We start from the raw sequence: 56025 nt of genomic DNA, 5'->3' as shown, positions 1-56025 counted from the left end.
GTTTCATGTATAATAGACCTAATTGTACCCTATAGGTGGTGAAATGATGGAACATAAAAAGACTTATAATGCATTAGAGCTGAAAACTAAACACGGACCGATCATTATTGAAGGACCAATTTCATCAAAAGACTTGAAAGCGCTTGAATTCCATGAAGACTTGGTGGCTTTTCGTCTCCCTGCCCAACAGCATAAAGCGATTACGGAAATTGCCGATCTTCCTGAAGGCCGTATTCTCATTGCCAGAGACCAAAATATGATTGTTGGCTATGTCACTTTCTTGTATCCCGACCCACTGGAACGCTGGTCAGAAGGTAAAATGGAAAACTTGATTGAACTCGGCGCTATTGAAGTTATACCGAAATTCCGCGGTACCGGCGTTGGAAAATCGCTTCTCAAAGTGTCTATGATGGATGATGCCTTTGAAGATTTCATCGTCATCACGACCGAGTACTATTGGCATTGGGATTTGAAAGGCACCGGCTTGAACGTCTGGGAATATCGTAAAATCATGGAAAAAATGATGCAGGCTGGCGGTTTGGAATATTATGCGACCGATGAACCTGAAATCAGTTCCCATCCCGCCAATTGCCTTATGGCTAAAATTGGCAGCCGCGTCGACCAGGAATCCGTCCAGAAATTCGATCAGCTCCGTTTTAAGAACCGTTATATGTACTAATCCGAATCTAAGGGGGGTGTTTCTATGTTACTTGAGGAAATAATGAAGACTGATGTACATACCCTGACTTCCAGCCAAACCGTCCAGGATGTGTTGGATCTTTTCGAGGACAACCGAATCCGCCACGCTCCTGTCGTCGAGGACGGCAAAGTAGTAGGCGTTGTCACCGAGCGCGATTTAAAAGATGCTCTGCCATCTAGATTTTCCGTTTCGCCAAAAATCAATGCCTATGAGATGAAAGTTTCTGAAATCATGACGAAAAACCCAATCACCGGGCATCCGCTGGATTTTGTCGAAGAAACCGCGTTAACTTTTTATGACCAGAAGATCGGCTGTCTGCCAGTTGTCAGCCATGACAAGCTTGTGGGATTTTTGACTGAAACCGATCTACTTTACAAGTACATCGAATTGACAGGCGCACATCAGCCCGGCTCACACATTGAAATACGTGTACCAAATCGTTCCGGTGTGCTTTATGAAGTGTCAAAAGTGTTCTACAATCATAAAGTCAATGTATTGAGTGTTCTTGTCTACCCCGACAAACAGAATAACGCCAATAAAGTTTTGGTGTTCCGTATACAAACCATGAATCCGCTCGCAATCATTGACGACTTACAAAAAGAAGGTTTCGATGTTTTATGGCCAAACACACCACAGTTGGACAAATGAAGCACGCAATATTTATTTATTCGGAGGATCAACTGGGGTATAAATTCTCTGATACCCATCCATTTAATCAGAAAAGGCTGGAGTTGACTGTTGACCTTCTGCAAAAAATGAAGGCGCTTCCAGAAGAGTTGATCGTCGCTCCTCGCATAGCGACAGATGAAGAATTGCTGCTTGCCCACGACCAGCGTTATATCGACATCGTCAAGCAAGCCAGCATCGGAAAAGTTTCTTCTGAAGCCGGCGAAAGCTATGGCATCGGTACAGAAGATACGCCGATATTTGCCAATATGCACGAAGCAAGCGCACGGCTAGTAGGCGGTACTTTGACGGCGGTCGATTGGGTTATGGAAGGCAAAGCACAGCACGCACTGAATCTTGGAGGCGGTCTGCACCACGGCTTCCGCGGCAAAGCTTCGGGCTTTTGCATCTACAATGACAGCTCTGTCGCAATCAATTACATGAAGAAGAAATACGGTGCCCGTGTGCTTTATATCGATACGGACGCGCACCATGGAGATGGTGTCCAATGGAGCTTTTATGACGATCCTGACGTCTGCACCGTTTCAATCCATGAAACTGGGCGCTATCTATTCCCAGGGACTGGAAACATTAACGAACGCGGCAGCGGGCAAGGGTACGGAACGTCATTCAACTTCCCTATCGATGCGTTCACGGAAGACGAATCGTTTCTGGAAGTTTACCGAACGGCAATGAAAGAGATTGTTGAATTTTTCAAGCCGGACGTCATCTTAAGCCAGAATGGCGCTGACGCCCATTATTTAGACCCTCTGACGCATTTGTATAGCACTATGGACATTTACCGGGAAATCCCGAAAGTGGCTCACGAGCTCGCTCATGAGTACTGTGAGGGGCGCTGGATTGCTGTAGGCGGCGGCGGTTACGATATTTGGCGCGTCGTTCCGCGTGCATGGTCGTTGTTATGGATGGAAATGAACAATTTCCCAGCTCCAAAAGGCCCACTGCCTTCTTCATGGCTAACAAAATGGCAGACGGAATCCCCCGTTCCATTGATTGGCACGTGGAAGGACCCCGAGCAAATGTATGAAGCAATTCCGCGCAAAGAGGAAATCACGGAAAAAAATCATGAAATGCTCAATAAAGCCCTATATATGATTAGAAACGCATAAAAGCCCCAGAAGGGGGCTTTTATGCGTTTTTGGTTGATTGGCGCTCTTCAATTCGATAAGGCAAAATAACCTGTTTTTCTTCAATTTCTTCTTTGTTCATGTACTTCGTCAGGAGCCTCATTGAAACCGCTCCAATATCATACAGTGGAAGTGCGATTGACGTTAGCATCGGTCTTGCCATTCGCGCCAATTTAGAATTTTCATAGCTGATGATTTCTACATCGTCTGGAATCTTCTTGCCATTCGCTTCTACACCGTGGATAACGCCGATGGACATTTCATCATTACTGACAAAATAGGCAGTCGGATCGCTTTCTTTCAAAGTTTCCACGGCTTCGATTGCCTCATCGTAAGAATTATCGCATTCGACGATCAGTTTCTCGTCATAATCCATGCCCGCATCATTTAATGCGGTTTGGTAAGCTTTCAATTTATAATCTTTGTTCACTTTAGAGGTGAGCGGCCCAGATATGAACGCGATCCGTTTATGGCCATTATCGATCAATTTTTTCACACCTTCATATGCTGCTCCATAATAATCGATATTTACAGAGGCAATGCTCGCCGACTCATCAATCGAGCCCGCCAATACGATGGGCGTTGGGGAACGCTCCATTTCAAAAAGAAGTTCACTTGAAATCACATCGCTCATGAAAACAATGCCATCAACTTGTTTGCCAAGCATCGTTTCAAGCAATTGAAGTTCTTTGTTCTGGTTTTGATCCGAGTTCGACAAGATGATGTTGTACCGGTACATTGTTGCTATGTCTTCAATTCCGCGGGCAAGTTCGGCATACATGCTGTTAGAGATATCCGGAATGATGACACCGACCGTGGTGGTTTTTTTGCTGGCCAGCCCTCTTGCAACTGCGTTCGGGCGATACCCCAGCTCTTCAATCACTTTTAATACTTTCTTCCTTGTAGCAGGTTTCACATTCTGATTGCCATTGACTACACGTGAAACAGTAGCCATGGATACATTTGCTTCCCTTGCTACATCATATATTGTAACGGTCACGGTGCGCCCTCCTTCCCTTATATCTTTTATCATACGATAAAAAGTTTCCTTTTTTCAACTATATAAGTAGAACTTATCATTTTCATGTGCCGATATTCCGCTTAAGCGATCAAAGCGGTATGTACAAGCTAATTTTTTATTCAATTTATATAAAAAAGAAAAGCCAGGTAATTACCCGGCTCTTCGGATTTACATTTTGAATTCATATTGCTTCATGAACTTCATCAAAGCATCGTAGTAATCATCGAACTGGTTCAAATCCATCTGCTGAGCTGCATCGGATAATGCAACAGCTGGGTCTGGATGAACTTCAGCCATGACTCCATCAGCACCGATTGCAATTGCAGCTTTTGCTGCAGGAAGCAATAAGTCGCGGCGTCCTGTGGAATGCGTTACATCTACGAATACCGGAAGATGGGTTTCCTGTTTAAGGATTGGCACTGCTGAGATATCAAGTGTGTTGCGCGTCGCTTTTTCGTAAGTGCGGATTCCGCGTTCACATAGGATGATTTGGCTATTGCCTGAAGCGATGATGTATTCAGCTGCGTTGATGAATTCATCAACAGTCGCTGACATTCCGCGTTTCAGCAATACCGGCTTGTTGATCTGCCCGACCGCTTTCAATAATTCGAAATTCTGCATGTTCCGTGCGCCTACTTGGACAACATCCACAAATGGCAATGCTTCTTCCAAGTGATGTGGTGTAACGATTTCTGAAACTACAGCAAGCTTGTATTGGTCTGCAGCAGCTTTCAGCATTTTCAATCCCTCAAGGCCAAGGCCTTGGAAATCATATGGGGATGTACGCGGCTTGTACGCGCCACCACGGATCAATTTCAGCCCTTTAGCGCCAATCGCTTCAGCGACTTTTGAAACCTGATCCTGGGATTCTACTGCACAAGGCCCGAAGATGAACGATGGGGTGCCGTCGCCGATGCTTTCACCGTTGATCGTGATGATCGTATCCTCGGCTTTTTTCTTCCGTGAAACTAGAAGCGCTTTGCGGTGGTCTTCCTCCTGCATATCAAGTGCTGATTTGAAAATTTCCTTGAATATATGGTCAACCGTTTTCTGGTCTAATGGACCGTTATTGTTTTCTTTCAATAAGTTCAGCATATGGCGTTCACGCAACGGGTCGTAACGATTTACACCTTGCTTTTCTTTGATCTTTCCAATTTCCTGGATCACTTTAGCGCGTTCGTTGATCAATGTAAGGATCTCGAGGTTTACGGCATCCACTTTTTCTCTTAGTTGTTCTAAATCTAAATGGCTCATTCTTTACTGCTCCCTTCGCGTATCATCATGTTGGTGACTTATCTTAACATGTTTAGACTATTATAAGCAAAGTATTCGGTAAAGTCACGTTTTATATTTTAGCGATTCAACGCGCTAAAGTATTTGTAATAAAAAAAAGCCGGAACCCCAGGGTTCCGTACTCTTTTTCAAACGATAAATTCTTGCATCGCCTTGCTGGTGATTCTGCCATGGGACGCATTCCAATCAACTTTTTGGTTAGCAAAGTGAAAGGCTTGCGGAGAAGCGTGTTTAACTTCTGTCAACGATTCAATGTTTTTGGAAAGCTCACGGTCTTCCTGAACCACTAGGTACAAAAAGAGCTGGTTCGGGTGCAACGAGCAATACTCATTGTATTCATTCCACGCAGAAGCCGATACAGGGCATGTACTGCTGTGTTTCAGCAGCCAATAATGCTCGGTGTGGGCAGTGACATTCTTTAAATCGTCTAAATCATGTACACGTACTAAATTTTCCATTTAATCCGCTCCTAGATCATGTAGATGATTAGTTTTTATTGTTGTTTTTATTCGAGTTGCTGCCTGAATTATTGCTTGAGTTGTTTTTATTCGAGCTGCTGCCTGAATTATTGTTCGAGCTGTTTTTATTCGAGCTGCTGCCGGCGCTGCCAGAAGTGCTAGAATTCGACGTGTTTTTGTTCGAGTTGTTCGAGTTGTTCGAGTTGTTCGAGTTGTTCGAACTTGTCGAAGCATTAGTTGTTTTGTTGTTTGTGTTGCTAGTGTCTGTAGATTTCTTTTCTTCTTTAACTTCCTCGACTGCTTCTTTCAAAGCGTTTGCCGTTGAAGTGAAAGCTTCGTGGCCAGCTGTTTCAGTCTGACCGATCGAGTTTTGTACAGTGTCGAGCATTTCAATCGTTTCTTCGCCTTCAGATGACGCTGTGCCATCGTCCATTGGAGATTGGCCAGATTTCATGCCTTTGACTTTATCGACCACTTTAGTCGACTGATCTTTGACTTGTTGCGTCAATCCGCTTGATTTTTCTTTAGCAGTATCTGTGTAGCCTGATGTTTTTTCTTTCAACGTGCTAGCCTGCGTATTCAAGTCTGTGCGCAATTCTTTGCCGGATTTCGGCGCTAGCATCAATGCTGCTGCTGCTCCGATGAGTCCGCCGACGATTGCTCCTAATAGGAAGCCTGATGATCCTGACTCATCTTCATAATCATAAAGATCGTCATATCGGTTGCCCATGCCATAAGATTGTGGCACGAAAGCGCTTTGCTGGCCGTTATATTCGTTTTGTGCGTAATAGTTCTGGTTCGTGTATTCAGATTCATTGTAATTCGGTTTCTGATAGTTATTATTGTTGTTTTTATTGTTTGTCATATTAAATTCCTCCATTTGGTATTAAGTTTATTGGGACTGGTCGTTGTGCGGCAATTGTTTTTGCCCTGGAACTGGAGCATAAGACTGTGAAGCGCGTGCTTCATAGATTTTGCGCTCTTTCCATTTGTCGCGGATGCCCATTGCAACGTTGCCCCATTGGACAACCTGAGCGATTTTGTCTTCGTTTTGTTCAACGTGAGTAGAAACTGTCGAAGTAATGCGGCGGACAGATGAGTTCAAATCAGTAACGGAATTTCCGACACCTCTGACTGCATCCACCACTGTGTTAAGTTTTTCTGATTTCACTTGGATATCTTCTGCCAACTCATTAGTTTTATGCAAAAGGTTCGTCGTTTCCAAGGTCACACCCTGTAATTGGTTTTCAAGTCCTGAAACAGTTCCTGAAACTTCATTGAGTGTGTTTTTCAATGAGTTTAATGTCATAGCCAATGCTACACATAAAACTAAAAATCCGACAGCAGCAACGATAGCCGCTATGTAAAGCAATATTTCCCAATCCATGCTGTTTCCTCCTTTTTGAATACTGGTATATCTCTTTTGTACCCCACCATCAATCGGTGTAAACACTGGCACTTTAGATTTATTCCACCTATACACCCTTTAATCCTGCTTAAAATCTATTGTTTATCTATTCAAAAGTTGATTTATGATTGCATCTCACAAAAAAGGCCGCAGGCGCCTCCGGTTTTCCGGTTGCGCCTGCGGCCTTCAAGTTAAGTTGCTCTTAAACCGTCTCTTCGGTTTTAATGAGGTTTTCGAAAGCACTCTGGAATTTCGTAACATCTCCTGCGCCCATGAACAAATAAACCGCATTTTCATGCTGAAGCAATTGAGTAACATCATCAGATTTCAAGATGCGGCTGTCTTCAATCTTCTCTTCAAGATCGTGGATAGTCAGGACGCCGACTTCTTCTCGTGCCGAGCCAAATATATCGCAAAGATAAACCTGGTCAGCGCCGCTCAAGCTGTCCGCGAATTCTTGAAGGAACGTCTGCGTACGCGTAAATGTATGCGGCTGGAAAATCGCCACAATTTCACGCTCAGGAAATTTCTGGCGTGCGGATTGCAGCGTCGCGCGGATTTCTGTCGGGTGATGTGCATAATCATCAATCAAAATGCGCCCTTGGAGTTCTGTTTGCGTGAAACGGCGTTTGACGCCTTCAAAATCCGAAAATTGCTGCTGCATAATGGCAGCAGGAATGTTTTCATAATGGCCAAGTGAAATAACTGCCAACGCGTTCATGATGGCGTGGTCGCCGAACATTGGAATCATGAACGTATGGAAGAATTCATTGCGGATCATGACATCGAACGATGTACCTTCGGTCGTTTTAACGACATTGCGGGCCTGGAAATCATTTTCTTCGCCGAAACCGTAGTAGACCACCGGAACCGGTGCCTGAATACGCTGAAGAAATTCATCATCGCCGCAGGCAATGATGCATTTCTTGACTTGCTGCGCCATCTCTTCAAACGCATTAAAGACATCATCGATCCCCGCGAAATAATCAGGATGATCGAAATCGATATTGGTCATGATTGCGTAATCCGGATGATAAGCAAGGAAATGGCGTCGGTATTCACACGCTTCCGCAACGAAGAAATGTGAATTCTCCTTGCCGAATCCCGTGCCGTCGCCGATTAGATAAGAAACTGGCTTAAAGCCGTCAAGCACATGTGCCATCAAGCCGGTCGTCGAAGTCTTGCCATGAGCACCTGTAATGGCAACCGATACATATTGTTTCATCAAGTCTCCAAGAAACTCGTGGTAACGGATTATCGTCGCTCCAAGTTCGCGCGCTTTGACAAGTTCCGGGTGGCTGTCGTTGAACGCGTTGCCAGCGATAATTGTCATGTCTGCCGATATATTGTCAGCTTCAAAAGGCAGAATTGTGATGCCTCTTTCGCGAAGACGGTCTTCTGTAAAGAAATACTGTTCGATATCAGAACCTTGTACTGTATTGCCCATATCGTGCATTATTTGCGCGAGTGGACTCATGCCGGATCCTTTGATGCCGGTAAAATGTAAAACTGTCATAAATGAACCTCCTGTGGAAGTTGAAAAGAGTCTATAGAAATCGCTGAGCGAAATTCATAGCTAGTCAACAAAACATAATCACTCGATTATATCATTATTCAAACCTTACCGATATACCCGATATTTCCTGTCATCATTAAAATTTTATGCATATCTTACTGAAAGACGTTCTCTATATCGTCTTCCGTAATCAAAACCGCTCTCGCTTTGCTGCCATTCTGTTCTGAAATAAAGCCGTGCTGTTCAATCAGATCCATCAATCTCGCAGCGCGGTTATAGCCTATATGGAATTTGCGCTGGAGCAACGATGTCGAGGCGCTTCCTTGTGCCATGATGAACCGGCAAGCTTCCTCAAACAAATCATCTTGCACGTCCATCGCTCCGCTCCGTTTGATGAGTTCTTCTTCGTTGAAGAAATATTCCGGTTCGCCTTGCGAACGGACATGCGCAATCACGTCTTCGATTTCATTATCCGTAACAAATGTCCCTTGTATCCGAACAGGCGCGGACATGCCGTTTCCAAGGTAAAGCATATCCCCTCTTCCGAGCAAACGCTCCGCCCCTTGCGAATCAAGAATTGTGCGGCTATCCACTTGGGAGGATACTGAAAATGCAATACGCGTCGGGATATTCGATTTGATCAAGCCTGTGATAACGTCTACCGATGGGCGTTGCGTCGCAATGACCAAATGGATTCCGCATGCCCGGGCTTTTTGCGCAATGCGGCAAATGGCGTCTTCTACATCGGACGGAGACATCATCATCAAATCAGCCAGCTCGTCAATGACGATAAGGATATAAGGTAGATGCTGTGCATAGTCCCCTTTTTCTTTCACCAATTTATTATAGCGGCTTAAATCCCTGACACCTGAATGGGCGAATAATTGATAACGGCGTTCCATTTCCTCGACTGCCCATTTCAGGGAAGCTGTGGCCGCTTTGACATCTGTAATGACCGGGCTGACAAGATGCGGAATATGGTTATACGGCGCAAGTTCAACCATTTTCGGGTCGATGAGCAGCATTTTCAGATCGCGCGGCGATGATTTATAAAGAAGGCTGACCAATATCGAATTGATGCACACACTCTTACCGGAACCGGTCGCTCCGGCAATCAAGCCGTGCGGCATTTTACGCAAATCCAGCGTAACCGGCTTCCCAGTTAAATCGAGGCCGAGAGCGGCTTCAAGCGGCGAGTCCGATTCCTGGAACACCCTGCTCTCGATCACTTCTGAAATTCGCACCGGGCGGGACTTGCGGTTCGGAATCTCGATGCCAATTGAGCTTTTTCCTGGTATCGGCGCTTGGATCCGGATGTCCTTTGCCGCCAGGGCAAGCTTCAGGTCGTCTGCCAGATTGCGGATTTTGCTGACTTTCACGCCTTGGGCAACGGTCACTTCAAACTGGGTCACGGCCGGTCCTTGCACGATGCTGAGAATCGATGCCTGGATCTGGAAGTGGGACAATGCTTCGATAAGGCGTTCTCCTTGCTCTTCCATCCACGCTTCATCTATCAAATCGTTTTCTGGCGCGCGTAAATAATCGCTTCTTGGATGCTCATAAGCGAGTGGCTGTTCTGGCTTTTTCTCTGGAATTTCTTTTGGAGCTTGCTGCATCGGCGCGACTTCAGACATCTTTTGGGTCTGTACGACCGTCTTTTGGCCGGTTTTTTTTGTCTGCTGTTCCGCTTGCAGGAGTGCAGCAGGCGAGCCCTTAACACCAGGCTTAGCCTGCTGCAAAGGTTTTTTCAATCGTTCTTTATCGGATTTCAGCATCAGCACATTAAATGGCACTATCTTTTCACGCTTTTTCTCAGGTGCGCGGATTTCCTCGGCATTAGCCGCCTCTACCATTGCGCCATTATGTACCTCTTGCTCTAAAACTTCAGGCTCAGCAATCTCTAGTAGTTCTTCGATTTGTTCCAGCTCTTTGATTTCTGCCTGCTCTTCGATATGCACTGGTTCTTCTATCTCTGCAGGCTCCTCGATCGGTTCAGGTTCTTTAATCTCTGCCGGCTCTTCCATATGCTCCGGTTCGTCATCAAACAACAGGACAGATACCTTTTGATGAACCGGCGCTGGCTGTTGTTCTTCAAGCGGTTGTTGTACTGCCAATTCCGCCTGTTGCGGTGCTGGCGCCACTGCTTCTTCCGGCGCCGGCAGTTTTTCTTCAACCAGTTTCTCTTTCTCGGTAAAAGGCAATTGGTTATGGAACCCTTGCAGTTTCAGCGCTTCTTTAGCTGAAGCTAAAGAGCTCAAATTCGGCTGTTCATTGCGCTGATGTTCTTTTTTCTCGAGCAAATTCATGACCGGCTCGGGACGCGACTCGTTATATCCATGGATTGGAGACGGCACCCGGCTCGGTTCAAACGGCCGTGTGCTTTTACTTTGCGGCTCGTATGCACGGGTTACTGGCCGCTTCGCTGCCGGAATTTCCTGCCCTTTCGGCTTCGGCTGGCTGTTTTGGCTCAGCCTTGGCAAACTTTTCGTTTCTACAGGGCGCGGGGCTCTAGGAGCCGGCTTGACGTAAGCACGAGTTTCCCGTGGTTCCCGCCTTTCCCGTGGCTCGCGCACCGGAGGGCTTTGGTATGATTCGCCTACTTGTGGTGCCGGCGGACCGTAGCCGCGAGCTTTGTTCAAAGCAGGGCTTGACGGGCGGCGTTTGGGAGCCGGTTGCTCTGTTGCAGGTTCTGTTTCTTTGAAACGGCCTTTTTCGTTATCTGAAATAACTGGAAAGCGGAACGGCGCTTTTTTCGGCCGCTCAGTTACGGGCTCTTCTTGTTTAGGGGCATTTTCCGCAGCTTCCTCTTCCTCGGCTTCAGTGAATAAACGATTCCATACATTTTTAACCCAGCTCATAACGCGTCACGCCTTTACTTCGAATGGAGATCCGATTTCTGCATCTTCTGGCAAGACCATTATCCCTTTTTCTTCAGGAGCATCCGGCAAAGCCAGTTCTTTTGCCGAGCAGATCATTCCGCTCGACGGCACTCCGCGGAGTTCTGCATCTTTGATCAGCATACCTGAAGGCATGATTGCGCCTACTTTTGCCACAACCACTTTCTGTCCCTGCTCAACGTTCGCAGCGCCGCACACAATCTGCAATTCTTCGCTGCCGACATTGACACGGCAAATATTCAGCTTGTCTGCGTTCGGATGCTTTTCTTTCACTTCTACAAAGCCTACGACAAATTTTGGAGACAGATCGACTTCAAGAATATAATCTACGCCATTTTTAGCCAAAGCATTCTGAAGCGCTGTAACTAATGCTTCTGAGAGTTCCACTTTTTCGCCTTCAGGCATTTCAACATATGTCGATGCATTAAAAAGGTTGAAACCGGCAATTTTTCCTTCACCGTCCTTGATCAGCGTAACGTCTCCGAATTGTTCAGCGTGGATTTTCTCTGGCGTTTCCGTTTGCAATTGGACCAATAGGACGTCGCCTATTCCGTGTTTATTGTAAAATGCATTCATTTCTTATCCTGCTCCTCGGTCGGTTTATTCTTGGCCATGATGAAAATCGGCTCAAGTTCGTCATTTTCATAAATGAACGACAATGACGTAATCGGCACTTTGCCGTTTGTGAAAAAGTGCATCGCCATCTGAGCCAATACATCGTATCCGGTCTCGTTGCGGATATCCCCGATGATCAGCACATCCTGATGGGGCACAGATACTGTCATATCGCCTGTAATTTTCGTTTTCATGTCTTTTAGGAAGTTTTCATTCAGCAGACGGGAAGCATCGTACCCATCATTTTCGTTCAAAAAGTAAAATACATTGCCTGCGACGCGGTCTTCTTTTACAGCGGTTTTCAGTTTCTTCACTTGGAACCGCGCAATTTCTTTGACCTGCTCTTCACTCAGACTTAATGAATTTAACATATTTTCGTCAATTAAGCGATAGGTAGTGCCAGCATCCAACGCGTAAAAAACCCGTGTTTCAGCTGTATGGTCCGATGTGATAAAGCGATGGCCTTCTTTCGATTCCAGCGGAAATGACGTAGAGCGGATGACCGGATAGATATGCTCCGATGATTTCAGTTCACCTTTCGACTCTTTTTCCATCGCACCGAAAGTTTCCAGAATGGTGTAGACGATTTCATCCAATGCCGCCTCCCCTTTTGCTTCATAGCGGTTTAACGCCTGCGGCAAGGAAAGCGTCATGCCATTTCCTAAGGTTTTGTGCCGGATGTCCAACATGTCTTTTTCACGGTCAAAATGCCAGATCAATTCGGGATTCGTCATGCGCTGTTTCAATATCTCTACCAATTCGGATGATTTCTTCATGTCGCTTCCTCCTCAAAAATAAACGGCTCAGCCACAGTATGGCGAACCGTCCCTTTTTTATTTTTTCTCATCTAGCGAGAGTGGCCAGGAAATTTTCGATTTCCTGTTTGGTTTTGCGGTCTTTGCTGACAAAACGGCCAGCTTCGGTGCCATTCGTGTAAGCTAGGAAACTTGGGATTCCATAAATGTTCTTTTCAATGCACAAATCAATAAATTCATCCCGGTCCACTGATACGAAAGTGAATTCCGTGTGTGCTTCTTCGATTTCAGGCAGTATCGGATCAATGACACGGCAATCGGGGCACCAGTCGGCTGTAAACATAAAGACGACCGGCTCGCTTTCCGCCAGTTCATTGAATTGCTCAATAGAAGTTAACGTTCTCATTCAGTCAATCCCCCTTTTCGTTGTCGATGGAACGAACAGTCTGCATCATCCAGTCCATATTTTCCTCGATTTTGCCCGCTTCCGATACGGCCGCCAATTTAGCGCCGCCTGCGCTGGCCACCACTTCAAATCGGTCGTCCGCAATTTTTCGTACAGCGGCAAAACCGAATCTTCCATTTTCTTCGAAAGTTTCATCAGCCGCCCATTCCTGCTGCGGATCGGATTTTAAAAGGTCATAGAATACTGTGCTGTCGCCCGCCTCGTTCGGGTTGGCGGTCAACATAAACGATTCGCTGCCTTTGGTGATGTTGATGCTGCGCTCATCGGATGGCTCTTCCAACGTATAGCCTCCAGGCAGATAAAACGCTGTACCGTCAGAAGATTCGTTTGCCTCTCTCGGTTCTGCAGAAAATGCCTTATGTGCATTTTCAAAGGCGCCGGCAATCTTTTCTTCCGGTGTTGCTGAACAGCCCGCTAATCCAATAGCTGCTGCTGAAAATAAAACCAATAATCCTTTACGAGGCACGCCTATTCCTCCCTAACTTTGCTTGTTCTTATTTTAAAGATGTTTCCTGGCACATGCAACTTAATCGATGCCGCGGGCGTATTGCCCGAGCAACAGCATGACGATATGGCTAAACATTTCATCCCGGTTGACAACACCCGCAGTCAACACGCCAACCGCACCTTTATGATGCCTTACGCCGCTTTCATTAACATATGCATCCATAACCGGCCCGAGCTCGCCGCCCGTTCGCAGTTTTTCCGCAATTTCTTCCGGCAGCGGAAGTTGGGCTCCAGCGGCTGTATAAATTTTGCCATCATTAGTTGCGAGCGCACCCCAATTGCATAAATACATCTCGCCTTCAAGTTCATAGATTCCGCCCTCTAAGCCGATGGCAATGTCAACGGCTTCTGCTGATAAGGTTTTGGCGCGGTTTATGGCACCGAGACGAGTTTCCGCGAGTGACCTTGGCTGGTCGGATACGCCGGAATCTGCTTCCGCTGAAGCCAGATCGAACTCATAGCCAAGGCCTTCCATTGTGCTAGCAACCGCGTTGATTTTGGCTGGATTTTTCGAGGCAATGCCTGCTTGTATTTTTTTCATTTCCTCATCCCTTTCAAAAAAAAGAGCCCGAAGGCCCTCTTTTAACTGTTTTGTTTAATTGTCTCCAAAGTCGTTTTATCAGCAGTTCTGACGAGTTTCGTCAGCAATTCTTTCGCTGCCGCGTAATCATCAGTGTGGATGATTGACGCTGACGTATGGATATAGCGTGAGCAGATGCCAATTACGGAACTCGGGATGCCTTCATTTGCTGTATGGACTTTGCCAGCGTCCGTTCCCCCTTGGGAAATGAAGTACTGGTAAGGGATATTATTCGACTCCGCTGTGTCCAGGATGAACTCGCGCATGCCGCGGTGCGTCACCATGCTCTTATCGAAAATACGCAGGAGCGTCCCTTTGCCCAATTGTCCGAACTCATTTTTATCACCGGTTGCATCATTTGCCGGACTTGCGTCAAGCGCAAAAAACAAATCTGGCTGAATTAAATTTGCGGCCGTCTGCGCTCCGCGAAGACCCACTTCTTCCATTACGGTCGCGCCGGAGAACAATAGGTTCGGCAATTTCTCGTCTTTTAATTCTTTCAACAACTCAATCGCGAGACCGCAGCCGTATCGGTTATCCCAAGCTTTCGCCATGATTTTCTTACTGTTCGCCATTTCCGTGAATGGGCTGAACGGCACGACCTGCTGGCCTGGGCGAATGCCCATTGCTATTGCGTCCGCTTTGTCATCGGCACCGATATCAATCAGCATATTCTTGATGTCCATCGGCTTGCTGCGCAGCTCGTCGCTCAAAAGATGCGGTGGAATCGATCCAACAACACCAGGAATCACTTTATCGCCAACGATAATTTCAACGCGCATGGCAAGCATGACCTGATTCCACCAACCGCCGAGCGGCTGAAAGCGGAGCATGCCGTTTTCTGTAATTTGGGATACCATAAAGCCGACCTCATCCATATGTCCGGCTACCATAATGCGTGGACCATTTGCGTCGCCTTCTTTTACACCGAAGACGCTGCCCAAATTATCCTGAATCAATCGATCTGAATACTTTTCAAGCTCTTGGCGCATGAACTTGCGAACTGCATGCTCATTGCCGGGTGCTCCTGGCAACTCGGTCAATGTCTTGAATAATTCTCTCGTCTCACTGTTCATATGTATAACTCCCCCTAAAATGCATTGCTTCCCTATAGTGTAGAGCTTTTAACTGAATATTTCCAGTTTTATATTTCGACATACGAAAGATAGATATCACGTTTTTATATAAACATCGCTTCGGACGCTTTGGGCCTGGCTTCCGTAATAAGCCGGGGATGACACCCGTCTCATTACTCCGCCTAGCCCCTTGACGCGCCTACGCTGGATAAGCTCTTTGAGAAATAAAAGCTTACTGGGTCTGCTATATTTTAGATACTAGGCTGTTTTGCGGCGTATTCCTAACAAAAAATCTTAAATTACACATACAAAGCTTATATTTTTCCCTGTACTTCATTTATGGTACAATTTGTCCAGAAAGCTTAGGAGGGATTTTAGTGAAAAATCGTGATTTATTAATCGGATTTGCAACAGGTGTGGCAGCGACTTATATTGTCAAAGAAGTGTATGACCGCAAGGAAAAGCTTTATCCCGCAGATGATGTCCTGAAAAGTGTCAAAGAAGCTTTTAAAGAAGAAGGTCCGATCGACGGTTCGTGGATTTACATGAAAACAGAACCATATAAACAGCACGCAATTGAAACAGAAGTTTATAAAGGCGGCATCACCCGCCACCGCAACGACGAATTAGAGCAATTCGAATTCATGGCAGATGCCTATTCGGGTGCCATCGTCGAAGTGAATAAAGTTTAATAAAAAAAGAAAGAATGCCGCGCAAGTCCCTGCGGCATTCTTTCTTTTTGTCATGTGTTTATCCGAGCAATTCTTAGAATTGCTTTTCCTTGTATTGCACGGACTCGATAATTTCCTTGCCGTCTTCGCTCCATTTGAGAATACGGTAATACGCATCGTGGTAGAACGTGAAATAATAGCCATTTGCTAAGGCTTCTTTCATCAGCTTTTCTTTCGCGTAGATGGAATCCATCGGGTAATCGTCAAAAGCGAGCACCCAAAGCGGATTTTGGTGGGAATGCGTAGGCATGATGTCGCCCATGTGCAAGATTGTTTCGCCACCGCTTTCCAATTTAATGACGCTATGGCCATTCGAATGGCCGCCTGTGTGGATCATCGTAATGCCATCCACTGGAGTGGCCTGTTCACCGAACGTCTCCACTTGGCCCGCAATCGGCTCCCAATTTTCTTTCCAGTACGTGTTGCGCGAGCGGATATTCGGGTGCTGCATTTCTTCCCACTCGACCGCAGAAACATAAATTTTTGCATTCGGGAAAACGGAAACGTAGCCTTCGCTTTGCGGTTTCGTCAAACCGGCTGCGTGGTCGCCGTGCAGATGTGTCATTAAGACCAAATCGATGTCCGCTGGAGACAAACCAAGTTCCGCCAAATTTTCTTCGATGCGTGATTCCGAGGACACCCCAAGGTTGCGTTTTTGGCGATCGTTCAATTTACCGTCCCCTAGTCCGCTGTCGATGATGATGTTTTGGCCGCTGTATTGCACCAAGATCGGATGCGTCGGCAATTCAATCTGGTTTTGTTCGTTGGCCGGATACCGCTTTGACCAGATAACTTTCGGCACTACTCCAAACATTGTGCCTCCGTCCAGCCAAGTCGTTCCCCCATCCAGCCATGTCAATGCCATGTCGTGAAATTGAAATTTATCCACTTTGAATCCCCCTTATGCTTAACTCGTTTGGTATTGTGCTTCGAGCCTGTAAATCGGCTGCCCTTTTTTCGAGAATTTTTCTTCGTATTCTGTCATGATGTTCCATTCCGGTTCTCCGGCGTGCAAATCCAATGACACATATTTCAGCAGCATGCCGTATTCCGAAACGCTGGTCAGCGAATATTCGAATAGGCCGCGGTTGTCTGTTTTGAAATGGATTTCGCCGTTTTGCGGTAGCACCACTTCATACAGCGCCAAAAAAGTATCATGGGTCAAACGGCGTTTGGCGTGGCGTTTTTTCGGCCACGGATCCGAGAAGTTCAAATACAGCCGGTCCACTTCGCCTTTTTCAAAAAACTCGGTCATGTCTTTCGCGTTGACGCGCAGCAATCTTAAATTCGGAATGCCGCCTTCTTCTTCCAATATCGTCTCAAGTGCACTGACGATGACGCTGTCGAACAACTCGATGCCGATGTAATTGATCGAGGGATTCTGCTTGGCCATGCCGATGATGAAACGGCCTTTCCCAGTCCCTGCTTCGATATGAAGCGGATTGTTATTGCCGAATACTTCCTGCCATTTGCCTTTTTGCTGATCCGGATTCGGAATCAGGATTTCTGGATGGGCTTCCATCAGATCTGAAGCCCAAGGTTTAAAACGTGTTCTCATAGTACATCCTCTTTCTTTCCATTATTTATCGCATTCCATCGGCACTTGCTGACGCCGTAGTGGATTGGCTCATTTTCAGGGCTTTTGCCGGCATAATCGCCGTCGATGTGGCGATATACTTGCCGATCTGTTTTCAAACGGAATCGGCTTGCGCTGAGCTGAATCACTTCTTTGAACCTCGTATGGGTTCCAGTAAAAACCGTACCAAACACCAGCAGCAGTTTCAAGCGTGATATCCCGCTGACAATGGTCAATTCCAGCACCCCGTCTCCGGTTTCGGAGTTGGGTGAAATTTTCATGCCGCCTCCGAAATAAGGCTGGTTGCTGACAGTCGCCAGCCAAACGTCTGTAAAACGCTGTTCTTTGCCATCTATCTCCACTGACAAATCGAATTTCTCAAAGCGGAACAATGTGCGGATGACATAAAGCAAGTAAACCAGTTTTCCCGCTCCTACTTTATTGAGCACCTTTTTGGCCAGCGAACGATTGACCATTGTGGATATTTCAGCGTCAAAGCCGATGCCTGAACTGCTCGCGAACCGGAACGATTCCGAATCCCTGAATTCCCCAAGGTCTTGCACGCGGCTTGAAGGCTCCTTCAAAAACTCTGCAACCGACTCGGCGTTTCTGAATGAATAAAACCCCCGGCTGAAATCGTTGCCGGACCCGGCAGCGACAGAACCCACGATCAAGTTCGGTGTACCCGCTGCGCCGGCTATGATTTCACGCATCGTGCCATCGCCGCCGAAGCCGATGAGCAGCATCGGTTCATCCCTTTCACGGAGCCGCGCAATCGCTTCTTGCGCATGTCCCGCATATTGCGTAAAGAGCAATTCATGCGGAAACGCTGCGGTTTGTTTGAATTTATTCCATTTTTTTGCTGCATTGCCGTTGCCGGCTGTCGGATTGACGATAATGATTGTTTTCATGGGACCTCTCTTTTGGCGTCAGACGCCTTCCTGCAATCGGTAAGTTGCTTGCGGCACATATTTGCGCATGTTTTGCGGTTCGATGCGGAACAATGAAAATTCCTCGACGCGAAATGAAATGGGCGGCAGTTCGAACACCGACGCCTCTTCCATCTCTTTTCCGCCCGCCCATTTGGCAGCCAACGTGATATGCGGTACGAATGGCTTTTGGTCCGATGACAAATCGAATTTTTGCGTGATTTCTCTGACCTTTTCCTGCAGCGCCATCAGCGGTGCACTGTCCTCAATAGCGGCGTAGATGATGCGCGGCGTCTGCGGGTTGCCGAACGTCTTGACGCCGGTTATCGCCAAATCAAAAGGCGCTTGCGAGATCTCCTCTAGCGCTTGAGCCGCTGCTTGCAGCTGAGTTACTTCCGCACTGCCGATAAACAACAGCGTAACATGCATATCCTGCGGCCGCGTATACTTTTTATGGCTCTGCAGCACCCATTGCCCGCGCGCCTCTGCCAACTTTTTTGCGGCCGCTTCCGGAACATTGATCCCGATAAAATAATGTGTTTGCATAATCATCACCTTTTACAAGTTTACCACTTGCGCGTCCACAAAAAAATAGTGATCGGCTTTCGCCGACCACATTACATTTTAACTGCTAGTTTCAAGTTTGCTTCGAATGATTGCTGAAGCTTTTTCGTCAACTCTCCAGGAATTCCTTGTCCGATCGGCTCACCGTCGATTTCGACGATTGGCATGATTTCAGCTGTTGTCGAAGACATAAAGAACTCATCCATAGCCAATGCCTGCGTTTTTGTGAACGCCATTTCTTGCACTTTGATGCCAAGGTCTTGGCTGAGCTGTAAGATCACTCTTCTTGTAATGCCATTCAAGATTAAGTTTGTTGCTGGATGCGTATAAATGATTCCGTCTTTCACGCCGTACATATTCGAAGAAGAACCTTCCGTGACGACTTCCCCACGATGAAGAATGGCTTCAAAACCGCCTTTTTCATGCGCTTCCTGTTTCGCCATGACATTCCCCAGCAAGTTCAAGCTCTTGATGTCGCAGCGCAGCCAGCGGACATCCTCGATAAACGCACCTTTCGCACCGTTGCGCATCAATTCAAGCGGGCGCTCGACCGTTTTTGTATACGCTACAACTACCGGCGAAGTCGACTCCGGGAAATGATGCTGGCGAATGGCATGCCCGCGGGTGATTTGGACATAAACCTGGCCGTTATTGATTTCGTTCATTTCAACCAAATCATGGAGCATTTTGTGGAAAACGTCTTTTGTGTAAGGGATGATGATTTTGATTTTTTCCGCGCTTTCGTAAAAACGGTCAATATGCTCTTCCGCTGTATACAAATTGCCTTCGTATACGCGGACGACTTCATAAATGCCGTCTCCGAATTGATAGCCACGGTCTTCTTTTGAAATGTTCAATTCTTCTTCTCGAATAAAATCTTCATTATGCAAAATCCAGTTCATACAGCATCCCTCTTTCATTGTTGTTTGCAAGCCAATTGATAAATCGCTTCCGCGTAAATTGCAACGGCTTTCAGTAAATTTTCGATATCCACAAATTCATCCGCCTGGTGGGCGACGTCTTTCTCTCCGGGAAACAGCATCCCGAATGCCACCCCTTTATCAAGGACACGCGCGTAAGTTCCGCCGCCAATGGCCAGCAATTCTGCCTTGTCGCCGGTCTGCTTTTCATATGCCGACTGCAGCGTTTTGATAAAGGGGTCTGCGGCGTCCACGTGGTGTGGAGGCGAGTTCGAAGCCACGCTGAGCGCAAAGCCTTCCGGTATATCGACTTTGATTTTTTCAGCGAAGGGGTAGGAAATCGAATAGCGCATGCTCACTTCAATTATTGCTTTCTTGCCGTATTCATAACGTATGACGCCCGCGTTCAGCGTCGTGTCGCCAGACACGTCGTCTTTGAAATCGAGGCCAAGCTTGCGCCCGCGTGAATCGTTGTAAAAATGGTCCGTCAGAAAAGCTGTAAACCGGCCGCCGTCTCCTGCAAGCCGCTCTTTCAAAAGCAGCGCCAGCAAGATTCCGGCATTGACGCCATCTTCCGGCTCCATGGCATGGGCGGATTTGCCGTTCACCGTTAATTTCACTTGAGCACCAAGGACTTCCGCAACACCTGCCACACCATGCTGTGCCAGAAACTTTTCAAAATCCGGCTGCCACTCTGTAAGTGTACCTGCAACGACTGCTTCCGCCAAATCTGGCACCATATTGGTCCGGTTGCCGGACACGAAACTTTTCAGCGCATCCCGCGACTGCCAAGAAGCCATGGCCAGCACGAGTGAGGCAATCCCTTTTTCCGCATTGATAATTGGAAAATCAGCATCCGGTGCAAAGCCGATCGCCGGCATTTCCTCCGTTTCGAAATAACGATCGACGCAGCGGAAGCCGCTTTCTTCGTCTGTCCCGATGATGAGTCGCACTCGCTTTGTAAATTCGAAGCCGGCGTCTTTCACCAAATTCAATGCTGCCCAGGCGGCAATTGTCGGCCCTTTGTCGTCAATCGCTCCGCGCCCGTAAAGCTTGCCGTTATCCACAATGCCGCCGAATGGATCTTTTGTCCAGCCGGCCCCTGCAGGCACGACATCGACGTGGCCGAGAATTCCAAGAAGCTCTTCCCCGCTGCCAGTTTCAATATGGCCAGCCACGTCCGCGACATTCTTCACTGTGTATCCCAGCGCGACGCCTTTATCCAAAAACCATTGGAGCGCTTTTTTGACGTCTTTGCCGAATGGCGCATCTGGAGCAGCCTCTTCGCTTAACACACTCGGTATCGCGATCAATTCCTGCAAATCCTTGATGATGCTGTCTTTGCGCTTTTCCGCCTCTAGTTGCCAATCCATAAACCACACTCCTGTATCAAACTCGGTTGACGCTTTCTGTTTGTCCGTTTAATTAAAGCTATTGTACACCTTTTACGAATAAATAAAAGAACTTCGGGCTAATTTGTCAGAAAATGCTTTGTAACGATTGTATAAGTTGTGTTAAGAAAAAGAGAAAATCGTAGATATCTAGTTGTTTATTGGCTATAATTAAATTGTCAGACAAATACATCTGGCACAATTTTTAAGAAAAGGGGATGTCGTTGGCATTAATTTCAAATTAGCCGGGGTTCGCCCGGCGCTTCGTCCGCTTGTCTTTGCCAATTGGAAAAAAGATGAAGGAGTGATCTCTCTTTGAAACCAACAACTGATCGCATGCTAATTCGCATCAAAGATATGTATAAGTACATCCGTGATAACGGAACTGTAACTACGCAAGATCTTGTCGATGAATTCGGCATCACTCCTCGCACCATTCAAAGAGATTTGAATGTGTTAGCCTTTAACGACTTGGTGGAAAGCCCAATTCGAGGCAAATGGACTACGACGCAAAAAAAAGTCAAAATGACATCCTAGAAAAATCTTGAAAACAAAGAAAATGACCGCAGCTTATGCGGTCATTTTCTTGTTTTCAAAGAGTCGAGCTCTTCTTCACTTAGGTGCCGGTATTCGCCAAGCTTCAGCGAAGGATCAAGTTCTAGTGATCCCATTGACAGCCGCTTCAAGTAGATAACTTCCTTGCCGACGCTTTGAAACATGCGCTTGACCTGGTGAAACTTCCCTTCAGTGATCGTCAATTCGATTTCCGATTGTGCAGCACTAAGGAGGATTTCGAGCTGTGCAGGTTTCGTTACATAGCCGTCATCCAGCATGACGCCGCGCTTGAATGCTTCGCCGTCCTCATCCGTCACCAGCCCATCAATTTTCGCAAAATAACGTTTGTCAACGTGTTTTTTCGGCGACAGCAATTCATGCGCCAACTTGCCGTCATTTGTCAGCAGCAGCAATCCCTCGGTATCCTTGTCGAGCCGGCCGACCGGAAACGGTTCATATTGCTGTTCGTCTGGCCCCAGCAAGTCGATGACCGTCTCATCGTATTTGTCCTCGGTCGCCGAAATGACGCCCGGGGGTTTATTCATCACCAGATAGATGAATTCTGCGTATTCCACCTTTTCGCCCCCGACAGAAACTTCGTCTTTTGTTTCATCGACGTGGACCTTCGGATCTCTGACGGTTTCGCCGTTCACTTCCACCGCTTTCGACTTCAATAATATCTTCACTTCTTTGCGTGAGCCAAAGCCCATATTCGATAAAAATTTATCTATTCGCATGTGGGCCTCCTAGAAACCGAATTTCTTCGTATATTTCGTCAAGCGTTCGCCTAGCAGTTTCTGCGCAATCCCTGTCTTCAAACCAAGGAAGCCGTAAACCGCTCCGCCGACTGCACCGACAATCAAGATGCGGGCAACCGAATGCAATTTCGTGTCCATGCCAAGGAAAAGGTCAAGTACAGCAAGCGTGCCGTATACAGACACTGCCATCGCTGCGCTCATCAGCGCGATGAGGAACAGGCGTCGCAGCACCATATCCGATTTGTATTTCAGCGTCACTTTGATGACAATGAGGTTCATGCCGATCGCGACAACATAGCCGATAATCGTCGCAGCAATCGCACCGTCTGTTTCAAAAAGCTTGATCAGCGGAATGTTCAACGCCAATTTCAGCAGCAAGCCGGTCAATAAATTCAAGATAATCCATTTTTGCTGGTTGATTCCTTGTAAGATTGATGCCGTTACCGGGAACAATGCGAACAAAAGGGCAACCGGCAAGTAATGGGCAAGAATTTCAGCACCCGCATCGCTTATTTCATAGAAGATGTGATAAAGTTCAGCCGATAACAGGGTCATGCCGACCACTGCCGGCAATGTCAGGAACAATAGAATCTGGAATGCCTGATCCAAAGTTCTGTTGACGGATTGGTGCTGATTTGTCGTGAAGTATTTTGTGATCAACGGAATCAGGGCCATTGAGAATCCTGTCGCCAGCATTACCGGAATCATCACCAGTTTATGGGCTGTAAAGTTCAGCATGCTCAAGTAAATGCTTGAATTGGCAGCATTGTCAGTAGACGCCATTGCATTATTGAATGTCAGCATGTCGATAAACTGAAACAGCGGATTGGCAATTCCGAGAAATACGACAGGCACTGCATAAATTGCAATTTCTTTGTACATGTCACGCAAACTGACGTCATACGATTCTACCGAACTTTTGCGAAGTTCATCGTATTCCGGCTTGCGCTTTTTCCAGTAATAAAACAACACAAGAACTCCGCCAAGCGCACCGATGAACGCCGACAATACTGCAAACTGCACAGCGTTTTCCTCTGTACCGCCAAACACATTCAATACGAGGTAAGCACCCGCCAATAGGAAGACGATGCGCACGATTTGTTCAATCAGCTGGGACACAGCTGTCGGCATCATGAAGTTATAGCCTTGGAAGAATCCGCGGAACAAGCTCATGAACGGTACGACGATCAACGCAAAACTCACCCACTGGATCACTTCTTTAATGTCTTGGACCGAATGGATTTTTTCATTTTCATCTATCGTGAGTTCTGCCAGCGGGCCAGCAAAAAGGTAAAGCGCAAGGAATGACACAAAACCGGTGATCATCATCGTCAGCAAGCCAGATTTCAATAGCCTGCGGCCGGTTTCATAATCACCGAGCGAATTGTATTTTGCGACGAATTTGGAAAACGCGATCGGCGCTCCGGAAATCGCCAGCGACAGCATCAAATTATAAGGTATGTACGCATATTGATAGAGGCCGATATTCTCTTCCCCGACCATGCTGTAAAACGGGATAACGTAAATGATGCCAAGGACTTTTGATAAGAATAAACCTAAGGTTAAAATGGCGGTTCCTTTGATTAATGTTGACATTTTGCACTTCCTGACTTGAGATGATAAAAAAACAATCTACACGCTAGTTTACACCTATAAACTAAATTACTCAACGAGTTTTGACGCATCGTGTATACTTGAGAAAAGCGGAAGCACCTGTTCAGCTCCGGCAGGCAAGATATGGTCCGAATTTCATTTGGACCATATCTTTGCGACAAAGAACGAAGTGCTGCAAAGCACTTTTGTCTCGAAGCTAGCGCAGCGTTGCAGAGACAGGGACAGGAGCAATAAGGTTTTGACAGAACAGCGAAGTGGCGTTCTTTGCCGCACAGCTGGACTGGCTGATGACCGAGGAGCTAGGCGCTGGAGTCTGGACACTAATAAAAACGAAAGCGAGTTCTTAAATTATGTATGACGTAATCATCATCGGCGGCGGACCATCAGGATTGATGGCTTCGATCGCCGCGGCTTCTAACGGCCAACAGGTTTTATTGATTGAAAAAGGCAAAAAACTCGGCAAGAAACTGATCATCTCCGGCGGCGGCCGCTGCAATGTCACCAACCGCCTGCCATTGGAAGAAATTGTGAAGCATATTCCCGGAAACGGCCGTTTTCTTTACAGCCCGTTTTCCGTGTTCAATAACGAAGACATCATCTCTTTTTTCGAGGGGCTCGGCGTAGCGCTAAAAGAAGAAGACCACGGCCGCATGTTCCCTGTTTCAGACCGGGCGCAGGACGTCGCGGAGGCTATGTTCAAAGAAATGGACCGCCTCCATGTTAAAGTGATGCTCGATTCCCCCGTCAAAAAATTATTGATGACTGACGAAAAAATTACCGGCGTGCGGCTGCATTCCGGTGAAGAATACACCGCGAAAGCCATTGTAGTCGCAGTTGGCGGAAAAGCCGTGCCGCAAACTGGTTCAACCGGCGACGGCTATCCGTGGGCCGAAAAAGCGGGCCACACGGTCACCGACTTGTACCCGACAGAAGTGCCGCTTCTTTCGAAAGAACCCTTTATCACAAGCCGCGAACTCCAGGGTCTCGCGCTGCGCGACGCCGCAGTTTCCGTGCTCAATAAAAAAGGAAAACTTCTCGTCACCCACCAAATGGATATGCTGTTCACCCATTTCGGCCTCAGCGGCCCTGCTGTGCTGCGCTGCAGCCAGTACGTCGTCAAGGAAATGAAGAAGAACGGCGGCGAGCCAGTGGAAATGCGCATCAATACGCTGCCGGGTGAAAATGCCGAATCGGCGTTCCAAATGCTGTCGAAGATGATGAAAGACGAGCCGAAAAAAGCCGTCAAAAATGTTTGGAAAAGCACCACCCAGGAACGCTGGCTGCTGTTTCTGCTCGAGCGCGCCGGAATCGATCCGCAAGCGGTCGGTGCAGAACTCGCGAGCGACAAAGTACGCGTATTAGCCCAGCAATTGACTGCGTTCTCGATGTTAGTAAATGGTACGCAACCGATCGAAAAAGCGTTTGTCACCGGAGGAGGCGTTTCCATCAAGGAAATCGAGCCGAAAACGATGGCTTCGCGCAAAAAGCCTGGCCTTTATTTCTGCGGGGAAATCCTTGATATCCACGGCTACACCGGAGGCTATAACATTACATCCGCTTTGGTGACCGGCAACGTCGCCGGGCAAAGCGCTGCGGCGTTTGCCAAAACACTTTAATTTTATACTCGGCTGTCCGCTTTTGCGGACGGCTTTTCTAATAGGACCGAAACTGTGGGTGAAAAGATGCCGATTTTTGATTTGTTTGCGGAATAAAGCATTTGTTTGCGGAATACGTCGGTTTGTTTGCAGAATACGGGGTTTTATTTGCAGTATCCGCGATTTGTTTGCAGAATCCGCCGGTTTACTTGCAGTAAATCGAAAACACTTGCAGCATCCTCTTTTTACTTGCGCTATCCCCTGCTTTACTTGCGGCAAACAGCCGTTTACTTGCAACTGCACAAAAAAGCCTGTCCGCCGCCGGACAGGCTTTTCCTTATTTTTATGAAATGACGACGTTGACCAATTTCCCTGGAATCGCGATCACTTTGCGGACTTGTTTGCCTTCCGCAGCTTTCTGGATCGCTTCGTCAGCTAATGCTGCGGCTTCCAACTCTTCTTTAGTGCTGTCTTTTGCGACAACGATTTTCGTACGCACTTTGCCGTTCACTTGAACCACAACTTCGACTTCGTCTTCGATCATTTTCGACTCGTCGAATTCAGGCCAAGTAGCATAAGTAATTGTTTCAGCATGGCCCAATTTCTCCCATAGCTCTTCAGCTACATGCGGAGCGATTGGGGACAATAATTTCACAAAGCCTTCGACATATTCTTTCGGAATCGAATCGGCTTTATAGCCTTCATTGATAAAAACCATCATTTGCGAAATGGCGGTATTAAAGCGCAGGCCATCGAAATCCTCGGTCACTTTTTTGACGGTCTGGTGATAGACTTTCTCCATTTTGCCGTCGTTCGAGTCCGTAACTCTCGGGCTCAATGTGCCTTCTTCGATCAACAAGCGCCATACGCGGTCCAGGAAGCGGCGCGCGCCGTCCAAACCGTTCGTCGACCAGGCGATTGATGCTTCAAGCGGCCCCATGAACATTTCGTACAAGCGCAGCGTATCCGCGCCGTGGCTTTCAATGATCTGGTCAGGGTTGACGACATTGCCTTTGGATTTCGACATTTTCTCATTGCCTTCGCCGAGGATCATCCCCTGGTTGAACAATTTCTGGAACGGCTCTTTTGTTGAAACCACACCGATGTCGTAAAGCACTTTATGCCAGAACCGTGCGTACAATAAATGCAATACCGCGTGCTCCGCTCCGCCAATATAAACATCAACCGGCAGCCAGTGTTTCAATAATTCCGGATCCGCCAATGCTTCTTCGTTGTTCGGATCGATGTAGCGTAAATAATACCAGCAGCTTCCTGCCCATTGCGGCATCGTATTCGTTTCGCGGCGGCCTTTCATGCCCGTTTCCGGATGCACGACATTGACCCATTCCGTAATATTCGCAAGCGGCGATTCGCCCGTGCCGCTCGGTTTGATGTCTGTCGTCACCGGCAGCATCAATGGCAAGTCTTTTTCATCGACTGGCGTCATCGTGCCGTCTTCCCAGTGGATGATTGGAATCGGTTCTCCCCAGTAGCGCTGGCGGCTGAACAGCCAATCACGTAAGCGGTAGGTGATTTTCTTCTCGCCTGCGCCGTGCTCGACAAGCCAAGCAATCGATGCTTCAATCGCGTCTTTTTTGTTCATGCCGTTCAAAAAGTCTGAATTAACCAGCTCGCCGTCGCCTGCAAATGCCTCCGTCGAAATATCGCCGCCCGAAACAACTTCCACGATCGGCAAGTCAAATTGCTTGGCGAATTCGTAATCGCGCTCGTCGTGAGCTGGAACCGCCATAATGGCACCTGTGCCGTAAGTGGCCAAGACATAATCAGCGATCCAGATCGGCATTTTTTCGCCGCTGACCGGGTTGACTGCGTAAGCTCCAGTGAACACGCCGGATTTCGATTTTGCCAAATCCGTGCGCTCCAAGTCGCTTTTCGTTTTCACGTCGTCGATGTATTTTTCGACTGCTTCTTTTTGGCTTGCTTCCGTAATGGACGCCACCAATTTATGTTCCGGTGCCAATACAGCGTATGTGGCTCCGAAAATCGTATCCGGCCGTGTCGTAAACGCCCGGAATGAATGCTCCGTGCCTTCCACTTTGAATTCAAGCTCTGCGCCTTCGGATTTGCCGATCCAGTTGCGCTGCATGTCTTTCAAGCTTTCCGGCCAGTCCAAGTCGTTCAAATCTTCTAGCAAGCGGTCTGCGTATTCGGTAATGCGAAGCACCCATTGGCGCATCGGCCGGCGCTCGACCGGATGGCCGCCGCGCTCGGATAGGCCGTCGATCACTTCTTCGTTCGCAAGCACAGTGCCGAGTGCCGGGCACCAATTCACTGCCACTTCGTCGACATACGCCAAGCCTTTATTGTACAGCTGGATGAAAATCCACTGCGTCCATTTATAGTATTTTGGGTCTGTCGTATTCACTTCGCGGTCCCAGTCATACGAGAAGCCGAGTTCTTGGATCTGGCGCTTGAACGTCGCGATGTTTTTCGCCGTAAATTCGGCCGGGTCGTTGCCCGTATCCAACGCATATTGCTCTGCAGGCAGACCGAATGCGTCCCAGCCCATTGGATGCAAAACGTCGAAGCCTTGCATGCGTTTTTGGCGGCTTAAAATATCCGTCGCCGTATAGCCCTCGGGATGCCCCACGTGCAAACCGGCACCAGATGGGTATGGAAACATATCCAACGCGTAAAATTTCGGTTTAGAAAAATCCGTTTCCAATTTGAACGTTTTGTTTTGTTCCCAATGTTTCTGCCATTTTTTCTCGATTTCCTTGTGCTTGAATGTCATGTCCAGTTCCTCCTCGATTTAAAACAGGATCAGCAAACGCTGCTCCACTTGCAAGCTTTGGCATCCGAAGCAAAAATAAAAACTCCCGTCCCTTGAAATAAGGGACGGGAGTTTTCCCGCGGTGCCACCCAAATTAGCGGTTTCCCACTCAACTTGACTCCTTAACGCGGAAAACGGTGCAGCCTACTTGGTTTCGGCTGCACAGACTCTGAGGTGAGTTCAATCGTTTTTGACACCGGCTCGCACCTGCCGCCGGCTCTCTGTCGACAAAAAACAATTTACTGATCCTCTTCACTGTCAAAAGCTATTAAAGTTAATTTTAGCGGACGCACTGTTTTTTGGCAATAGCTTACGATACTTTCACGTTATCCGTATTCAACGGCGCATCGGTAGAGTCGATGATGTCTTGGACTGTAAAGCCTTCGAACACTTCAATCAGCACCAAGCCGTTTTCCGTTACTTCCATCACTGCGCGTTCTGTGATGATTTTGTTGACGACGCCTTTGCCTGTCAACGGCAGCTCGCATTGCTTCTTGATTTTGGAAGAACCGTCTTTCGCCACATGATCCATGATAACGATAACTTTCTTCGCACCGTGCACCAAGTCCATCGCGCCGCCCATACCTTTGATCATTTTCCCTGGAATCATCCAGTTGGCCAAATCGCCGTTCTCAGCCACTTCCATGCCGCCTAAAATAGCGACATCGATATGGCCGCCGCGGATCATCGCGAACGATTCCGCGCTGGTGAAATAAGCCGCGCCCGGAATTGCCGTGACAGTTTCTTTCCCTGCATTGATCAAATCAGGATCTACTTGGTCTTCAGTCGGGTATGGCCCGATTCCAAGCAATCCGTTTTCCGATTGCAGCACTACGCTTTTATTGTCAGAAATGAAATTGGCGACCAATGTTGGCATGCCGATCCCCAGGTTGACATAGTCTCCGTCTTTGATTTCCTGCTCCGCGCGGCGGGCAATGCGTTCTCTCACTAAGTTCTTATCCACAGTCTTCCCGTCCTTTCCTATCCTTATCGAGTTGTCAGGCGTTCGATTCGTTTTTCCTGTTTCGCTTTCAGCAAACCTTGGACGTAAATGCTCGGCGTCTGAACGTGGTTCGGATCGATGTCGCCCGTCTCCACAATTTCTTCCACTTCCGCAATTGTGATTTTCCCTGCAGCCGCAGCAAGCGGGTTGAAATTCTGTGCCGTTTTGTTGTAGACGAGGTTCCCCATCTTGTCGGCTTTATGTGCGCGCACCAAAGAGAAATCCGCTTTCAATGCGTGCTCAAGGACATATTCCTTGCCGTCGAATTCGCGGATTTCTTTGCCTTCAGCAATCATCGTGCCGACGCCAGCTGGCGTGAAGAATGCCGGGATTCCGGCTCCGCCTGCACGCATTTTTTCAGCTAATGTGCCTTGCGGAGTCAATTCCACTTCGATCTCACCCGATAACACCTGGCGTTCGAATTCTTTGTTTTCGCCGACATAAGAGCCGATCATTTTCTTGATTTGTTTATTTTTCAATAACAGTCCCAAACCCCATTCGTCGACACCACAGTTGTTTGAGATTACTGTAAGGTCTTTAACCCCTTTATCTACTAACGCCAAAATCAATTGCTCGGGGATTCCTACCAATCCAAAACCGCCGACCATAATTGTCGCGCCGTCTTGAATTTGGGCAACTGCTTCTTTGGCAGATCCATATATCGGTTTCATTTCAAGTGGCCTCCATTCATCTATGTACTGAATTATTTAAATTAAAGCGCTTTCCTTTTTAATTTAAACAAACTCCTCTTTAAAACGCAATATCTAAGAATTACGACTACCGCCATTGCGGCATGCCATTGTCGAGGCTTTTCAGGCCGTGATACAATAACCGCAGAGGAGTTGTTAGACGATGGATCATCTTTTGCCTTTTTCTTCCGATGGCAAACGCTATTATACGTGGAACCGCCACTTGCGGGACCATTTTGGTTTTAAGGTCATGAAAATCGCTTTGGACGCGGGCTTTGACTGCCCGAACCGCGACGGCACTGTCGCTTTTGGCGGCTGCACATTCTGCAGCGTGGCCGGCTCCGGCGATTTTGCCGGCGACCGTGTCGATCCAATTGATGTGCAATTCGAGAAAGTAAAAACAACGATGCACCGCAAATGGAAAGATGCGAAATACATGGCTTATTTTCAAGCCTATACAAATACCCACGCCCCTCTTGACGTGATCAAGCAAAAGTTCGAAGCCGCGTTGGCGCAGGAAAATGTCATCGGCCTGAGCATTGCGACGCGTCCCGACTGCCTGCCCGACGACGTCGTCGATTATTTGGCGGAGCTGAATGAACGCACTTATTTATGGGTCGAGCTCGGCTTGCAGACGGTCCATGAAAAGACTGCGTTATTGGTCAACCGCGCGCATGACTTTAAGCTTTATGTGGAAGGTGTGGAGAAATTGCGGAAACACGGCATCCGCGTCTGCACACACATCATCAATGGCTTGCCGCTTGAAGATCGGGACATGATGATGGAAACTGCCCGCGAAGTGGCTAAACTGGATGTCCAAGGCATTAAAATCCATCTGCTTCATTTGCTGAAAGGCACGCCGATGGTCAAGCAATACGAAAAAGGTATGCTTGAATTTCTCGGCAAAGAGGAATACATCAAGCTGGTAGCTGACCAATTGGAAATACTGCCGCCTGAGATGGTCATTCAGCGCATTACCGGCGACGGGCCGATCGACTTGATGATCGGGCCGATGTGGAGCGCCAATAAATGGGACGTATTAAACGGCATCGATGCCGAACTTGCTGAACGCGGAAGCTGGCAAGGAAAACATTTCAAGGAGCGTGTGAAATCATGACATTGCAGCGCGTCCTGCCCTTCACCAAAAACTTATTGCAACAAGTTGTCTTAGCCGGCGATTCGGCAATCGACGCGACAGCCGGCAACGGCCACGATACCCTTTTCCTTGCGCAGCTTACCGGTCCTGCTGGAAAAGTGTTCGCATTCGATATTCAAAAGGAAGCAATCGACGCGACGCGGAAGCGTGTTGAGGATTTCCCAAATGTCGAGCTGTTCCACGCAAGCCATGCAGAGATATCAATGCATGTCCACGAGCCGATTTCTGCAGCAGTCTTCAATCTGGGCTATTTGCCGAAAGGCGACCACAGCATCATCACGAAATCCACAAGCACGCTTCAAGCCATTCAGCAAAGCTTGGAATTGTTGAAAGAAAACGGCTTGGTGCTTATCGTCATTTATTCCGGCCACGAAGGCGGAAGCGAAGAACGCGACGCCGTGATGGATTTCGTCCGTGCTTTGCCGCAAATTTCTTACGATGTTATGCGGTATGAATTTATCAACCAGCAGCATTCCCCGCCTTTTTTGATCGCCATTGAAAAAAAGCAGCCTAAGAAATCATGATTGCCCTTCTGGCATGTTAAAGGGCTATGCAAAACGGGTATAAGATATCCAACAGGCCAATAAAATGGAGGAGGAAACAACATGGACACAGCAATGTGGTTGTACATAGCATTAGCACTTGTCATAATTGGATTGATTGTAGCAGGAATCGGGGTTTTCCTTTTGATTAAAGGAATGAAGAAGCCGATGAAAGAAATTAAAGGTTCCGCTAACAACTTAAAAGAGCGGATGGATAAGCTCACTCTGGAAACAACGAGTCTGCAGCACCGAACCAACGAACTGAAAGAAGACATGAAAATGAAATCCGAAAAAATTGGCTTTGTTGTTGATGCAGCAAAAGGCACCAAGAATTCGGTCGTTGACCTGAACGCGACAGTCCATGCGATTACCACGAATATTTCATCGAAAGTATACCGCGACAAGAATAATGTTGCTCAAGCCAATCATTTGAGCAGCACAGCGATCGACTTAATCGAGTTTGCGAAAAACCGCAAATCTTCAAAAAAAATAGTTAACATTTACAGCGAAGAAAATTAATATGAAATGAAAAAAGGCAGCCGCATGGGCTGTCTTTTCATTTGGCTTTAACCATTGTAGCTATCCGTTTTCAATTTACCCCCTCATAAAGCCGCCTTCTGAATGAATGATTTGCCCCGTAATCCATTCCGCCTCTTCGCTGGCGAGAAATTTCACGAGCTTTGCAGCATCCCGTGGCTGTCCGAGCCTGCCCGTTGGGAATTTTGTTTCCAAAAAGCTTTTGGTTTCCGCTGTTGCCCACCCGGTATCGGTCGGACCTGGGTTCACGGCATTGACCGTAATGCCAAGCGGCGCAACTTCCGCGGAAAGCGTGAAAGTTAATGCATCGACCGCACCTTTTGTCACCGCGTAAGCCAACTCTCCAGCCATGGGGCCCTGAAACTGACCTGAAGTCATATTGATGATTCTGCCGCCAGCTTTTTTCTTAAAACGTTTCGCAAATCCCGCACTCAGCAAAGCCGTTGCCCGGACATTCACCTGGTAATGGCGGTCCAATTCGTCCGCTGTCAAACTGGAATAATCAGTAGCCGTCGAATACGCAGCATTATTGACCAATATGTCCGGTTCGCCGAGTTGGACTGAAACTCGGTCCAATAAAAGCTCCACAAAATGAGGGTGAGCCAAGTCCACTTCCAGGCTCGCCACCTTAATGCCTAATGCTGCGAGTTCCGCTTGCAGCTTTTGGGGTTCCTCTGCTTCTACTCCCCATGGCATGTTTTTATCGTATTCAGTCCAATATGTAAAAAAGATCTGGCAACCGCTTTCTGCCAATTCCCGGCAAATGGCTGCCCCGATGCCGTCCAACCGGCTGGCACCAGTAACAATTGCGATTTTCACCTTCTGCCTCCTCCTTTCAAACTAACAACCTGCAGTTACAAGTTAAAGCGCTTTTTCATTTCTTCCGCAATTAAGCGGTACGACGACAATTTGTCCTGGAAATCAAATGTGATCGTTGCAATCATTACTTCGGCCGCTCCATAGCCCGCAGCCAAGTTTTCCAAAGCATCCACTACCTGGACCGGATCGCCGACGATCATCCGTTTGCGGTTTTCTTCGACGAGCAATTTCTCGAATTTCGAAAAGGTATACGCCAACGCTTTTTCCGGTGCAGGCGTTCCCGAAAGCGGCTTGCTTTGTGCACCGAATGCCAATGCCATATCCATCGAAGCGGCTATTCGCTCGGCTTGTTCTTCAGTTTCCTGGCAGACTACGAAAATAGCAACAGCTTGATAATGGTTGTTTCCATTAAATGGCACAAATCGCTCGCGATAAGACAATGCGAAACTTTGTCCGCCTTCACCGTTGATAAATTGGGCGAACATATAAGGCAACCCTTTTTTCGCTGCCAATAACGCGGATTCTTGGCCTGAACCCAATATCCAAACCGGCGGTGCAGTGGCCGTTACAGGCGTCGCTTTCATGCCATAATATGGATGGTCTTCCGGAATCGCATCGTCCAGGTACATCCGCAATTCATCGATTTGTTCCGGGAAACGGCTCGCGTCCCGCGCTTTTCCGTCGTTCAATGCGTAGCTTGCACGCGGCATTCCGCCCGGCGCCCTGCCCATTCCGGCATCGATCCGTCCCGGATACAAAGCCTCCAAAAGCTTAAAATTCTCTGCGACTTTAAATGCCGAATAATGCGGCAGCATGACGCCGCCAGAACCCAGCCGGATCGTTTTCGTCACAGCTCCAAGATGGGCAATCAGCACTTCCGGACTCGAACCTGCCAGCGTCGCCGCATCGTGATGCTCTGAAACCCAAAAGCGTGTATAGCCCCATTCTTCGGCACGACATGCGAGTTCAGCCGTATTTTTCAACGCTTCCTGCGGCGTACTGCCTTCTGCTATAGGCGACTGATCTAAAATACTGAATTTCAATGACACATTATTCCTCCTTGCTTAGGGTTAATTCACAACATAGCCGATCAAGCGCAATGCATCTTTGACAAAGGAATGGTTTGCGGAAAATATTTCTTCCCGCTGCTGCTCCAAAAACAAATCGTGGCTGCAACCGGTCCATTCCTTGTAGCTGAACTGACCGAGCTCGCGGTCCTGCAGCCAGCGCTTGGCATAACTTTTATCTGCAATCCTGTCATTTCCTGCCGTTTGGACCATAACCGGAATATCCGGAAATCGCCTTTTCGCAGAAATGGATTTTTTCATATAAGAATGCAATTCGCGGTACCAGCCCATCGTCACAGCCGTGCGGTAGGAAGGGTCTCCGCTTTCTGATTCGATCGATTCCGGATTGCTCGTTAAGTCTTCAATTTTCAAACCGTGGTCAATGCGAAGGCTTCCCAACTTTGATAAAGCGGGCGCCAAGACAGAAGGGGTTTTCAGTAAATGGAGCCACGGCGAACTCAATATCACTCCAGCTACCGGAAAAGCTTTTTCGCCCAAAACATTCATCGCGATCGTCGCTCCGAGGCCATGGCCTAATACAAAAACCGGCAGCTCATTTTCCAAAGCAACCGTAATCGCCTGCTCCACTGATTTTTCGTAATCGTTAAAAGCTTCATTATGCGGCTTGCTGCCCGGAATTCCGCGGCCATGCCCTGGCAAGTCCCCCATGATGACATGGAAGCCTGCAGACCGCCATTGTTCGATCAGCCACGCATATTTCATGTGATGTTCGTATGCACTATGTACAAGGACCATTACCGCTTTCGCCTGTCCTTCCGCTTCCCATTTCCACAAATCCATCATCCCCTTATCTTCATATGAACGCCAATATTTTGACCTTTGCATCGAATTTGATAGGATTAAAGATAGTTATTAACTAATTTGGAGGTTTTCCCATGATTTATCCTTTCCACGGCAAACAGCCAGACATTCATCCTTCGGTTTTTATCGCGGACTTCGCGACGGTTACCGGTGACGTTACCATCGGCGCTGAATCTTCCGTCTGGTTCAATACCGTTATCCGCGGCGATGTCGCACCGACCATCATTGGCAATAAAACCAATATCCAGGATCTCTGTGTCTTGCACCAAAGCCCGAACAATCCGCTGATTCTTGAAGACAACGTAACCATTGGCCACCAAGTCACCTTGCACAGCTGCAAAATCCGCAAAGGAGCACTTGTCGGCATGGGTTCCGTCATTCTTGACGGCGCCGAAATCGGCGAAGGGGCATTTATCGGAGCGGGCAGCCTCGTTCCGCCTGGAAAAGTCATTCCGCCAGGCATGCTCGCCCTCGGCCGCCCCGCAAAAGTTGTCCGTGAACTAAAAGACGAAGACAAAGCAGACATGGAGCGAATCGTCCGCGAATATGCTGAAAAAGGTGCTTATTACAAATCGCTGCAAGAAAAATAAAAAGATTTTCTAGCCGGCCAAAAGCCGGCTTTTTTTAAGCTGCGCATTTTCCTGCAATGCAAACGAATTAATATCCATTATTTTTAGAATATTTAATTATTTACATTTATTCTATCATTTTTCTCCAACTATTCAATGGCTTATTGATGCTGTTCTTATTCAAAAAAAGACGACCGGCAGATTTGCCGATCGTCTTTTCTACTATTATATTAATTTATTCTGCAGCAACGCCTGATTGTTCTTTTAGGATTGCTGCTTTATCCGTACGTTCCCATGGCAGATCCACGTCCGTACGGCCAAAATGTCCGTATGCTGCAGTCTGCTTGTAGATTGGGCGGCGCAGGTCAAGCATTTTGATGATGCCAGCTGGACGCAAATCGAAGTTTTCGCGCACTAAGTCAATCAAAGTGTCTTCGCTTACTTTGCCTGTTCCGAATGTATCGATAGCGATTGAAACCGGGTGTGCTACCCCGATTGCGTAAGCCACTTGGACTTCACATTTGTCTGCAAGGCCTGCAGCAACGATGTTTTTCGCAACATAGCGTGCAGCGTATGCACCTGAACGGTCCACTTTAGTCGCATCTTTGCCTGAGAAAGCACCGCCGCCGTGGCGCGCATAACCGCCGTAAGTATCTACGATGATTTTGCGGCCAGTCAAGCCCGCATCTCCTTGTGGTCCACCGATAACAAAACGGCCTGTCGGGTTGATGAAGTATTTTGTATCCTCATCGATCAAATTAGCCGGAACGACTGCGTTGATGACATATTCTTTGATGTTGCGCTGAATCTGCTCAAGCGTCACTTCTGGGTGATGCTGAGTCGAGATGACGATTGTGTCAACGCGGAACGGTTTATTGTTTTCATCGTATTCGATCGTCACTTGCGTTTTGCCATCCGGACGCAAATATGGAAGGATCTCTTCTTTGCGCACTTCTGCAAGGCGGCGAGCCAGTTTATGTGCCAAGCTGATTGGCAATGGCATCAATTCTTCTGTTTCGTTAGATGCGTATCCGAACATCAGACCTTGGTCTCCTGCTCCGATTTCATCCAATTCTTTATCAGTCATTTGCCCTTCGCGTGCTTCAAGAGCCACGTTGACTCCCGCAGCAATATCCGCAGACTGCTCATCAATCGCTGTCAAAACAGCGCTTGTTTCAGAGTCGAAACCGTATTTCGCGCGTGTATAGCCGATATCTTTAACTGTTTGGCGCACTACTTTTGGGATGTCGACATACGTCGATGTCGTAATTTCTCCCGCAACAAGCACCAAACCTGTTGTTACTGTCGTTTCGCATGCTACCCGTGCGTTCGGGTCTGCTGCTAAGATTGCATCAAGGATGGCATCTGAGATTTGGTCACAGATTTTATCCGGATGTCCTTCTGTTACTGATTCTGATGTGAATAATTTACGGTTTGTCAAAAAAAGCTCCTCCTTATATCCTGCGAGATTGCTCTCGAAATTGATACGGTACTCGTTTTCCCATGTCAAGTCCGTTCCAGTCGAACTGGATTGAACTTCAAGCCGTTGTGGCCTTTGCACACGAGGATTAAGGGCGATTCATAAAAAAATCCCTTCACTCATAAATAAATGAGGAAAGGAAAAATCATCATAAGCACCTTTCACTCTTATCGTCCAAGGTTGAGTTCCTTGCTTCAGGTTTGGCACCTTCTCTGCAAATGCAGCAGGTTGCCGGGTTTCATAGGGCCTGTCCCCTCCACCAGCTCGGAATAAGAGTATCCGTACAATTTTTCATCATACGGAATGTATATAGTGATGTCAACGTTTTTAGCCAAATAGAAGTGCAAAACTTTATTGATCCACATGATGAATGGATTAATGCCAAATTATTGTTACTTTTTCATGTCACCGGGTTATTAGTATAGACTAATGGCTATAATGTGTTATACTAATCTACGAAATATACAAGCTCCCCATGGCTATGGGAATAACCGAAAAGGAAGGTACATATAAATGAATCCAGTAAACTTCTCAAGCAATTTAAAGGATCTTTTAAATGGCCAAAATATACACGTGCAATTATCAGTTCCACAATTAATCGAAGCAGCCACATCCCGTGGAGAAGCTGTTTTGACGAAAGATGGCGCAGTAAAAGCTGAAACTGGCAAATACACTGGCCGCTCCCCTAAAGATAAATATATCGTAGATGAAGCTATTTCTAAAGATAAAATTGACTGGGGTTCTGTAAATCGCCCGATTTCATCCGAAGTTTTCGAAAACCTGTACGCTAAAGTGCTGGACCACATGAAGCAAAAAGATGAGCTGTTCGTATTCAAAGGATACGCCGGTGCTGATCCTGAATCGCGTCTGGGCATTCAGACCATCAACGAATACGCTTGGCATAACCTATTCGCTCATCAACTGTTCATCCGTCCGACAAAAGAGGAATTGACAAGCCACGAAGCGCAATTCACAGTTGTCTATGCACCAACGTTCCACGCAGATCCTGCTGTGGATGGTACGGATTCTGAAACTTTCATCATTGTATCGATGGAGCAAAAAATCATCTTGATCGGCGGAACAGAATATGCCGGCGAAATGAAAAAAGCGATCTTCTCGATCATGAACTACCTGCTTCCTGAACAAGGCATCCTTCCTATGCATTGTTCAGCGAACGTCGGCGAAGAAGGCGATGTAACGTTGTTCTTCGGTTTGTCTGGAACAGGCAAAACAACATTGTCTGCAGACGAAAACCGCAAATTGATCGGCGACGACGAGCATGGCTGGTCTGATAACGGCGTCTTCAACATTGAAGGCGGATGCTATGCGAAAACGATTAATTTAACGCGCGAACATGAACCGCAAATCTATGACGCAATCACGTTCGGTTCTGTACTTGAAAACGTAGTAGTGGATGAAGAAACACGCATTCCGGATTACGCTGACGGTTCTTTAACAGAAAACACACGTGCAGCATATCCGATCCATGCAATCAAAAATATTGTCTTCCCTTCAGTGGCAGGCCATCCAAAAACAATCGTCTTTTTGACTGCAGACGCTTTCGGCGTACTGCCTCCAATCAGCAAATTGACAAAAGAGCAGGCGATGTACCATTTCCTAAGCGGATACACATCGAAACTTGCGGGCACTGAGCGCGGCGTCACTTCTCCGGAAGCGACATTCTCTACGTGCTTCGGGTCACCTTTCCTTCCATTGCACGCGACTGTCTACGCTGAAATGCTTGGCGACAAAATCGATGAGCATGGGTCTGAAGTGTTCTTAGTGAATACGGGCTGGACTGGCGGCGTCTACGGCGTCGGGAGCCGCATGAAATTGTCGTACACACGCACAATGGTGCGTGCAGCAATCAAAGGCGAACTCCACAACATCGAAACGGAACAAGAAGCTGTATTCGGCTTGCAAATTCCGAAAGAAGTGCCAGGTGTTCCTACTGAAGTATTAAACCCGCGCAATGCTTGGGCTGACAAAGCCGCTTACGATCAGAAAGCAAGAGAGCTTGCACAAGAATTCGAAGCGAACTTCAAGAAATTCGGTACTGTCTCCACTGATATCAGTGAACAAGGCGGACCGATTAAAAACTAACTAGGAAAAAGAAGCTATCCATAGCGGATAGCTTCTTTTTTTGCGGCTTTTTTCCTTGAGGTCTTATTCATCCACTTCTTGGCTCTTCATCCACTCAGTCAAAGACCGTGCCGTTTTACGGTTCACGGCTGGCGGGAAGAAGTGCGTATAGTCCGGAAAATACCAGGTTTCGTGCTTTTGACCGTTTAGGATCAACGCTTCTTCCAGCAAAAACGCTTGTGCTGGAAACACGTTTTCATCTTTCAGCCCGTGGATGATTAGAAACGGAGCTTGCGCTTCATTCAAGCGCATCAAAGGATTTCTCTCCTCATACGCCTCCAATGCTGTATTTGGCGTGCCGCCGTAAAGCCGCTTCATCATACGCCGCATATCTGGCCGTTCTTTATACGTCAGTACGGTATCTGTGACGCCTGCCCAAGTGACGACGGACGTAATGTCGTGCCGCAGGACTGCGGTCCATATAGCCATGATTCCTCCACGGGAGAAAGCCAGGATATGGACTGCCTCTGAGCAGAATTGTTTCAGCACGTCGACTGCATAAACCGCGTCCCATCGATCCGCTCCGGCAAATTCATCGCGCCCTTGCCCGCCCCGGTTTCCACGGTAATAAGGTGCAAACACCACAAATCCTTGTGCGGCGAATTGTGCGATCCGCGCCGGCCTGACCATGCCGATTGACTGGATGCCGCCGCGCAGGTAAAGGATGCCGCTATAAGCGCCTCTTTTTTCCGGTTCGGCCAGCAAGCCTTTCACGAGCAATCCTTCTGACCAATAACTGATTTCTGTCAGCCGCACATGCGGATTCGGCGAAGGATACATTTTCTTCGATTTAATCGTTCCATTTTCCAAGATGCTCCACCTTCTCCATGATTGCCTTCATTCCGTCGTCTTTCATTAGAAAACTATATTTGTTATCCGGTTCTAACTCCCCTATGAGCACGATGCCGTCGGTTTCCATCAAGCGAATCTCCTCTAACCGCTGCGCTTTCCCGATAAAGACGGTTTTACAGAACGGACGATCCGTATTGACGCGATATTCCGCGAACCATTCCAATTCTGCGAGAACAGCACCCGTTTCCTCGTATACTTCCCTTATTGCCGCCTGCTGTAAACTTTCGCCAGGCTCCGCCTTGCCTCCCGGAAACTCAAGCCCCCGTTCTTTATGCTTCGTCAGCACCCACTCGCCGCTGAATTTGCAAATAACCAATACGTGCCTGCATGGCGCAGGAAACGATTCTTTTTCAAATGAAAGCTCGCATTCGATGCCGTTCAGATCTATATATTTCATCCACTCACTCCTTGGCTCATAAGAAAAAGCGTGCACTGTCGTTCAGTGCACGCTCCAGTCCTTCTATTTTACTTCTTTTCGCCAAGAAAAGCAGATAACATCCAAGAATGCTTTTCAAGATTCTGATGGATAGCGTTGAACATATCTTCGGTCATGTCGTCGCCGTCTTCAGCAGCCAATTCCATGCCTTTTTTCAGGGATTTCATGACTTTATTATAATCTTTCACGACTGTATCGACCATTTGTTCAGCCGTTTCCTTTGATGTCGCTTCTTTTACGACCGACAGCTCCAATTGCTCTTTCATCGTCGCAACCGGTTTGCCCCCAAGCGCCAATAGGCGTTCTGCGATTTCATCCATATGCAAAGTAGCCTCGTTGTATAATTCTTCGAACTTCACATGCAGCGTGAAAAATGAAGGGCCTTTCACGTACCAATGAAAATTATGTAATTTCGTATACAGCACCGACCATGTTGCCACCTGTACGTTCATTTCTTGGTTTAACTCTTTTGACATATTGCCCACTCTCCTCAAGTTTTGATAAGCTCTTATACTTTATTTATACCTCTCCCCTGCTTACAATAAACATACAGACAATTACCGTGAAAGAAGATGAATCTAATTGAAGACATTCCTCTTAAAGTTTTTCCGCTTTTACCAGCGGTTCATTTCTCCCTTGTCACCGCCAAGCTGCCGCTTCTACCCGACCTGCTCCCATTACGGAATTGAAGCCGTTGAGAAGCATGGTGCATTGAAAGGCGGTTATCTCGCAGTACGCCGAATTTTAAGCTGCCACCCTTTCAATAAAGGCGGCATCGATTTTGTCCCCGAAGAATGGCCACCAAAAAAATGATTGGTGGTTTTTCTTGTGTTTTAAAAAGATTTGCTGTATTATTCGTTAAGTAGTTAAAACGTAATCATTACATTTTGGAGGATAAATTATGAAAAAGTTATTTGCAATCTTATCATCGGCTTTATTATTAGCGGCTTGCGGCACTCCGGCCGGCGAAGAACAAGCACAAGACGGACAGGCGGACGAGTCGAAAGTCCAGGTTTACACGACTGTTTATCCGCTCACATATTTTACGGAACGGATCGGCGCTGAGCATGTCGAGGTTCAATCGGTCTACCCTGCCGGAGCGAATGAACACAGCTTTGAGCCAACGCAGCAGGACATGATCAAGTTGGCGGAGGCTGACTTGATGTTCTACGTCGGCTTAGGCTTGGAAGGCTTTATCGGCAAAGCGAAAGATACATTGAAAAATGAAAAGGTCCAATTCACAGCAACATCCGACTCGATCTCGGACGAGGAGATGGATGCAGCAGCTGGACCGCATGAGGATGAGCATGAGGAAGAATCCCACGATAAGGATGCACATGAAGAAGAGCCTGCTGAAGAAGCTGGCCACGACGGCCACGACCACGGCTCAACAGACCCGCATGTCTGGATGTCCCCTGTACTGAGCCAAAAACTGGCAGCATCGATCAAAGAGTCATTGGTTGAACAAGATCCCGACCATGCTGAAGACTACCAAAGCAATTACGATGCATTGGTTGCTGAACTTGAAGAGCTGGATGAATCGTTCGTTGCATTGTCTGAACGCGTCAACAACAAGACATTCTTCGTTTCGCATTCGGCATTCGGCTATATTTCCGAGCCATATGGCTTTGAACAAATTGCAGTCGCCGGCTTGAACAGCCAGGACGAACCTTCCCAGAAGGAACTGACCCAAATTGTCGATCTCGCCAAGGAGGAAAAAATCCAACATATCGTTTTTGAACAAAACGTTTCCTCCAACTTGACGGAAGTCATTCAGAAGGAAGTCGGAGCCGAAGCAGTTGAAATGCACAATCTCGGCGTGCTTACCCAAGAAAACATCGACAACGAAGAAACGTATTTCACGTTGATGGAAAAGAATCTCCAAACGCTTGAAACCATATTGAAATAAACAAAAAGCACTGCGAATCCGATTCGCAGTGCTTTTCTATGTCGTTAGTTTCACTAACCGTTTTGTCAGCCAGTCTTGCCATTCTGCGGCAAGCGCTCGAGCTTCCAGAACTTGCTGGATTGCCTCAGCATTTTTCGGCTGATGGAAATTCACGTTATTGGCATACAACACAGAAACCCCTTTTGGATCCCTTTCGATTAACTCTACCCGGTCATCCGACGCGACCATCCCTTCCTCCAGCACACGGCAAAGATAGCCGGTAAAGCCGGTTATCACCATCTCTTTCAGGAAAGGTGCCATTTCGAGGCGCCGATCGATCGTGTTACAGGGCACGCGGCCTTGCGTCACTTGGACGACAGCTTCGCCGATGCGCAAAACATCGCCGATATAGATGTTTTCTTCCAGCATATCGGTTAGCGTCAGGTTTTCCCCGAACGCGGCTGGCGGCAGCCCAATACCAAACTCCTGTTCCCAGCGTACATAATGTTCGAATGGATAAATGCAGACAGCGCGGTCCACCCCGCCGTGATGCTTCATGTCTGCTACTCCATCGCCATGAAAGCCCTCTTTAGCCAAAAAAGCATGCTGTACCGGTTTTTTGCAAATTGCTGTCAACATTTCTTTGCCTTCTCCATAAAAAAGCTTTTCCGGCATGCCGATAGCAAAATACTTGATTTCAGCCCCTTGGATATTGTTCATCGCCAAGCCCCCTTTTGCGGATTCTCTTTGTTTTATTTTAACATTATGGAATGTTTGGCCAACTGCGCGTTGTTAATCGTTTGAGCGACAATTCCTACCAGGTCATTCAGTGTGCCGATCACCCGCTCCACTTCCGGCAAATGGTAGAACGTGGTCGTTGCCGAAAAATCATAAACGGTATCTTCTTCGGAAAACAAATACACCTTTTTCTCTGTAGCCAGTGCCAGCCCAAGCTCGATATGGCTCCCTTTGCCTGCAGGCAGCAAGATAAAGAACATATCAGCTTCAAGGACTGCGGCTTTTTCAAGCTGCCCGATTGCAGCAAGAGCTTCTGCATTTTCGGCTCTGCTGTTCAAGGTCCAATCATAGGTCTGTTCATGCCCCTGTTCGATCAGCATGCGGCTAAGGTATTTCACCATTTCCTGGTTCGAAAAACTTGATGCTATGTAAAATTTCATGTATTGGTCTCCTTTTCCCGCTTAGCCATTTTTAAGTAGATCTGCACCGCTGTAATTGCCAGCAGCAGCCAAATTATTGGATTGCCAAGGGATATCCCCATAGAGGATGTTCCGCCAAGCAGCGGCAGCACTATTAGCAGAACTAAAAGGTAAAACGTGGAGCCCAGCATCCATAATGCTTGCCCCTTTACATTGCTGTGTTTTTTTGAAGCAAAGCCACCTGCCAGAAAAAGAATGGAAATGACAGCAATGGCAATCCATTTGCCCATGTCAAATCCCATCAATTGCGGAAAATGATCCTTTACCAGCAAATAGGTCATCGCCAATAACATGATTACTCCCCTTAACATGCCATTCACCCTTCTCTCTGCCAATCAACGCGGTAACCGATACCGGCATCTTTGCTCAACTGAACTTTTCCATTTTTTATCCTGATTTCAGGTTCGATAATATCCCGATCCCAGAAATGGCGGGACGCGGAAAAGTCGCCAGGAAGCGTGATCCCTGGCAAGGAAGCGAGCGCCAGATTATGGGCTTTCGAAACTCCGAACTCGATCATTCCGCCGACCCACATGCCGATTGAATGTTCACGGCACAGCTCAACTACTTTCAGCGTTTCGCTCCAGCCGCCGAGCCTGCCCATTTTCAAGACCAGAATATCCGCAGCCCCTTCGGCGATTGCCCGTTCGGCATCAGCTAAACAGCCGATGCTTTCGTCGAGGCAGATCGCCGTTTCCATAACGCGTTTCGCGCGGGCGTGGAGTTGCCATTCTTGTTCGCCGAAAGGCTGCTCGATCAACTTTAAGCCCGCGCCATCGAATTCCAGCAGCCGCTCCCAAGAAGCTTCTGCGAATGCACCGTTTGCATCAGCAAAAAACAGCATCTCCGGGTACCGGCCAATGATTTCTTTTAAAAGTTCGACGTTGCTGTCTGGCGTGATTTTGATTTTGACCCGGCTATAGCCCGCAGAAAAAGCCGCAGCCACCTCATCGCCGATTTTGTCTTCTTCCGCCGCAACAACGACTCCTGCCGGCACCGGTGCATCCGAACCGCCGAGCATTTGCCATAGCGGCATCCCCCGTTTTTTCGCGAACACATCCCACACAGCTGTCTCTACTGCCGCTTTCGCCATGCGGTTGCCTTTGACAGCGGTAAACAACTCAGCCACTTGTGAGGGACTTTCCAAGGTTTTATTCAATAAAAACGGAATCAGTACGTGTTCGATGACAAAACTACAACTGGTGACTGTCTCTTCCGTATACCAAGGAGTTGAAAACGCGACACATTCACCGAACCCTTCCAGCCCTCCATCAGAAACCACTTTTACGATCAGGCTTTCCCGCTCCGTAACCGTTTGCAGCGAGGTTTTAAAAGCATGCTTCAAGGGTTCGTTGACCCGCTTCAGCTCAATCGATTCGATCGTCAATCCCATGTTTTCAGCTCTCTTCTCAATAGCTTGTTCGAGGCATTGCGCGGCAGCGAATCGACTTTCCGGATCCACTTTGGCACTTTATACGATGCAAGCCGCGTCTGGCAGAACTCCACCAGTTCCTGCTTTTCCACGTCATCTTTCAATACAACAAACGCCACCGGCACTTCTCCCCATACATCGTTCTTTGTGCCGCAAACGCCCGCTTCACGTACAGCTGGGTGCTCAAGCAGCACTTTCTCGATTTCAGCCGGATAGATGTTTTCGCCGCCTGACACAATGAGATCTGAGCGCCGGTCGACGACGTACAAAAATCCTTCATCATCCAGATAACCCATGTCGCCGGTATGTAGCCATCCATCCCGCTGGACTTCGCGCTCTGCGAATTTGCCGATATAGCCTGGCGACACTTGCGGACCGCGGATGTGGATTTCGCCAATATCTCCAGGCTTCAGCGCTTCGCCAATACGAACCTGGTAAAGAAACAGCGGCTTGCCGGAAGAACCGACTTTGCGGTCTGCATCATCCGGCTGCAAAGTCGTCGTCTGGGATGAAGTTTCCGTCATGCCGTAGGTTTGAAGCACCGACATGCCGTAGCTTCCGGCACGGTGGATGTAATTCGGAGGAATCGGCCCGCCGCCGGCAAGCATCACTTTAAAATGCGGAGACACTTCCAGGTCCAACTTTTTCAATGTCGCCAAGATGCGCTCCAGCGTCACACCGACCACTGACATATGCGTGACAAGGCCGCCTTGTAGTTCATAGGCGCATTGCTCAGCATCGAATTTCGGATGGAGCCTGACACCCATTCCATAAATGAGCGAGCGCATCAAGATTGAAAATCCGCTGATATGGAACAGCGGCACAGTGCACAGCCAGACATCATCAGGCGCGACGCCGATGTTCAGCGCAGAAGATACAGAACTTGAAAAATGGTTTTCCGCCGTTTGCCTGACGCCTTTCGGGCTGCCTGTTGTCCCGGAAGTGTACATGATCGAAATCGTGCGTTCCGAATTCCATTCGGTTTCCGGTGTGAAGACAAGACCTTCCTTTTTCTCCAATTCACTGAAAAGAATTTGGAGCGGACTGTCTATTTTACCGTGCAGCGCATCATCGACAAGCGCAAAATCCGCTTCAGAATCGTCCATCTGAAAAGCCAATTCAACTTTCGACAAGCGTTCGTTGAGCATAACCATTTCGCAGCCGACGTGCATGCAGGCATACATCAACATGACGAATTGTGGATGCGATTTCGATAGAAATGCCACCCGGCTGTCTTTCGTGACACCGGCCGCGGTCAGCTTTCCGGCATAATCCAGCGCAATGCCATTCAATTCCGCAAATGTCCATTGCCGGTCTTCAAATGATAACGCCATACGGCTACCGTTTAAGGAGGCACGCTGGGACAGCCAATTCGGATACATCATGTGAAAAATCCTTTCTTTAAAAAAAGCTGTCCCCGGGAGGACAGCTTTCAATTATTCGAAAATCACGGGAAACGCGGGAATTGCCCAAAGTCCGGTTTGCGTTTTTCTTTGAACGCATCGCGGCCTTCTTTTGCTTCATCCGTTGTGTAATACAATAATGTTGCGTCTCCAGCCATTTGCTGAAGCCCTGCAAGGCCGTCTGTGTCAGCATTCATTGCCGCTTTCACGAAACGCAATGCCGTCGGGCTCATCTCGAGCATTTCTTCACACCATTTGACAGTCTCGTTTTCCAACTGGTCCAAAGGCACGACTGTGTTGACTAAGCCCATATCAAGCGCTTCCTGTGCATCGTATTGGCGGCACAGGTACCAGATTTCACGAGCTTTCTTGTGGCCGATGATGCGTGCCAGATAGCCTGAACCGTATCCGGCATCGAACGAACCGACGCGCGGGCCAGTTTGGCCAAAACGTGCATTGTCAGCAGCAATCGTCAAATCGCAGACAACATGCAGGACATGTCCGCCGCCGATTGCGTAGCCAGCGACCATCGCCACTACCGGTTTCGGGATAACGCGGATCAAGCGCTGAAGATCCAAGACATTCAAACGCGGGATCTCGTCTTCCCCGACGTAGCCACCGTGTCCGCGGACACTTTGGTCTCCGCCTGAGCAGAATGCTTTTTCGCCTTCGCCTGTCAGGACGATGACGCCTACTTTAGAATCGTCGCGTGCGCGTGAAAACGCATCGATCAACTCGTGTACCGTTTTCGGGCGGAACGCATTGCGCACCTCCGGACGGTTGATGGTAATTTTGGCAATGCCATTAAGCGTTTCAAACTTAATGTCTTCATATGTACGTGCTGTAACCCATTCGCGTGTCATGATTTTCCTCCTTGGTAGTTAGATCTCAAATACTCCCTTACTATTGTAGCAAACTCGGCCGGTTTTTCCACATGAATTGCATGGCCGGCTTCAATTGAGCAAAATACAGCCCTTGGCAGCCGATCCGCCATTCGATTAGCGATTTCCATGAACTTCGTATCCAATGTCCCCGCCACTAATAAAACCGGCATGTTCAGCCCGTTAAGCCCTTCCCAATAAGAAGCCTGCGAACCCGTTCCCATGCCGATCAAGCTATTCGCCAGACCGATCGGCTTCTGCGCAATCCGCTCATGGCGTATGCGTTCCCGCACCTTGTCCGACAAGTTTTTCTGGCTGTTGAATAACGGGATTTTTTCCCAAAACTCAACAAACTCGAATATGCCATCTGACAGAATCCGCTCCGCCAGTTTTTCATCGCGCCGCTGGCGTTCCAGCTGTTCAGCTGTGGTTTTCAAGCCCGGCGATGCGCTTTCAAGAATCAAAACACGCACGTGTTCCGGATAAGCAGCCGCAAAAGCGAGCGCTGTGCGGCCGCCCATTGAATAGCCCGCCAGCGCGTAATCTGTGATATCCATTTTGTCGAGCAGCTTTTTCAAATCCCGGATTTGCAGTTCCATGGCATAGCGGGACGATTGAGCTGGGCTCGCCGTCTTGCCATGACCCAGCAAATCAATCAGCACAATCCGGTACTCAGGCAATGCTGCCGCGATTTCTTCCCAGCTTGCGGTGCTGCCTGTAAATCCGTGCAGAAAAACTACCGTGCGGCTTTGGCCGCTATTCAGTATTTCCAAATGATATTCGGCGCCTTCGATGTGCTCTTTCATTATTTCCCCAGCTCCTCATCCAGCCGATTCCATAATTTCCTGTGGGTCTTTGTGTTGTTTGCACGGTCTGTAAATACCTCAATTATTTTTACCGCTTTGTGTTTTTCTGTCCGCAGCGCTTCAATTAGCTGCTGCTTTGTTTCCGCCGCTGCATATTCCGTATCATACATGCGCGCCGCGTCTTCAAACTTCAATCCTGTCGGGGTGCCGAATAACGCTTCAAAATAGCGTTCTTCTTCCGACTGCGGCAAATAGGAAAAGATTCCGCCGCCGTCATTGTTCATGACAATGATTGTCAGATCCGTTTCCTGCAAGCGGGAAGCGATCAAGCCGTTCATATCGTGCAGGAACGACAAATCTCCGATGTACAGATAGGTATGGCGTTTATTGGCAGCTTGTACACCGAATGCTGTCGATACGACGCCGTCAATGCCATTCGCTCCGCGGTTCGCGTACATCAAAATATCCTTGTCCGTCGTGCGGAAATAAGTGTCTACGTCCCGGATCGGCATACTGCTGCCGATAACGAGGTTGCAATTGTCCAGCTCTTCAAAGAAAGCCTTTGCCAAAACGCCTTCATCCAGTTCAGCTGCACAATGCTCATCCGCGAGCTTCCAAAAAAGAGTCGAGGCTTTCTGCCATTCTGCAAGGTAAGCAATTGCCGTTTGTTGGCCGACCGGCAGCTGCCATAAGGTTTTTGCAGAAACTTGGAGATGGTGCGTGACAACCGATTGGGCATCCCGCATCATTGGGCTTTCGTCCATCACAGCGTAGATTTCCGGTTTTACAGAAGCTAGAAATGCTGTCAGCGGCTTCGATACCGGCTGTGGCCCTATTCTAATGACCGCCTCCGGCTTAACGGCCATCTTGAAAGCTTCATTCTTCAGCAGCGCGTCGTAGCTGTCGATGAGCAGGCTTTGGTGCCGTGCTGCTGTATTTGCCCGCAAGTTAGAAAGCGGGTCAGCCAGAATCGGCCATTGCAACTTCTCCGCAAAGTCCCAGAATGCTCGCGGCAATGGCTCAGGCATTTCCCCAACCACAAGCAAGCCTCGCTCTAATTCAAGCGTATCCAATAGGAAGCTTTCAGCTTGCGCGCTCAATGCCGATACGCCGGCGAAATGCACAACCTCGCCTTTGCTTTCATAGCGTTGTTCAAAATCAATGCGCAGCGGTTCACGGAATGGCACATTCAGATGCACCGGCCCTTTCGGTTCCGTTTTCGCCGATGTGACAGAGCGGTGAAGGTGGCGTGACAGGAAATCGAGCCGGTTGTCTTCTTCCGGCATTGGCAAATCCGCTGACCATTTCACATGTGCACCGAAAAGGTTGATCTGGTTGATAGCCTGCGGCGCGCCGACTTCCCGCAATTCATGCGGACGGTCTGCCGTTACGACCAACAACGGCACACGCGCGTAATAAGCTTCCACGATTGCAGGAAAGAAATTGGCAGCCGCTGTCCCGGACGTGCAAAGCAGCATGACCGGCTTGCCGGATGCTTTTGCCAATCCTAATGCGTAATAGGCAGCAGACCGCTCATCTATCTGGCGATGAACGGCGAGCCCTTCTTGTTTCATGCAGGCATAAGCGAGCGGGGTCGATCTGGAACCCGGGCTGATGACTGCGTCCGATACTCCCGAAGAAACGAGGGAATGGGTAAATGCAGATACATATTCAGTCAACAATTTACGATTCGTCACTTAATTGGCCTCCAAGCGCACGGAGCATCGGTCTGAATTTAACCCATGTTTCTGCGTATTCCGATTCCGGGCTGGAATCTTCGACAATTCCGCCGCCCGCGTACAAATAAGCTTCTTTTCCACTTAATAATGCTGAGCGGATGGCGACTGCGAATTCGCCGTTCCCTTTTGCGTCAATCCAGCCGATGGGCGCTGCATAAAAGCCGCGATTCATCGTTTCATACTGGCGGATCAAGCTCATCGCTTCCTGCTTCGGTTCCCCGCCAAGCGCTGGCGTCGGATGCAGATCCTTCACCAAATCGAGCAGCGTAGAGCCTTGCGTCAATTCACCTTCTACCGGTGTATACAGATGTTGAATATCACGGATTTTCATCAATTTCGGCATTTTTGGCACAATGATGTTCGTACTGTGCTTACTGAATACTTTACTGATCATTTTAACAACATATTGATGTTCAGAGCGATTTTTCTTATCTTGAAGCAATTCCTCACCCAATTTGGCGTCTTGCTCAGCCGTTTTGCCGCGGGGAATTGATCCTGCCAAACATGTCGATAGCGCTTGGCGGTCTTTGACTTTCACTAACCGTTCAGGGCTTGCTCCAAAGAAAAACTGATTTTGCGCTTCCATGCCGAATAAAAAGCTTTCCGGCTGTTCTTCCGATATCTGGTACAAGGCCGCAGCCGGGGACAGTGGTTTATCGTATTGCAGCTTCAAGGCACGGGCAATCACCACTTTTTCCGCTTGCTTTGCCTTGATGACTTCCGTCACTTTGCCGATTGACTCCAAATAACGATCTTTTTTGATTTCAGTCAGTTTGACGGTCATCGGTTTGCCATATCTTTTCAGCTCGGAAACTTGTGCTGAGTGGATCAGCCGATCTCGCTCTTTGCGAAGCGCATCGAATTCATTGAACGAATGCTCTTCTTTTGTAATCAGGTGGATGCTGACATAAGCACGGTCGTCCTGGATTGTCAGCTGAAAAGTCGGGACCGCAAAATAAGCCTGGGGAAAATTTGTCCAGACGCTTTGTGTATTATTTAAAGGATCAAAGGAAAATCCGCCAAACAAGATCGGCTGTACCTCATGCTCCTCATTGACGATTTGCCGGCACAAGCTCTGCCATTCGCGTTTCACTTCTTCGAACCGCCCATGGCTGTTCGGCGTCGATAAGACATGCGCATGCCCAAGGCCGACCAATGTGAAAGTCTTTTCACGGTTCTGCCAAAACAACCGATTGCCTTTGAACAGCCCTTCGCCCGCTTCAAAAAAGGCCAATGCGGACATTCGGGAAACTTCAATCGTTTCTGTAAAAAATTGATATGCCATATAGCGTGTGTCTTTCAAATTGCCGGCCGATGAATACTGTTGTGGATTCATCATATTCCCTCCGTTTTTCTAAAGCCGCGCATATCCTGCCCAGCCAGTTTCACTTTTTAATCTCTACCCTCTATCATACCCCTTTCTGTTGAAATCAGCACACCATTTGCTGTATTTCCCTTGAAATTGAAGGTACAATATATATTGGAAAGAAGTAAAGGAGATGTACGAAATGACACATTCCATTCAAGCGGACAGCGGCTGGCGTGTATGGTGGCAGCTGACCCGCCCCCATACATTGACCGCCGCTTTCGCCCCCGTTTTCTTAGGAACCATGATCGCCCTGAACCATACTACAATCGACTGGCCGTTATTCTGGGCCATGCTGATTGCAAGCCTCTTAATCCAGGCAGCAACCAATATGTTCAATGAATACTACGATTTTGCCCGCGGACTCGACAACGAAAATTCAGTCGGCATTGGTGGTGCGATTGTACGCAACGGCGTCACGCCTAAAACCGTTTTGACATTGGCGCTGATCCTTTACGCGATTGCCGCTGTTATTGGCATCTGGATTTGTGCGCAGACCAGCTGGTGGCTCCTAGCAGTCGGCGGTGCAGCAATGGCTATCGGCTACCTTTACACGGGCGGCCCTTACCCGATTGCATACACACCTTTCGGCGAATTGTTTTCGGGCGTCGTGATGGGCTTCCTGATTGTAATCATCGCTTTCTATATCCAAACGGGTACCGTCACAGCAGAAGCTGCCATGCTGGCAATTCCAAGCACATTGCTTGTTGCGGCTATCATGTTGGCCAATAACATCCGGGACATCGTGGGAGATGCTGCCAGCGGACGTAAAACCCTTGCTATCCTGATAGGCAGAGAAAAAGCCGTAACAATCCTTGCAGCGTTTTTTAGCTTGTCCTACTTGTGGATTCTGGCATTGGTCCTTTTTGCAGATTTGACCTATTGGTCCTTGCTCGTTTTCCTAAGTGCTCCAAAAGCAATTGGGGTCGTAAAAATCTTCAAGCGATTCCAAGAGCCGCTTGAAGTCATGCCCGCTATGAAAGCGACAGGCATCATCAACACGCTATTCGCATTTCTGCTTGGCTGCAGTTTGCTTCTTCATTATTTATTGGCATAGAAAAAAAGGTTTCTGTTTCCAGCAGAAGCCTTTTTTCATTGACCGTCTTTTTGGGACGCGGTATATTTAATGTTATTTCAAAGTTAGTGTTGCCTTAAATACTTTTCGGAGGGGATTTTATATGAAGCCGATCGCCATCGGAATTTGTGCCGCATTCTTTTTCGCATTTACATTCGTTTTAAACGCAAGCATGGAAGCAAGCGGCGGCCATTGGATCTGGAGTGCGTCTTTAAGGTATCTCTTCATGGTCCCTTTCTTGCTGGCAATTGTCGCTTTCCGTAAAAACTTAAATGGCCTCATCACAGAAATGAGAAAAAATCCGATGGCCTGGCTGTTATGGAGCTTTGTCGGTTTCGGCTTGTTTTATGCCCCACTCTGCTATGCAGCAGCTTATTCTCCTGGCTGGCTCATAGCAGGTTCTTGGCAAATCACCATAATTTCCGGTTCACTGCTTGTGCCTTTGTTTTATACGACAGTCCAAACAGAACGCGGACCATTGCGTATAAAAGAACAGATTCCCTATAAGGGGCTTGCACTTTCTTCAATCATCCTGCTCGGCGTTCTCTTGATGCAAGTGGAACATGCGCAGGGAATTTCATTTCAGACATTCTTAATGGGCTTTCTCCCTGTCTTGGTGGCGTCATTTGCTTACCCTCTCGGCAATCGGAAAATGATGGCGTTATGCGAAGGACGCTTGGACGCTTACCAACGGGTGCTGGGCATGACCATCGCGAGCCTCCCATTCTGGCTGCTGCTTTCGGGTTATGGGTTTATTGCGGTAGGCTTGCCCAATGCCTCTCAGACATTCCAAACCTTGATAGTCGCTATCAGCTCTGGCGTTATCGCGACTGTCCTATTTTTCCAAGCAACTGATTTGGTGCGCCAAGATGTGAAGAAGTTAGCGGCAGTAGAAGCCACGCAATCATTGGAAGTCCTTTTTGCTTTAGCTGGCGAAATCTGGGTCTTGTCGATCGCCTTGCCATCTTCCATTGCCTGGGCAGGGATTGCCATCGTAATGGCAGGAATGGTGATTCATAGCTTGTCTGCCCATGGCAAACAAACTGTATCCGTCCCATAACAATAAAAAACAAGCGCGGCTGCCCAAGAATTTTGGGCAGCCGCGCTTGTTGCTTCTTTTCTTTCTAATGCCGCACCTGCCAAGCAAGAAGCTTCTAGTACCAATTGCCATTTAAAATTTAAGCACAAAAAAAGAGCTCTGCATAAAATGCAGAACTCTTTTTGCGATGACCCCTACGGGATTCGAACCCGTGTTACCGCCGTGAAAGGGCGGTGTCTTAACCGCTTGACCAAGGGGCCAATTACTGGCGGAGAAGGAGGGATTTGAACCCTCGCGCCGGTTTCCCGACCTACACCCTTAGCAGGGGCGCCTCTTCAGCCACTTGAGTACTTCCCCAGTATGGCTCCGAAGGTAGGACTCGAACCTACGACCATCGCATTAACAGTGCGGTGCTCTACCACTGAGCTACTTCGGAATGGTGGGCCTAAATGGACTCGAACCATCGACCTCACGCTTATCAGGCGTGCGCTCTAACCAGCTGAGCTATAGGCCCATATGTACTAATAAAAAATGGAGCGGGTGAAGAGAATCGAACTCTCATCATCAGCTTGGAAGGCTGAGGTTTTACCACTAAACTACACCCGCAAACATGGTGGGTCAGGACGGAATCGAACCGCCGACACTTAGAGCTTCAATCTAATGCTCTACCGACTGAGCTACTGACCCACATGTATTAAGATAAAAATGGCGGTCCCGACCGGGATCGAACCGGCGATCTCCTGCGTGACAGGCAGGCATGTTAACCGCTACACCACGGGACCATTTGGTTGCGGGGGCAGGATTTGAACCTGCGACCTTTGGGTTATGAGCCCAACGAGCTACCGAACTGCTCCACCCCGCGACAATAATATAGTAGTACTTTGTTTCTCTTACGCTTGTTGCTTCATGGACATCTGCATCGCCTTCGGCTGCTTCGGTGTTACTGCGCCGTCTTTGTACGGCTTGTTGCTCCACCCCGCGACAATAATAATTGAGTTTCTTCTATTATATAGAAGTTTGATAAAAGATAGTCCACACATTTTTAAAAAATGGAGGAGGAAGAGGGATTCGAACCCCCGCGGGATTTGACTCCCCTGTCGGTTTTCAAGACCGATCCCTTCAGCCAAACTTGGGTATTCCTCCGTGATAATAATGTATATGGTGGACCTTGCAGGACTCGAACCTGCGACCGGACGGTTATGAGCCGTCTGCTCTAACCAACTGAGCTAAAGGTCCTTAAAAAAGTGGCGGCAGAGGGGATCGAACCCCCGACCTTACGGGTATGAACCGTACGCTCTAGCCAGCTGAGCTACGCCGCCAGGATCTTTATTTATAAAGTTGGTGGAGCCTAGCGGGATCGAACCGCTGACCTCCTGCGTGCAAGGCAGGCGCTCTCCCAGCTGAGCTAAGGCCCCATGAAATGGTCGGGAAGACAGGATTCGAACCTGCGACCCCTTGGTCCCAAACCAAGTGCTCTACCAAGCTGAGCTACTTCCCGAGTTAAATGCTGAGTGTAAAAAAATATGGCGCGCCCGAGAGGACTCGAACCTCTAACCGCTTGATTCGTAGTCAAGTACTCTATCCAATTGAGCTACGGGCGCGTATGAATTTTTGCTAAATAATGGTGCCGAGGACCGGAATCGAACCGGTACGGTAGTCACCTACCGCAGGATTTTAAGTCCTGTGCGTCTGCCAGTTCCGCCACCCCGGCTAGGGTCGGCATCTGTGCAAAAAAAATGGAGCGGAAGACGAGGTTCGAACTCGCGACCTCCACCTTGGCAAGGTGGCGTTCTACCACTGAACTACTTCCGCAAAAATGGTGCGGGTGAAGGGAGTCGAACCCCCACGCCCGAAGGCGCTAGATCCTAAGTCTAGTGCGTCTGCCAGTTCCGCCACACCCGCGTGGCAATGAAATTGTAAAAAAAATGGTGAGCCATGAAGGATTCGAACCTTCGACCCTCTGATTAAAAGTCAGATGCTCTACCAACTGAGCTAATGGCTCGTATGAGAAATGGTGCCGGAGAAAGGACTTGAACCCTCAACCTACTGATTACAAGTCAGTTGCTCTACCAGTTGAGCTACTCCGGCGAAAAAGAAAAAATGGTGGAGGATGACGGGATCGAACCGCCGACCCTCTGCTTGTAAGGCAGATGCTCTCCCAGCTGAGCTAATCCTCCAATATGTATGCCCAGCGACGTCCTACTCTCACAGGGGGAAACCCCCAACTACCATCGGCGCAAAAGAGCTTAACTGCCGTGTTCGGGATGGGAACGGGTGTGGCCTCTTTGCCATCATCACTGGACTATTTTTTTCTGAAAGACAAGTTTTATTATACCAACTCTGACGAGTTTTACAAGTGTTATTTTGCATTTGGCAACACTTTCTTGTTCTTTCAAAACTGGATATTCGACATTGAAACGAAACGGGCAATCCGTGCCCACGGTTTTGGTTAAGTCCTCGATCGATTAGTATTCGTCAGCTGCACGTGTCGCCACGCTTCCACTCCGAACCTATCTACCTCATCGTCTTTGA

55 protein-coding genes, 20 tRNA genes, 2 rRNA genes, 1 riboswitch and 1 other annotated feature are annotated in these 56025 nt (G+C 48.1%); of the genes, 15 read left to right on the top strand and 62 right to left on the bottom strand.

Features of this window, described 5'->3' with window-relative positions:
- Window positions 1-46 precede the first annotated feature (46 nt).
- The 3 genes from AC4EHB_RS00385 to AC4EHB_RS00375 are packed head-to-tail and all read left to right on the top strand — an operon-like array spanning window position 47 to window position 2496.
- A complete protein-coding gene (locus AC4EHB_RS00385) occupies window positions 47-679 on the top strand; it encodes a GNAT family N-acetyltransferase (RefSeq protein WP_490980387.1) in 633 nt (210 codons plus the stop codon).
- Window positions 680-703: 24 nt separating this feature from the next.
- The gene (locus AC4EHB_RS00380) at window positions 704-1348 is read left to right on the top strand and encodes an acetoin utilization AcuB family protein (protein ID WP_490973624.1); all 645 of its coding nucleotides are present in this window, start codon (window positions 704-706) and stop codon (window positions 1346-1348) included.
- Window positions 1345-2496, top strand: coding sequence for an acetoin utilization protein AcuC (locus AC4EHB_RS00375; RefSeq protein ID WP_490981473.1), 1152 nt, complete (start codon window positions 1345-1347; stop codon window positions 2494-2496). The genes AC4EHB_RS00380 and AC4EHB_RS00375 overlap by 4 nt, the downstream gene beginning before the upstream one ends.
- Window positions 2497-2515: 19 nt before the next feature.
- Here the strand turns inward: AC4EHB_RS00375 and ccpA are convergent, their stop codons facing one another.
- The 13 genes from ccpA to AC4EHB_RS00310 form a co-directional block, all read right to left on the bottom strand.
- Window positions 2516-3514 (bottom strand): catabolite control protein A, encoded by a 999-nt coding sequence (gene ccpA, locus AC4EHB_RS00370; RefSeq protein WP_490973623.1) that lies wholly within the window; start codon window positions 3512-3514, stop codon window positions 2516-2518.
- 189 nt (window positions 3515-3703) lie between these two features.
- Window positions 3704-4789 carry a bifunctional 3-deoxy-7-phosphoheptulonate synthase/chorismate mutase gene (locus tag AC4EHB_RS00365; RefSeq protein WP_490973622.1) on the bottom strand — a complete coding sequence of 362 codons (1086 nt, stop codon included), beginning with the start codon at window positions 4787-4789 and terminating at the stop codon, window positions 3704-3706.
- Window positions 4790-4956: 167 nt separating this feature from the next.
- Entirely contained in the window at window positions 4957-5286 is a 330-nt protein-coding gene (gene ytxJ / locus AC4EHB_RS00360; protein WP_490973621.1) for a bacillithiol system redox-active protein YtxJ, read from the bottom strand.
- 28 nt (window positions 5287-5314) lie between these two features.
- Complete coding sequence (locus AC4EHB_RS00355; RefSeq protein ID WP_490980386.1) at window positions 5315-6151, bottom strand: YtxH domain-containing protein; 837 nt, start codon at window positions 6149-6151, stop codon at window positions 5315-5317.
- 27 nt (window positions 6152-6178) lie between these two features.
- Window positions 6179-6673, bottom strand: a complete 495-nt coding sequence (locus tag AC4EHB_RS00350; protein ID WP_490973619.1) for a DUF948 domain-containing protein — start codon at window positions 6671-6673, stop codon at window positions 6179-6181.
- A 223-nt stretch (window positions 6674-6896) separates the two neighbouring features.
- The gene (murC, locus tag AC4EHB_RS00345) at window positions 6897-8210 is read right to left on the bottom strand and encodes a UDP-N-acetylmuramate--L-alanine ligase (RefSeq protein WP_490980385.1); all 1314 of its coding nucleotides are present in this window, start codon (window positions 8208-8210) and stop codon (window positions 6897-6899) included.
- Between the two features lie 155 nt (window positions 8211-8365).
- Entirely contained in the window at window positions 8366-11068 is a 2703-nt protein-coding gene (locus AC4EHB_RS00340) for a DNA translocase FtsK (protein WP_490980384.1), read from the bottom strand.
- 6 nt (window positions 11069-11074) lie between these two features.
- On the bottom strand, window positions 11075-11683 hold the full coding sequence (ytpR, locus tag AC4EHB_RS00335; protein WP_490973616.1) for a YtpR family tRNA-binding protein: 609 nt from the start codon (window positions 11681-11683) through the stop codon (window positions 11075-11077).
- On the bottom strand, window positions 11680-12498 hold the full coding sequence (locus tag AC4EHB_RS00330) for a DUF1444 family protein (protein WP_490973615.1): 819 nt from the start codon (window positions 12496-12498) through the stop codon (window positions 11680-11682). The genes ytpR and AC4EHB_RS00330 overlap by 4 nt, the downstream gene beginning before the upstream one ends.
- 67 nt (window positions 12499-12565) lie before the next feature.
- Window positions 12566-12883, bottom strand: a complete 318-nt coding sequence (locus tag AC4EHB_RS00325) for a thioredoxin family protein (RefSeq protein WP_490973614.1) — start codon at window positions 12881-12883, stop codon at window positions 12566-12568.
- A 4-nt stretch (window positions 12884-12887) separates the two neighbouring features.
- Window positions 12888-13409 (bottom strand): hypothetical protein, encoded by a 522-nt coding sequence (locus tag AC4EHB_RS00320; RefSeq protein ID WP_490980383.1) that lies wholly within the window; start codon window positions 13407-13409, stop codon window positions 12888-12890.
- A 60-nt stretch (window positions 13410-13469) separates the two neighbouring features.
- Complete coding sequence (locus tag AC4EHB_RS00315; protein WP_490980382.1) at window positions 13470-13991, bottom strand: DUF84 family protein; 522 nt, start codon at window positions 13989-13991, stop codon at window positions 13470-13472.
- Between the two features lie 41 nt (window positions 13992-14032).
- Window positions 14033-15106 carry a M42 family metallopeptidase gene (locus AC4EHB_RS00310; protein WP_490980381.1) on the bottom strand — a complete coding sequence of 358 codons (1074 nt, stop codon included), beginning with the start codon at window positions 15104-15106 and terminating at the stop codon, window positions 14033-14035.
- A gap of 377 nt (window positions 15107-15483) precedes the next feature.
- Here AC4EHB_RS00310 and AC4EHB_RS00305 point away from each other — a divergent pair, with 377 nt between their 5' ends.
- Entirely contained in the window at window positions 15484-15798 is a 315-nt protein-coding gene (locus tag AC4EHB_RS00305; protein ID WP_490973610.1) for a hypothetical protein, read from the top strand.
- A gap of 73 nt (window positions 15799-15871) precedes the next feature.
- Here AC4EHB_RS00305 and AC4EHB_RS00300 read toward each other — a convergent pair whose 3' ends face one another.
- The 6 genes from AC4EHB_RS00300 to pepV form a co-directional block, all read right to left on the bottom strand.
- Window positions 15872-16726: a YtnP family quorum-quenching lactonase gene (locus AC4EHB_RS00300; protein ID WP_490973609.1), complete on the bottom strand. Its 855-nt coding sequence runs from the start codon at window positions 16724-16726 to the stop codon at window positions 15872-15874.
- An 18-nt stretch (window positions 16727-16744) separates the two neighbouring features.
- A complete protein-coding gene (gene trmB / locus AC4EHB_RS00295; protein WP_490980380.1) occupies window positions 16745-17395 on the bottom strand; it encodes a tRNA (guanosine(46)-N7)-methyltransferase TrmB in 651 nt (216 codons plus the stop codon).
- On the bottom strand, window positions 17392-18324 hold the full coding sequence (locus tag AC4EHB_RS00290; protein ID WP_490980379.1) for a diacylglycerol/lipid kinase family protein: 933 nt from the start codon (window positions 18322-18324) through the stop codon (window positions 17392-17394). Before AC4EHB_RS00290 ends, trmB begins: the two co-directional genes overlap by 4 nt.
- An 18-nt stretch (window positions 18325-18342) precedes the next feature.
- Window positions 18343-18888, bottom strand: a complete 546-nt coding sequence (gene thpR / locus AC4EHB_RS00285) for an RNA 2',3'-cyclic phosphodiesterase (RefSeq protein ID WP_490973606.1) — start codon at window positions 18886-18888, stop codon at window positions 18343-18345.
- Between the two features lie 71 nt (window positions 18889-18959).
- Window positions 18960-19808, bottom strand: a complete 849-nt coding sequence (dat, locus tag AC4EHB_RS00280) for a D-amino-acid transaminase (RefSeq protein ID WP_490973605.1) — start codon at window positions 19806-19808, stop codon at window positions 18960-18962.
- A 14-nt stretch (window positions 19809-19822) separates the two neighbouring features.
- Window positions 19823-21199, bottom strand: a complete 1377-nt coding sequence (pepV, locus tag AC4EHB_RS00275; protein ID WP_490980378.1) for a dipeptidase PepV — start codon at window positions 21197-21199, stop codon at window positions 19823-19825.
- A 333-nt stretch (window positions 21200-21532) separates the two neighbouring features.
- On the opposite strand from pepV, the gene AC4EHB_RS00270 reads away from it, so the two are divergent.
- Complete coding sequence (locus AC4EHB_RS00270; RefSeq protein WP_135500369.1) at window positions 21533-21754, top strand: DeoR family transcriptional regulator; 222 nt, start codon at window positions 21533-21535, stop codon at window positions 21752-21754.
- 41 nt (window positions 21755-21795) lie between these two features.
- On the opposite strand, the gene AC4EHB_RS00265 is transcribed toward AC4EHB_RS00270, so the two are convergent.
- Both AC4EHB_RS00265 and AC4EHB_RS00260 read right to left on the bottom strand, forming a co-directional pair.
- Window positions 21796-22509 (bottom strand): pseudouridine synthase, encoded by a 714-nt coding sequence (locus tag AC4EHB_RS00265; RefSeq protein ID WP_490980377.1) that lies wholly within the window; start codon window positions 22507-22509, stop codon window positions 21796-21798.
- A 9-nt stretch (window positions 22510-22518) separates the two neighbouring features.
- Window positions 22519-24126, bottom strand: coding sequence for a putative polysaccharide biosynthesis protein (locus tag AC4EHB_RS00260; protein ID WP_490980376.1), 1608 nt, complete (start codon window positions 24124-24126; stop codon window positions 22519-22521).
- Window positions 24127-24494: 368 nt separating this feature from the next.
- Here AC4EHB_RS00260 and AC4EHB_RS00255 point away from each other — a divergent pair, with 368 nt between their 5' ends.
- Entirely contained in the window at window positions 24495-25760 is a 1266-nt protein-coding gene (locus tag AC4EHB_RS00255) for a BaiN/RdsA family NAD(P)/FAD-dependent oxidoreductase (RefSeq protein ID WP_490980375.1), read from the top strand.
- 322 nt (window positions 25761-26082) lie between these two features.
- On the opposite strand, the gene leuS is transcribed toward AC4EHB_RS00255, so the two are convergent.
- The 3 genes from leuS to AC4EHB_RS00240 form a co-directional block, all read right to left on the bottom strand.
- On the bottom strand, window positions 26083-28494 hold the full coding sequence (gene leuS, locus AC4EHB_RS00250; protein ID WP_490980374.1) for a leucine--tRNA ligase: 2412 nt from the start codon (window positions 28492-28494) through the stop codon (window positions 26083-26085).
- Between the two features lie 97 nt (window positions 28495-28591).
- Window positions 28592-28798 (bottom strand) — a binding site (T-box leader).
- Between the two features lie 45 nt (window positions 28799-28843).
- Window positions 28844-29497 (bottom strand): 3-oxoacid CoA-transferase subunit B, encoded by a 654-nt coding sequence (locus tag AC4EHB_RS00245; protein ID WP_135500364.1) that lies wholly within the window; start codon window positions 29495-29497, stop codon window positions 28844-28846.
- A 23-nt stretch (window positions 29498-29520) separates the two neighbouring features.
- Window positions 29521-30207, bottom strand: a complete 687-nt coding sequence (locus tag AC4EHB_RS00240; RefSeq protein ID WP_490980373.1) for a CoA transferase subunit A — start codon at window positions 30205-30207, stop codon at window positions 29521-29523.
- Window positions 30208-30388: 181 nt separating this feature from the next.
- Here AC4EHB_RS00240 and mnmL point away from each other — a divergent pair, with 181 nt between their 5' ends.
- The 3 genes from mnmL (at window position 30389) to AC4EHB_RS00225 (ending at window position 32442) form a co-directional block, all read left to right on the top strand.
- Complete coding sequence (gene mnmL, locus AC4EHB_RS00235) at window positions 30389-31342, top strand: tRNA modification radical SAM protein MnmL/YtqA (RefSeq protein WP_490980372.1); 954 nt, start codon at window positions 30389-30391, stop codon at window positions 31340-31342.
- Entirely contained in the window at window positions 31339-31905 is a 567-nt protein-coding gene (gene mnmM, locus AC4EHB_RS00230; RefSeq protein ID WP_490973596.1) for a tRNA 5-(aminomethyl)-2-thiouridylate-methyltransferase MnmM, read from the top strand. Before mnmL ends, mnmM begins: the two co-directional genes overlap by 4 nt.
- 81 nt (window positions 31906-31986) lie before the next feature.
- Window positions 31987-32442, top strand: a complete 456-nt coding sequence (locus tag AC4EHB_RS00225) for a DUF948 domain-containing protein (protein WP_490973595.1) — start codon at window positions 31987-31989, stop codon at window positions 32440-32442.
- A gap of 75 nt (window positions 32443-32517) precedes the next feature.
- On the opposite strand, the gene AC4EHB_RS00220 is transcribed toward AC4EHB_RS00225, so the two are convergent.
- From AC4EHB_RS00220 to AC4EHB_RS00210, 3 genes are read right to left on the bottom strand one after another with little or no spacing between them, the layout of a single operon-like run.
- Window positions 32518-33279, bottom strand: coding sequence for an SDR family oxidoreductase (locus AC4EHB_RS00220; protein ID WP_490980371.1), 762 nt, complete (start codon window positions 33277-33279; stop codon window positions 32518-32520).
- 35 nt (window positions 33280-33314) lie between these two features.
- The gene (locus AC4EHB_RS00215; protein WP_490980370.1) at window positions 33315-34328 is read right to left on the bottom strand and encodes an LLM class flavin-dependent oxidoreductase; all 1014 of its coding nucleotides are present in this window, start codon (window positions 34326-34328) and stop codon (window positions 33315-33317) included.
- 21 nt (window positions 34329-34349) lie between these two features.
- On the bottom strand, window positions 34350-35150 hold the full coding sequence (locus AC4EHB_RS00210) for an alpha/beta hydrolase (protein WP_490980369.1): 801 nt from the start codon (window positions 35148-35150) through the stop codon (window positions 34350-34352).
- A gap of 92 nt (window positions 35151-35242) precedes the next feature.
- Between AC4EHB_RS00210 and AC4EHB_RS00205 the strand changes: the two genes are divergently transcribed.
- A complete protein-coding gene (locus AC4EHB_RS00205; protein WP_490973591.1) occupies window positions 35243-35758 on the top strand; it encodes a gamma carbonic anhydrase in 516 nt (171 codons plus the stop codon).
- Window positions 35759-35972: 214 nt separating this feature from the next.
- Here AC4EHB_RS00205 and metK read toward each other — a convergent pair whose 3' ends face one another.
- A complete protein-coding gene (gene metK / locus AC4EHB_RS00200) occupies window positions 35973-37178 on the bottom strand; it encodes a methionine adenosyltransferase (protein WP_490973590.1) in 1206 nt (401 codons plus the stop codon).
- Window positions 37179-37381: 203 nt separating this feature from the next.
- A riboswitch (SAM riboswitch) is annotated at window positions 37382-37493 on the bottom strand.
- Between the two features lie 237 nt (window positions 37494-37730).
- Between metK and pckA the strand changes: the two genes are divergently transcribed.
- The gene (pckA, locus tag AC4EHB_RS00195) at window positions 37731-39320 is read left to right on the top strand and encodes a phosphoenolpyruvate carboxykinase (ATP) (RefSeq protein ID WP_490980368.1); all 1590 of its coding nucleotides are present in this window, start codon (window positions 37731-37733) and stop codon (window positions 39318-39320) included.
- Window positions 39321-39383: 63 nt separating this feature from the next.
- Here the strand turns inward: pckA and AC4EHB_RS00190 are convergent, their stop codons facing one another.
- The 3 genes from AC4EHB_RS00190 to AC4EHB_RS00180 all read right to left on the bottom strand — a co-directional run bounded on the left by AC4EHB_RS00190 (window position 39384) and on the right by AC4EHB_RS00180 (window position 41123).
- A complete protein-coding gene (locus AC4EHB_RS00190) occupies window positions 39384-40169 on the bottom strand; it encodes an alpha/beta hydrolase family protein (protein WP_490973588.1) in 786 nt (261 codons plus the stop codon).
- Window positions 40150-40608: an RNA deprotection pyrophosphohydrolase gene (gene ytkD / locus AC4EHB_RS00185; protein ID WP_490973587.1), complete on the bottom strand. Its 459-nt coding sequence runs from the start codon at window positions 40606-40608 to the stop codon at window positions 40150-40152. Before ytkD ends, AC4EHB_RS00190 begins: the two co-directional genes overlap by 20 nt.
- Window positions 40609-40676: 68 nt before the next feature.
- On the bottom strand, window positions 40677-41123 hold the full coding sequence (locus AC4EHB_RS00180) for a Dps family protein (protein WP_290213856.1): 447 nt from the start codon (window positions 41121-41123) through the stop codon (window positions 40677-40679).
- 106 nt (window positions 41124-41229) lie between these two features.
- Here AC4EHB_RS00180 and yidD point away from each other — a divergent pair, with 106 nt between their 5' ends.
- Window positions 41230-41460, top strand: coding sequence for a membrane protein insertion efficiency factor YidD (gene yidD, locus AC4EHB_RS00175; RefSeq protein ID WP_490973586.1), 231 nt, complete (start codon window positions 41230-41232; stop codon window positions 41458-41460).
- An 88-nt stretch (window positions 41461-41548) separates the two neighbouring features.
- A complete protein-coding gene (locus AC4EHB_RS00170; protein ID WP_490973585.1) occupies window positions 41549-42556 on the top strand; it encodes a metal ABC transporter substrate-binding protein in 1008 nt (335 codons plus the stop codon).
- Window positions 42557-42592: 36 nt separating this feature from the next.
- Here AC4EHB_RS00170 and AC4EHB_RS00165 read toward each other — a convergent pair whose 3' ends face one another.
- From AC4EHB_RS00165 to AC4EHB_RS00125, 9 genes are all read right to left on the bottom strand, one after another.
- On the bottom strand, window positions 42593-43255 hold the full coding sequence (locus AC4EHB_RS00165) for an MOSC domain-containing protein (RefSeq protein WP_490973584.1): 663 nt from the start codon (window positions 43253-43255) through the stop codon (window positions 42593-42595).
- Between the two features lie 32 nt (window positions 43256-43287).
- Window positions 43288-43713, bottom strand: a complete 426-nt coding sequence (locus AC4EHB_RS00160) for a nucleoside 2-deoxyribosyltransferase (RefSeq protein WP_490973583.1) — start codon at window positions 43711-43713, stop codon at window positions 43288-43290.
- Complete coding sequence (locus AC4EHB_RS00155; RefSeq protein WP_490973582.1) at window positions 43710-44063, bottom strand: hypothetical protein; 354 nt, start codon at window positions 44061-44063, stop codon at window positions 43710-43712. The genes AC4EHB_RS00160 and AC4EHB_RS00155 overlap by 4 nt, the downstream gene beginning before the upstream one ends.
- A gap of 5 nt (window positions 44064-44068) precedes the next feature.
- Window positions 44069-45145 (bottom strand): o-succinylbenzoate synthase, encoded by a 1077-nt coding sequence (gene menC, locus AC4EHB_RS00150; protein WP_490980367.1) that lies wholly within the window; start codon window positions 45143-45145, stop codon window positions 44069-44071.
- Entirely contained in the window at window positions 45136-46569 is a 1434-nt protein-coding gene (locus AC4EHB_RS00145; protein ID WP_490980366.1) for an o-succinylbenzoate--CoA ligase, read from the bottom strand. Before AC4EHB_RS00145 ends, menC begins: the two co-directional genes overlap by 10 nt.
- Before the next feature lie 62 nt (window positions 46570-46631).
- Window positions 46632-47450 (bottom strand): 1,4-dihydroxy-2-naphthoyl-CoA synthase, encoded by an 819-nt coding sequence (gene menB, locus AC4EHB_RS00140; RefSeq protein WP_490980365.1) that lies wholly within the window; start codon window positions 47448-47450, stop codon window positions 46632-46634.
- A complete protein-coding gene (gene menH, locus AC4EHB_RS00135) occupies window positions 47447-48274 on the bottom strand; it encodes a 2-succinyl-6-hydroxy-2,4-cyclohexadiene-1-carboxylate synthase (protein ID WP_490980364.1) in 828 nt (275 codons plus the stop codon). The genes menB and menH overlap by 4 nt, the downstream gene beginning before the upstream one ends.
- A complete protein-coding gene (gene menD / locus AC4EHB_RS00130; RefSeq protein ID WP_490980363.1) occupies window positions 48274-49971 on the bottom strand; it encodes a 2-succinyl-5-enolpyruvyl-6-hydroxy-3-cyclohexene-1-carboxylic-acid synthase in 1698 nt (565 codons plus the stop codon). Before menD ends, menH begins: the two co-directional genes overlap by 1 nt.
- Window positions 49958-51349, bottom strand: a complete 1392-nt coding sequence (locus AC4EHB_RS00125) for an isochorismate synthase (protein ID WP_490980362.1) — start codon at window positions 51347-51349, stop codon at window positions 49958-49960. Before AC4EHB_RS00125 ends, menD begins: the two co-directional genes overlap by 14 nt.
- A gap of 172 nt (window positions 51350-51521) precedes the next feature.
- Here AC4EHB_RS00125 and AC4EHB_RS00120 point away from each other — a divergent pair, with 172 nt between their 5' ends.
- Both AC4EHB_RS00120 and AC4EHB_RS00115 read left to right on the top strand, forming a co-directional pair.
- Window positions 51522-52436, top strand: a complete 915-nt coding sequence (locus AC4EHB_RS00120) for a 1,4-dihydroxy-2-naphthoate polyprenyltransferase (protein ID WP_490980361.1) — start codon at window positions 51522-51524, stop codon at window positions 52434-52436.
- 121 nt (window positions 52437-52557) lie between these two features.
- Window positions 52558-53514 carry a DMT family transporter gene (locus tag AC4EHB_RS00115; protein WP_490980360.1) on the top strand — a complete coding sequence of 319 codons (957 nt, stop codon included), beginning with the start codon at window positions 52558-52560 and terminating at the stop codon, window positions 53512-53514.
- Between the two features lie 167 nt (window positions 53515-53681).
- Here AC4EHB_RS00115 and AC4EHB_RS00110 read toward each other — a convergent pair.
- The 22 genes from AC4EHB_RS00110 to AC4EHB_RS00005 all read right to left on the bottom strand — a co-directional run.
- Window positions 53682-53753, bottom strand: a tRNA-Glu gene (locus AC4EHB_RS00110).
- Window positions 53754-53759: 6 nt separating this feature from the next.
- Window positions 53760-53850, bottom strand: a tRNA-Ser gene (locus AC4EHB_RS00105).
- 4 nt (window positions 53851-53854) lie between these two features.
- Window positions 53855-53929: transfer RNA gene (locus tag AC4EHB_RS00100), tRNA-Asn, on the bottom strand.
- Between the two features lies 1 nt (window position 53930).
- Window positions 53931-54007: transfer RNA gene (locus AC4EHB_RS00095), tRNA-Ile, on the bottom strand.
- Between the two features lie 18 nt (window positions 54008-54025).
- A tRNA-Gly gene (locus tag AC4EHB_RS00090) sits at window positions 54026-54099 on the bottom strand.
- Between the two features lie 5 nt (window positions 54100-54104).
- Window positions 54105-54180, bottom strand: a tRNA-Phe gene (locus tag AC4EHB_RS00085).
- A 19-nt stretch (window positions 54181-54199) separates the two neighbouring features.
- Window positions 54200-54275 (bottom strand) — tRNA-Asp (locus tag AC4EHB_RS00080).
- Between the two features lie 3 nt (window positions 54276-54278).
- Window positions 54279-54355: transfer RNA gene (locus AC4EHB_RS00075), tRNA-Met, on the bottom strand.
- Window positions 54356-54543: 188 nt separating this feature from the next.
- Window positions 54544-54636: transfer RNA gene (locus AC4EHB_RS00070), tRNA-Ser, on the bottom strand.
- A 16-nt stretch (window positions 54637-54652) separates the two neighbouring features.
- A tRNA-Ile gene (locus AC4EHB_RS00065) sits at window positions 54653-54729 on the bottom strand.
- Between the two features lie 9 nt (window positions 54730-54738).
- Window positions 54739-54812, bottom strand: a tRNA-Met gene (locus AC4EHB_RS00060).
- Window positions 54813-54832: 20 nt separating this feature from the next.
- A tRNA-Ala gene (locus AC4EHB_RS00055) sits at window positions 54833-54908 on the bottom strand.
- Between the two features lie 6 nt (window positions 54909-54914).
- Window positions 54915-54991, bottom strand: a tRNA-Pro gene (locus AC4EHB_RS00050).
- Between the two features lie 26 nt (window positions 54992-55017).
- Window positions 55018-55094 (bottom strand) — tRNA-Arg (locus tag AC4EHB_RS00045).
- 21 nt (window positions 55095-55115) lie between these two features.
- A tRNA-Leu gene (locus AC4EHB_RS00040) sits at window positions 55116-55204 on the bottom strand.
- A 26-nt stretch (window positions 55205-55230) separates the two neighbouring features.
- Window positions 55231-55305: transfer RNA gene (locus tag AC4EHB_RS00035), tRNA-Gly, on the bottom strand.
- A 5-nt stretch (window positions 55306-55310) separates the two neighbouring features.
- Window positions 55311-55395 (bottom strand) — tRNA-Leu (locus AC4EHB_RS00030).
- A 24-nt stretch (window positions 55396-55419) separates the two neighbouring features.
- Window positions 55420-55495: transfer RNA gene (locus tag AC4EHB_RS00025), tRNA-Lys, on the bottom strand.
- Between the two features lie 10 nt (window positions 55496-55505).
- Window positions 55506-55581: transfer RNA gene (locus AC4EHB_RS00020), tRNA-Thr, on the bottom strand.
- Between the two features lie 13 nt (window positions 55582-55594).
- Window positions 55595-55670, bottom strand: a tRNA-Val gene (locus AC4EHB_RS00015).
- 9 nt (window positions 55671-55679) lie between these two features.
- Window positions 55680-55795: ribosomal RNA gene (gene rrf, locus AC4EHB_RS00010) — 5S ribosomal RNA — on the bottom strand.
- 143 nt (window positions 55796-55938) lie between these two features.
- A 23S ribosomal RNA gene (locus AC4EHB_RS00005) occupies window positions 55939-56025 on the bottom strand; the annotation flags it as partial.

Source organism: Planococcus sp. TJ-302 (assembly GCF_058268455.1).
This window is presented reverse-complemented; position numbering and strand designations above follow the sequence as displayed.

Excerpts from the sequence above, each read along its gene's own strand:
- AC4EHB_RS00385 (WP_490980387.1), top strand. The coding sequence starts at position 47 with ATGGAACATAAAAAGACTTATAATGCATTAGAGCTGAAAACTAAACAC.
- AC4EHB_RS00380 (WP_490973624.1), top strand. The coding sequence starts at position 704 with ATGTTACTTGAGGAAATAATGAAGACTGATGTACATACCCTGACTTCC.
- AC4EHB_RS00375 (WP_490981473.1), top strand. The coding sequence starts at position 1,345 with ATGAAGCACGCAATATTTATTTATTCGGAGGATCAACTGGGGTATAAA.
- AC4EHB_RS00365 (WP_490973622.1), bottom strand. The coding sequence starts at position 4,789 with ATGAGCCATTTAGATTTAGAACAACTAAGAGAAAAAGTGGATGCCGTA.
- ytxJ (WP_490973621.1), bottom strand. The coding sequence starts at position 5,286 with ATGGAAAATTTAGTACGTGTACATGATTTAGACGATTTAAAGAATGTC.
- AC4EHB_RS00355 (WP_490980386.1), bottom strand. The coding sequence starts at position 6,151 with ATGACAAACAATAAAAACAACAATAATAACTATCAGAAACCGAATTAC.
- AC4EHB_RS00350 (WP_490973619.1), bottom strand. The coding sequence starts at position 6,673 with ATGGATTGGGAAATATTGCTTTACATAGCGGCTATCGTTGCTGCTGTC.
- murC (WP_490980385.1), bottom strand. The coding sequence starts at position 8,210 with ATGACAGTTTTACATTTTACCGGCATCAAAGGATCCGGCATGAGTCCA.
- AC4EHB_RS00340 (WP_490980384.1), bottom strand. The coding sequence starts at position 11,068 with ATGAGCTGGGTTAAAAATGTATGGAATCGTTTATTCACTGAAGCCGAG.
- ytpR (WP_490973616.1), bottom strand. The coding sequence starts at position 11,683 with ATGAATGCATTTTACAATAAACACGGAATAGGCGACGTCCTATTGGTC.
- AC4EHB_RS00330 (WP_490973615.1), bottom strand. The coding sequence starts at position 12,498 with ATGAAGAAATCATCCGAATTGGTAGAGATATTGAAACAGCGCATGACG.
- AC4EHB_RS00325 (WP_490973614.1), bottom strand. The coding sequence starts at position 12,883 with ATGAGAACGTTAACTTCTATTGAGCAATTCAATGAACTGGCGGAAAGC.
- AC4EHB_RS00315 (WP_490980382.1), bottom strand. The coding sequence starts at position 13,991 with ATGAAAAAAATACAAGCAGGCATTGCCTCGAAAAATCCAGCCAAAATC.
- AC4EHB_RS00310 (WP_490980381.1), bottom strand. The coding sequence starts at position 15,106 with ATGAACAGTGAGACGAGAGAATTATTCAAGACATTGACCGAGTTGCCA.
- trmB (WP_490980380.1), bottom strand. The coding sequence starts at position 17,395 with ATGAGAACACGTTTTAAACCTTGGGCTTCAGATCTGATGGAAGCCCAT.
- AC4EHB_RS00290 (WP_490980379.1), bottom strand. The coding sequence starts at position 18,324 with ATGAAAACAATCATTATCGTCAATCCGACAGCCGGCAACGGCAATGCA.
- thpR (WP_490973606.1), bottom strand. The coding sequence starts at position 18,888 with ATGCAAACACATTATTTTATCGGGATCAATGTTCCGGAAGCGGCCGCA.
- dat (WP_490973605.1), bottom strand. The coding sequence starts at position 19,808 with ATGAACTGGATTTTGCATAATGAAGATTTTATTCGAGAAGAAGAATTG.
- pepV (WP_490980378.1), bottom strand. The coding sequence starts at position 21,199 with ATGGATTGGCAACTAGAGGCGGAAAAGCGCAAAGACAGCATCATCAAG.
- AC4EHB_RS00265 (WP_490980377.1), bottom strand. The coding sequence starts at position 22,509 with ATGCGAATAGATAAATTTTTATCGAATATGGGCTTTGGCTCACGCAAA.
- AC4EHB_RS00260 (WP_490980376.1), bottom strand. The coding sequence starts at position 24,126 with ATGTCAACATTAATCAAAGGAACCGCCATTTTAACCTTAGGTTTATTC.
- AC4EHB_RS00255 (WP_490980375.1), top strand. The coding sequence starts at position 24,495 with ATGTATGACGTAATCATCATCGGCGGCGGACCATCAGGATTGATGGCT.
- leuS (WP_490980374.1), bottom strand. The coding sequence starts at position 28,494 with ATGACATTCAAGCACAAGGAAATCGAGAAAAAATGGCAGAAACATTGG.
- AC4EHB_RS00240 (WP_490980373.1), bottom strand. The coding sequence starts at position 30,207 with ATGAAACCGATATATGGATCTGCCAAAGAAGCAGTTGCCCAAATTCAA.
- mnmL (WP_490980372.1), top strand. The coding sequence starts at position 30,389 with ATGGATCATCTTTTGCCTTTTTCTTCCGATGGCAAACGCTATTATACG.
- mnmM (WP_490973596.1), top strand. The coding sequence starts at position 31,339 with ATGACATTGCAGCGCGTCCTGCCCTTCACCAAAAACTTATTGCAACAA.
- AC4EHB_RS00225 (WP_490973595.1), top strand. The coding sequence starts at position 31,987 with ATGGACACAGCAATGTGGTTGTACATAGCATTAGCACTTGTCATAATT.
- AC4EHB_RS00210 (WP_490980369.1), bottom strand. The coding sequence starts at position 35,150 with ATGATGGATTTGTGGAAATGGGAAGCGGAAGGACAGGCGAAAGCGGTA.
- AC4EHB_RS00205 (WP_490973591.1), top strand. The coding sequence starts at position 35,243 with ATGATTTATCCTTTCCACGGCAAACAGCCAGACATTCATCCTTCGGTT.
- pckA (WP_490980368.1), top strand. The coding sequence starts at position 37,731 with ATGAATCCAGTAAACTTCTCAAGCAATTTAAAGGATCTTTTAAATGGC.
- ytkD (WP_490973587.1), bottom strand. The coding sequence starts at position 40,608 with ATGAAATATATAGATCTGAACGGCATCGAATGCGAGCTTTCATTTGAA.
- AC4EHB_RS00180 (WP_290213856.1), bottom strand. The coding sequence starts at position 41,123 with ATGTCAAAAGAGTTAAACCAAGAAATGAACGTACAGGTGGCAACATGG.
- AC4EHB_RS00170 (WP_490973585.1), top strand. The coding sequence starts at position 41,549 with ATGAAAAAGTTATTTGCAATCTTATCATCGGCTTTATTATTAGCGGCT.
- AC4EHB_RS00165 (WP_490973584.1), bottom strand. The coding sequence starts at position 43,255 with ATGAACAATATCCAAGGGGCTGAAATCAAGTATTTTGCTATCGGCATG.
- AC4EHB_RS00160 (WP_490973583.1), bottom strand. The coding sequence starts at position 43,713 with ATGAAATTTTACATAGCATCAAGTTTTTCGAACCAGGAAATGGTGAAA.
- AC4EHB_RS00155 (WP_490973582.1), bottom strand. The coding sequence starts at position 44,063 with ATGTTAAGGGGAGTAATCATGTTATTGGCGATGACCTATTTGCTGGTA.
- menC (WP_490980367.1), bottom strand. The coding sequence starts at position 45,145 with ATGGGATTGACGATCGAATCGATTGAGCTGAAGCGGGTCAACGAACCC.
- AC4EHB_RS00145 (WP_490980366.1), bottom strand. The coding sequence starts at position 46,569 with ATGATGTATCCGAATTGGCTGTCCCAGCGTGCCTCCTTAAACGGTAGC.
- menB (WP_490980365.1), bottom strand. The coding sequence starts at position 47,450 with ATGACACGCGAATGGGTTACAGCACGTACATATGAAGACATTAAGTTT.
- menH (WP_490980364.1), bottom strand. The coding sequence starts at position 48,274 with ATGAAAGAGCACATCGAAGGCGCCGAATATCATTTGGAAATACTGAAT.
- AC4EHB_RS00125 (WP_490980362.1), bottom strand. The coding sequence starts at position 51,349 with ATGAATCCACAACAGTATTCATCGGCCGGCAATTTGAAAGACACACGC.
- AC4EHB_RS00120 (WP_490980361.1), top strand. The coding sequence starts at position 51,522 with ATGACACATTCCATTCAAGCGGACAGCGGCTGGCGTGTATGGTGGCAG.
- AC4EHB_RS00115 (WP_490980360.1), top strand. The coding sequence starts at position 52,558 with ATGAAGCCGATCGCCATCGGAATTTGTGCCGCATTCTTTTTCGCATTT.